41 protein-coding genes and 1 other RNA gene (1 of these 42 only partly in view) are annotated in these 45,248 nt (G+C 39.8%); 26 read left to right on the forward strand and 16 right to left on the reverse strand.

The window, feature by feature from the left end:
* Positions 1-620: the 3' portion of a tRNA1(Val) (adenine(37)-N6)-methyltransferase gene (locus tag B4Z47_RS23265; RefSeq protein ID WP_112373809.1), read on the forward strand. It extends 88 nt beyond the left edge of the window; 620 of the gene's 708 nt are visible here — the last part of the coding sequence; the start codon falls outside the window, past its left edge; its stop codon occupies positions 618-620.
* A gap of 3 nt (positions 621-623) precedes the next feature.
* Entirely contained in the window at positions 624-1,118 is a 495-nt protein-coding gene (locus B4Z47_RS23270) for a metallophosphoesterase family protein (protein ID WP_070560715.1), read from the forward strand.
* A 220-nt stretch (positions 1,119-1,338) separates the two neighbouring features.
* Here B4Z47_RS23270 and B4Z47_RS23275 read toward each other — a convergent pair whose 3' ends face one another.
* On the reverse strand, positions 1,339-1,674 hold the full coding sequence (locus B4Z47_RS23275) for a MerR family transcriptional regulator (protein ID WP_046674120.1): 336 nt from the start codon (positions 1,672-1,674) through the stop codon (positions 1,339-1,341).
* 188 nt (positions 1,675-1,862) lie between these two features.
* Here B4Z47_RS23275 and B4Z47_RS23280 point away from each other — a divergent pair, with 188 nt between their 5' ends.
* The gene (locus tag B4Z47_RS23280) at positions 1,863-2,198 is read left to right on the forward strand and encodes a hypothetical protein (RefSeq protein WP_286728021.1); all 336 of its coding nucleotides are present in this window, start codon (positions 1,863-1,865) and stop codon (positions 2,196-2,198) included.
* 127 nt (positions 2,199-2,325) lie between these two features.
* Here B4Z47_RS23280 and accD read toward each other — a convergent pair whose 3' ends face one another.
* The 5 genes from accD to dprA form a co-directional block, all read right to left on the reverse strand.
* Positions 2,326-3,168, reverse strand: a complete 843-nt coding sequence (gene accD / locus B4Z47_RS23285; protein ID WP_286728023.1) for an acetyl-CoA carboxylase, carboxyltransferase subunit beta — start codon at positions 3,166-3,168, stop codon at positions 2,326-2,328.
* Positions 3,169-3,391: 223 nt separating this feature from the next.
* Positions 3,392-3,489, reverse strand: an RNA gene (gene ffs, locus B4Z47_RS23290) — signal recognition particle sRNA small type.
* A 305-nt stretch (positions 3,490-3,794) separates the two neighbouring features.
* Complete coding sequence (locus B4Z47_RS23295) at positions 3,795-4,022, reverse strand: DUF6814 family protein (protein ID WP_112373807.1); 228 nt, start codon at positions 4,020-4,022, stop codon at positions 3,795-3,797.
* Positions 4,015-5,520 carry an MFS transporter gene (locus B4Z47_RS23300; protein ID WP_204990942.1) on the reverse strand — a complete coding sequence of 502 codons (1,506 nt, stop codon included), beginning with the start codon at positions 5,518-5,520 and terminating at the stop codon, positions 4,015-4,017. Before B4Z47_RS23300 ends, B4Z47_RS23295 begins: the two co-directional genes overlap by 8 nt.
* Before the next feature lie 87 nt (positions 5,521-5,607).
* Positions 5,608-6,726, reverse strand: coding sequence for a DNA-processing protein DprA (dprA, locus tag B4Z47_RS23305; RefSeq protein ID WP_070560690.1), 1,119 nt, complete (start codon positions 6,724-6,726; stop codon positions 5,608-5,610).
* Between the two features lie 87 nt (positions 6,727-6,813).
* On the opposite strand from dprA, the gene B4Z47_RS23310 reads away from it, so the two are divergent.
* The 3 genes from B4Z47_RS23310 (at position 6,814) to B4Z47_RS23320 (ending at position 7,887) form a co-directional block, all read left to right on the forward strand.
* The gene (locus B4Z47_RS23310) at positions 6,814-6,960 is read left to right on the forward strand and encodes a hypothetical protein (RefSeq protein ID WP_286728026.1); all 147 of its coding nucleotides are present in this window, start codon (positions 6,814-6,816) and stop codon (positions 6,958-6,960) included.
* Between the two features lie 27 nt (positions 6,961-6,987).
* Entirely contained in the window at positions 6,988-7,221 is a 234-nt protein-coding gene (locus B4Z47_RS23315) for a hypothetical protein (RefSeq protein ID WP_112373805.1), read from the forward strand.
* A 75-nt stretch (positions 7,222-7,296) separates the two neighbouring features.
* Positions 7,297-7,887, forward strand: coding sequence for a hypothetical protein (locus tag B4Z47_RS23320; RefSeq protein ID WP_286728029.1), 591 nt, complete (start codon positions 7,297-7,299; stop codon positions 7,885-7,887).
* Here B4Z47_RS23320 and rsmG read toward each other — a convergent pair whose 3' ends face one another.
* The gene (rsmG, locus tag B4Z47_RS23325; RefSeq protein WP_112373803.1) at positions 7,888-8,523 is read right to left on the reverse strand and encodes a 16S rRNA (guanine(527)-N(7))-methyltransferase RsmG; all 636 of its coding nucleotides are present in this window, start codon (positions 8,521-8,523) and stop codon (positions 7,888-7,890) included.
* Between the two features lie 22 nt (positions 8,524-8,545).
* Complete coding sequence (locus B4Z47_RS23330; protein ID WP_075991062.1) at positions 8,546-9,688, reverse strand: glycosyltransferase; 1,143 nt, start codon at positions 9,686-9,688, stop codon at positions 8,546-8,548.
* A 275-nt stretch (positions 9,689-9,963) separates the two neighbouring features.
* Here B4Z47_RS23330 and tgt point away from each other — a divergent pair, with 275 nt between their 5' ends.
* From tgt to B4Z47_RS23345, 3 genes are all read left to right on the forward strand, one after another.
* A complete protein-coding gene (gene tgt / locus B4Z47_RS23335; RefSeq protein ID WP_075991063.1) occupies positions 9,964-11,094 on the forward strand; it encodes a tRNA guanosine(34) transglycosylase Tgt in 1,131 nt (376 codons plus the stop codon).
* 26 nt (positions 11,095-11,120) lie between these two features.
* Positions 11,121-12,197, forward strand: coding sequence for an LptF/LptG family permease (locus B4Z47_RS23340; RefSeq protein ID WP_075994638.1), 1,077 nt, complete (start codon positions 11,121-11,123; stop codon positions 12,195-12,197).
* A gap of 97 nt (positions 12,198-12,294) precedes the next feature.
* Positions 12,295-13,206: a DMT family transporter gene (locus B4Z47_RS23345; RefSeq protein ID WP_075991064.1), complete on the forward strand. Its 912-nt coding sequence runs from the start codon at positions 12,295-12,297 to the stop codon at positions 13,204-13,206.
* Between the two features lie 50 nt (positions 13,207-13,256).
* On the opposite strand, the gene B4Z47_RS23350 is transcribed toward B4Z47_RS23345, so the two are convergent.
* Both B4Z47_RS23350 and B4Z47_RS23355 read right to left on the reverse strand, forming a co-directional pair.
* Positions 13,257-15,170, reverse strand: a complete 1,914-nt coding sequence (locus tag B4Z47_RS23350; RefSeq protein WP_286728032.1) for a DUF2135 domain-containing protein — start codon at positions 15,168-15,170, stop codon at positions 13,257-13,259.
* Between the two features lie 59 nt (positions 15,171-15,229).
* Positions 15,230-16,306, reverse strand: a complete 1,077-nt coding sequence (locus B4Z47_RS23355; protein WP_286728033.1) for a VIT domain-containing protein — start codon at positions 16,304-16,306, stop codon at positions 15,230-15,232.
* Between the two features lie 339 nt (positions 16,307-16,645).
* On the opposite strand from B4Z47_RS23355, the gene B4Z47_RS23360 reads away from it, so the two are divergent.
* Entirely contained in the window at positions 16,646-17,938 is a 1,293-nt protein-coding gene (locus B4Z47_RS23360) for an esterase-like activity of phytase family protein (protein ID WP_216640434.1), read from the forward strand.
* Positions 17,939-18,089: 151 nt separating this feature from the next.
* On the opposite strand, the gene B4Z47_RS23365 is transcribed toward B4Z47_RS23360, so the two are convergent.
* Positions 18,090-19,550, reverse strand: a complete 1,461-nt coding sequence (locus tag B4Z47_RS23365) for a glutamate synthase subunit beta (protein ID WP_075991066.1) — start codon at positions 19,548-19,550, stop codon at positions 18,090-18,092.
* Between the two features lie 17 nt (positions 19,551-19,567).
* On the reverse strand, positions 19,568-24,082 hold the full coding sequence (gene gltB, locus B4Z47_RS23370) for a glutamate synthase large subunit (RefSeq protein ID WP_046674106.1): 4,515 nt from the start codon (positions 24,080-24,082) through the stop codon (positions 19,568-19,570).
* Positions 24,083-24,385: 303 nt separating this feature from the next.
* Between gltB and B4Z47_RS23375 the strand changes: the two genes are divergently transcribed.
* From B4Z47_RS23375 to B4Z47_RS23405, 7 genes are all read left to right on the forward strand, one after another.
* The gene (locus B4Z47_RS23375) at positions 24,386-25,483 is read left to right on the forward strand and encodes a mandelate racemase/muconate lactonizing enzyme family protein (RefSeq protein WP_070560672.1); all 1,098 of its coding nucleotides are present in this window, start codon (positions 24,386-24,388) and stop codon (positions 25,481-25,483) included.
* Between the two features lie 250 nt (positions 25,484-25,733).
* Entirely contained in the window at positions 25,734-26,105 is a 372-nt protein-coding gene (locus B4Z47_RS23380) for a BlaI/MecI/CopY family transcriptional regulator (protein ID WP_070560671.1), read from the forward strand.
* Complete coding sequence (locus tag B4Z47_RS23385) at positions 26,098-27,573, forward strand: N-acetylmuramoyl-L-alanine amidase (RefSeq protein ID WP_070560670.1); 1,476 nt, start codon at positions 26,098-26,100, stop codon at positions 27,571-27,573. Before B4Z47_RS23380 ends, B4Z47_RS23385 begins: the two co-directional genes overlap by 8 nt.
* A 21-nt stretch (positions 27,574-27,594) precedes the next feature.
* Positions 27,595-28,464, forward strand: coding sequence for a hypothetical protein (locus B4Z47_RS23390; RefSeq protein ID WP_139144857.1), 870 nt, complete (start codon positions 27,595-27,597; stop codon positions 28,462-28,464).
* A gap of 129 nt (positions 28,465-28,593) precedes the next feature.
* Positions 28,594-29,574, forward strand: a complete 981-nt coding sequence (locus B4Z47_RS23395; protein WP_046674101.1) for a deoxyhypusine synthase family protein — start codon at positions 28,594-28,596, stop codon at positions 29,572-29,574.
* Positions 29,575-29,665: 91 nt separating this feature from the next.
* Positions 29,666-30,325, forward strand: coding sequence for a hypothetical protein (locus tag B4Z47_RS23400; protein WP_254667620.1), 660 nt, complete (start codon positions 29,666-29,668; stop codon positions 30,323-30,325).
* Positions 30,326-30,472: 147 nt separating this feature from the next.
* On the forward strand, positions 30,473-31,048 hold the full coding sequence (locus B4Z47_RS23405; RefSeq protein WP_070560711.1) for a non-canonical purine NTP diphosphatase: 576 nt from the start codon (positions 30,473-30,475) through the stop codon (positions 31,046-31,048).
* A 158-nt stretch (positions 31,049-31,206) separates the two neighbouring features.
* Here the strand turns inward: B4Z47_RS23405 and B4Z47_RS23410 are convergent, their stop codons facing one another.
* A complete protein-coding gene (locus B4Z47_RS23410) occupies positions 31,207-33,735 on the reverse strand; it encodes an OstA-like protein (RefSeq protein WP_286728036.1) in 2,529 nt (842 codons plus the stop codon).
* 99 nt (positions 33,736-33,834) lie between these two features.
* Between B4Z47_RS23410 and tilS the strand changes: the two genes are divergently transcribed.
* The 5 genes from tilS (at position 33,835) to B4Z47_RS23435 (ending at position 37,720) form a co-directional block, all read left to right on the forward strand.
* Positions 33,835-35,166: a tRNA lysidine(34) synthetase TilS gene (tilS, locus tag B4Z47_RS23415; protein WP_286728038.1), complete on the forward strand. Its 1,332-nt coding sequence runs from the start codon at positions 33,835-33,837 to the stop codon at positions 35,164-35,166.
* 193 nt (positions 35,167-35,359) lie between these two features.
* Complete coding sequence (locus tag B4Z47_RS23420) at positions 35,360-35,854, forward strand: hypothetical protein (protein ID WP_286728039.1); 495 nt, start codon at positions 35,360-35,362, stop codon at positions 35,852-35,854.
* 89 nt (positions 35,855-35,943) lie between these two features.
* Positions 35,944-36,264, forward strand: coding sequence for a DUF4834 family protein (locus B4Z47_RS23425; RefSeq protein WP_070560663.1), 321 nt, complete (start codon positions 35,944-35,946; stop codon positions 36,262-36,264).
* 33 nt (positions 36,265-36,297) lie between these two features.
* Positions 36,298-37,401, forward strand: coding sequence for a DNA replication/repair protein RecF (gene recF / locus B4Z47_RS23430; RefSeq protein ID WP_286728041.1), 1,104 nt, complete (start codon positions 36,298-36,300; stop codon positions 37,399-37,401).
* The gene (locus B4Z47_RS23435; protein WP_070560660.1) at positions 37,394-37,720 is read left to right on the forward strand and encodes a DUF721 domain-containing protein; all 327 of its coding nucleotides are present in this window, start codon (positions 37,394-37,396) and stop codon (positions 37,718-37,720) included. The genes recF and B4Z47_RS23435 overlap by 8 nt, the downstream gene beginning before the upstream one ends.
* 683 nt (positions 37,721-38,403) lie before the next feature.
* On the opposite strand, the gene B4Z47_RS23440 is transcribed toward B4Z47_RS23435, so the two are convergent.
* The 3 genes from B4Z47_RS23440 to sucC form a co-directional block, all read right to left on the reverse strand.
* Complete coding sequence (locus B4Z47_RS23440) at positions 38,404-39,024, reverse strand: L-threonylcarbamoyladenylate synthase (protein ID WP_070560659.1); 621 nt, start codon at positions 39,022-39,024, stop codon at positions 38,404-38,406.
* 148 nt (positions 39,025-39,172) lie between these two features.
* The gene (gene asnS, locus B4Z47_RS23445) at positions 39,173-40,618 is read right to left on the reverse strand and encodes an asparagine--tRNA ligase (RefSeq protein ID WP_112373791.1); all 1,446 of its coding nucleotides are present in this window, start codon (positions 40,616-40,618) and stop codon (positions 39,173-39,175) included.
* A gap of 323 nt (positions 40,619-40,941) precedes the next feature.
* Complete coding sequence (sucC, locus tag B4Z47_RS23450; RefSeq protein WP_046674091.1) at positions 40,942-42,135, reverse strand: ADP-forming succinate--CoA ligase subunit beta; 1,194 nt, start codon at positions 42,133-42,135, stop codon at positions 40,942-40,944.
* Between the two features lie 172 nt (positions 42,136-42,307).
* Between sucC and B4Z47_RS23455 the strand changes: the two genes are divergently transcribed.
* From B4Z47_RS23455 to B4Z47_RS23470, 4 genes are all read left to right on the forward strand, one after another.
* Entirely contained in the window at positions 42,308-42,958 is a 651-nt protein-coding gene (locus B4Z47_RS23455) for an ABC transporter ATP-binding protein (RefSeq protein WP_172462322.1), read from the forward strand.
* A 29-nt stretch (positions 42,959-42,987) separates the two neighbouring features.
* Positions 42,988-43,467: a hypothetical protein gene (locus B4Z47_RS23460; protein ID WP_070560653.1), complete on the forward strand. Its 480-nt coding sequence runs from the start codon at positions 42,988-42,990 to the stop codon at positions 43,465-43,467.
* 77 nt (positions 43,468-43,544) lie between these two features.
* Positions 43,545-44,075, forward strand: a complete 531-nt coding sequence (locus B4Z47_RS23465; RefSeq protein WP_070560652.1) for a hypothetical protein — start codon at positions 43,545-43,547, stop codon at positions 44,073-44,075.
* Positions 44,076-44,202: 127 nt separating this feature from the next.
* Complete coding sequence (locus B4Z47_RS23470; protein ID WP_070560710.1) at positions 44,203-45,207, forward strand: LacI family DNA-binding transcriptional regulator; 1,005 nt, start codon at positions 44,203-44,205, stop codon at positions 45,205-45,207.
* Positions 45,208-45,248 lie beyond the last annotated feature (41 nt).

Here is a 45,248-nt window from a genome sequence, read left to right on the forward strand (position 1 = left end):
CATTGTCGGAGATAGAACCTGTAGAACGTGTCTTAGATGTGGGCACAGGCACTGGAGTCATTGCCTTGATGTTGGCTCAGCGTCTTGGGAATAGCCAGATAGAAGCTGTTGAAGTCGACGCTTTGGCTGCGTTGATGGCGGATAAAAATTTTCGCAATTCCATTTTCCGTGAACGCCTAACGCTACATGCTAGTTCCTTTCAGCAACTGGATACAACAGGAAATTATGATTTGATTGTATCAAATCCACCTTTTTATACGGATTCGTTGCATAATCCGGATGAACGGAGGAAACTGGCTAGACATACGGATCTGGATTTTTTCTTTGAACTGTTGGATTTCGCCTCTATACGCTTATCGAATCGGGGGAAATTAATCCTTATCCTTCCAGCGGCATTAGCGGATACCTTAGTCAGTATTTCTACAGAAAGAGGTTTACATTGTTCTACTGAAGTTCGGATAAGTTCCTTTGAAGGAGAATCGGTGCTACGTAAGATCGTAACCTTTGAACGGAGGCCTGTTGAGTCGGTTGCAGTACGTGAGTTTGTTATTTATGCTGCTAAAGGTATTTATTCAGAAGCATATCGCACGGCCCTGGCACCTTATTTTTTAGCTTTTTAAATGATGACAAAGATCGGATTACTCTCAGATACACATTCTTTTTTAGATGAAGCGGTATTTACTCATTTTGCAGCCTGCGACGAGATTTGGCATGTAGGCGATTTTGGTGATGTGGATGTTGCAGATCGGTTGGCGGCTTTTAAACCGCTGCGCGGAGTTTATGGTAATATTGATGGTCAAGAAATTCGTTTACAATTTCCAGAAGATTTGAGGTTTAGGTGTGAGGAAGTGGACGTCTTTATGACACATATTGGTGGTTATCCCGGGAAATATGCTCCACGTATTAAAGGAGAATTGATGAAAAATCCGCCGAAATTATTTATTACTGGACATTCCCATATTCTAAAGGTTATCTTCGATCCTAAGATTCAATGCCTTCACCTCAATCCAGGTGCAGCGGGTAAGCACGGCTGGCATAAAGTGAGGACATTGATGCGGTTTGATATCAATAAAGATAAAATTGAAAATCTTGAGGTTATAGAACTGAACGAGCGTTAGATGGGGTTTTCTTTAATCTTTTTTGAGCTTTGAAAGCTGGATGATATATGGTGTGATGGCAAAGCGATCGTGGATACATTTGGTTCTCATGTAATGGGTCCAGAAATTTGCGCTACTTCTGTATAGTCGAATGGATTTCGTTACTGAAATGGATCCCATGAACACTGCGAATATGATGTAATGGTTACGTTTCGGGAATTTTATAAGAGTTTTCTCAATGCTATAGTGAATCACGAACTTCAAGAAGAAAGTTCTTCAAACGCTCCAATGAATCTACAACACGTTGATTTTCTTTTGCCTCAGATTTGTTGTCACGCAGGTAATCACGTGCCCCCTGTAGTGTATAACCTTTATCTTTAACCAAATTGAAGATGATCTTTAAATTGGCAATATCTTCTTGCGTAAATAAGCGATTACCCTTTTTATTTTTCTTAGGCTGTAGAATATCAAATTCACGCTCATAAAAACGTATCTGGGATGCATTTACATCAAACATTTCTGTAACTTCTCCCATTGTATAATACAATTTATTTATTTCACGCTCTTTGTACGGCATATCTTCACAATTAATCTATAGCAAACTTAATAAAAATTCCTATTCAAAAAGAAATTTTTGCGATCTCTTATCGGATCAAGGACTGAACGATAGGGATATAGTACAATTCATAAGAAGCCAATAATAATTGTGTATAAAGGTAAATTTTTCTAAGTTTGATTCGTTTGAAAACGGTCTGGACTTCTTATATGATTATAGTTAGCAAATTTTGGACGAATTTCTTCTCTTTTGGAAAAGCCAATGCAATTACTATTTATCCTTTTATCTTTCTGAAAAGTACCTTTTTTAGACAGAACGAGGACTTGATTCGGCATGAGCGTATACATTTGCGGCAGGCGCTTGAATTAGGTATTCTCTTTTTCTATGTTTGGTATCTTCTTGAATTTGCCGTTCATTTTATTCAATTTCGGGATTTTGATAAAGCGTACCGGCGTATTTCGTTTGAGCGGGAAGCGTATGACAAGGAGGTGGAACCGGACTATTTGTCCAAAAGAAAAATATGGGCTTTTTGGCGATATCTTTAAAAGAATGGCTTATTTAACTCTGCTATAAAGCCGTCATAAGGTCGCAGGCACAACAGTTATGGGGCGAAAAAAGAAAGCGGTACCAAGAATATTCTTGGCACCGCTTTCTTTTATATCCTAGCAATGATTATCCCACTAATTTAAGATAAGTAGCCACTTGTTTTTTTAACTGTCTACGGTCGACAATGAAATCCAAAAACCCATGCTCAAGAACAAATTCTGAAGTCTGGAATCCTTTTGGAAGATCCTTTTTGATTGTTTCTTTAATGACACGAGGTCCTGCAAATCCGATTAATGCTCCCGGTTCTGCGATATTTACATCACCTAACATTGCGTAAGATGCTGTAACTCCTCCTGTGGTAGGGTCTGTCAATAAACAAACGTAAGGAAGTTCTGCTTTTGCCAATAACGCTAATTTAGCCGAAGTTTTAGCCATTTGCATTAATGAAAATGCGGCTTCCATCATCCGTGCACCACCTGATTTGGAGATTAGCATAAATGGAATTTTATGCTCAATACAATAATCTATCGAACGCGCGATTTTTTCACCAACGACAGATCCCATGGATCCGCCGATGAAACTAAAGTCCATACAAGCAATAACAATGTCTTGACCATTCATTTTTCCATGGCCAGAACGTAAAGCATCTTTAAGACCTGTTTTGGCTTGACTTTCCTTTAAACGTTCAGGGTATGGCTTTGAATCGAAAAATTCTAATGGATCACCAGAATTTAGATTAGGAAATAGTTCTGTGAATTCGTTATTGTCAAATAAAATTGAAAAATATTCTTTGGAGCCAATTCTTAAGTGGTGGCCACAATATTGACAAACATAGTCGTTTTCTACTTGTTCAAGATGCAACAATGGTTTTTTACATGTAGGACATTTGTTCCACATACCATCAGGTGCTTCTTTTTTATTAGCGGTAGCTGTGCTAATACCAGCTTTTTCTCTTTTAAACCAACTCATACGATAGTTCTTATTCGATTACAAACTTATATAAATTTGCTTTTATATACAATTATAATTGTGTTGAATGTACATGCCAAGCGATTAAAACTCCTTGTGTAACAGGGCTTCTATAAATAGGGGAAATGCGGGTAACAATTGGGATATACATGGTATTTAGCTGATTATTAGGTTAGAATTGAATTTCGGACCGGAAGATTAGTCAAAAAAAATGGGCATAAAAAAAGGGTAAGCTACTCCTATCGCACCGCTCAACCAAATACCCTTGCTTTGTTCCCAACCTGGGGGAGTCAATGGGAGCTGGTCGTAGAAGACTTACCCGCCACAAAAGTAGAAAAAAAAACAGTTTTAGGAAAGAAAAAACACCTTTTTATCTTATTCGGTTGATTATCATGGCAATAAATTGCATTTGATATCTTTTCATAGCACCAATTTATGGCGGAGTAGATTTGGTATTTGTGTAAAACAGCTAAAAATGGCGTGAAAAAAGCGCTTGACGAAGTCCATTTGCCGTAAATGTTCTTTTCAAAATGTCGGAAAGTTGCATAATCTGGCGTATGGAAGATCGACTTTGAATAAGCATAATCGGCTAATTTGCCTATTCAAAGTCGATCTCATTTTTGGAACTACATTTTCTCTTGGCTGTATTCACCCAATAGGGAATAATAGCCAAATAAGCCAAGTCCAATGGAGATTATGGGGGTCAAGATGCACAGGATAATGATTCCAAATACCAGATCTTCTTGATGTCCCGTTGAAATCTTTGGCAGCGCCAGTTCAAAAATGGAGAAGTAGGCTGTAAATAGAGCTAAAATGATCCATAAGATGCCGAGGAATTTTTTGAGGTTATTCATGGGGTGCTGAAGTTGATTTGTTGTTGATATAAATACTGCCTATGATAAAACATACAATGGCAATGATAATAGGGTACCACAAACCTGCAAGATAGAATTGCGGGGTATTGGATGCTTCGGCATTTGTCGTTAAATATGTCGATACAGCCGGAAGGAGTCCGCCGAATATTCCATTGCCAACATGATAGGGTAAGGACATGGATGTGTAGCGGATTTTTACGGGGAACAGTTCAACAAGGAATGCTGCAATGGGCCCGTACACCATCGTAATATAAATCACTTGTATAAAGATCAGCAGGACGAGCAGCATATAGTTTTTGCCTGCAATATGGACTGTGGTTTTGGTTGTTTGCTGCCCTTTCAGTTTACCGGATTGATGAATCATGCTGGCTCGAGTAACTTCCGTTTGGTCCTCATATTGTGTCTTGATGATGGAAATGGTTTCTGCAGTTTTTAATCCATGAGGGTTCTCCGTTGTTTCGTTCACCTTGACTTTCTGTTCGGTATTGGAAAGTTGGTACATGGATTCGTAAATCGGACGATAAGTCAATACGGCAAGTAACATCCCACCGAGCATGATCCATTTTCGCCCAATTTTGTCACTAAGCCACCCAAATACGACAAAAAATGGCGTTCCCAAGAGTAAGGCGATACCGAGGATGGTATCGGCTTGGTCAGATTGGAGGTGCATGACTGTTTTCATGAAACTCATCGAGTAAAACTGTCCGGTGTACCAAACAACGCCCTGCCCCATGGCTGCACCAAATAGCGCGAGCAGCACAAATTTGAGGTTGTAGCGGTTGCCAAAACTTTCTTTTAGCGGATTTGTACTTGTTTTCCCTTCCGCTTTGGCCTTGCTAAATTCGGGTGATTCCTTCATCTTCTTACGAATAAGATAGGAAACGTATACCATGACTAAAGAGAGGAGGAAGGGAAGCCGCCATCCCCAGGAATCAAATTGTGATTCGCTGAGAAAGCCTTTGGTAAGGAGGATGACGACCAGAGATATGAAAAGGCCAAAAGTAGCTGTTGTTTGTATCCAGGATGTCCAATAGCCCCGCTGGCCCAATGGAGCATGTTCGGCGACGTAAGTTGCCGCACCGCCATATTCTCCGCCTAGGGCAAGACCTTGTAAGAGACGAAGGATCAACACGAGCAGCGGTGCCCAAAAACCGATACTTTCATAACTGGGGATGCAACCGATGAGAAATGTTGCGCCGCCCATGAGCATTAAAGTTACCATAAACGTATATTTTCGACCGATAATATCGCCTAGTCGGCCAAAAAATAGAGCTCCAAATGGCCGGACGACAAATCCTGCAGCAAATGTGGCTAGGGTGGAAAGAAAAGCAGCTGTTGGATTTTCTGCCGGAAAGAATTTGGTGGAAATTACAATGGATAGGCTGCCAAAAATGAAAAAGTCATACCATTCAATAAGCGTTCCCATGGAGGAGGCTCCGATGACTTTCCAGATGCTTTTTGTATTGTTTTCGTTCATTAATTTTTGGTTTTTGGTTGGATATAAATGTACATTTTAATTGCGCTCCAAACGGCATTTCGGCGCTGTTGCATGATCGGAAAAGAGCTAATTCTTTTGAATTTCGGTCTGTCCGACTATTTTATAGCGTTTTCCGGGTAGGCTGTGAATGAGTGACTGCATTTCAAGTTCCAATAGGATTAAGGCCAATTTACTTTGTGGCCATTTTGTGAGGTCAATCATATGGTCTATTTCTAATTGTCCCTTTTGCTGAATGAGCGTAAAAAGGAGTTGTTGATCTTTTGTCAATGTCAAAGGAAGGCTAAGCTGTTGACCAACAGCTTTTGTACTGATTTCCCAATTCATGAGGTATTCCAGATCCTGAAGACCTCTAATCATATGCGCGCGGTTGGTTTTGATGAGGTAATTGGTGCCTTCAGAACTTTTTTCGTAAACGGCTCCTGGAAAGGCACATACATCGCGATTGTAGCTGTTGGCTATTTCGGCGGTAATCAAAGCACCTCCTTTAATTGCAGCTTCTACAACAATGGTGACATCCGCCATACCGGCTATGATGCGATTGCGCATAGGGAAGTTACTGCGTTCAGGTAATGTGTTGGATGTAAATTCTGTCAATAAACCTCCTTGATCTAGCATTTTTGTGGCAAGTTCACGATGGGATGCCGGGTAAATGCGATCGAGACCATGCCCTAATACAGCAACGGTGGGAATATTATTTTTTAGTGCGTTGCGATGTGCTAAAGCATCAATACCATAAGCAAGACCGCTTACGATTAAGGTGTCTTTGGAACCATTCATAGCCTCTAGCAGATCTTCGCATATTTTCTGGCCATAGTAGGTTGCATGTCTAGTGCCGACGATACTTATAATTTTTGTGCTGTTGAGTGGCTGATTCCCTTTATAATAGACAACAAGCGGAGCGTCTTCACATTGTCGTAGCCTATTTGGATAATTTTGGTCCCCCAGCCATAACGCTTGTATCTGATGTTTTTCGATAAAAGCAAGTTCTTTTTCACAGGCAGACATATAGCTTTTATTGTGTATGGCTTCTGCGATCGATTCCCGTATCCCAAGAATTTGCATCAAATCTTTTTTTGAGTAAGCAAATAAGTCTGCCAACTCGTGACCTTGGTCAATGATGTTACGCGCTGTCCTAGGGCCAATGCCCTTGATTTTCGTCAAAGCTATGGGATAAATTAGTTTCATAATCGGGTTTATTTAAATATAGGAAAAATATAAGTAGCTGTCATACTTTTTGTTAGAATTGCTTAGGCATATTATGTTTTTAAAGCAATGACAAAGTTCTTAGTCGAAGGCGATCGCGTGCCTGCTCGAAAATCCGCGGATCGCCATGGCATGAATGCGCTTTTCCTAAGCTTATTTGAGATATCAAGGAATGAAATATTGGCCGATTATGGAAAGAAGAAGAGGAATTGGTAACTTTGAGCGATTAATGATAATTTAACTATGGAAATAAAAGAACCTTTTGATATCGAATTGGGGGATGTAGTTTATTCTGTTTTCCCTGAGGAAGAAGATACGTATGTTATTTTTAAGGATGGTGTGGAATACGTAAAGATTATTAAAGACAATGATACAAACTGGCTGAAACTGAACCCAGAAACGGAGCTTCCTATGTTCGGTATGGATGAAGAAATCAATTTAATTGGCCTAGAAATTAAAAAAGAATTGGGTCTTTAGTCTCTTAAGTTAAAGATAGTTAAATGCTTTTTAATTTTATTTATAGTTGGTTATTTTAGTTTGTCAATTATAAATATGGTACGTATCGGATTTCTATCTTTATTGTTTTTCTGTGTCTACTTTTCATTTTATCGGCCGGGAGTTTTTGCCCATCCAGCGGAATTTTATTATCAAGATACCATTGGAAAAAAAGGCAGTCAAAAAGATACTTTACGTTTGGATACTGTTTCGATCAAGCGTAAATCAGCAGCGGATAAATGGGAAGAAAAAAAGGAGGAGTATAAGTCGATCTTTTTCTGGGGTGATACGAAAAATATGGTGACCTTGCCTCACCAGGGAGGAATTGCGGTCAATCTGAACAAGCTTTACAATAAATTCAGTCGAAAGGGACGAAATTCGCGGAAGCTTCAACGTCAGTTTGAAAAAGAATACCAACAGGATCTGATTCGCGAGGAATGGTATCCGCTGACTCAGGAATACAGTAAGTTGTCGGGAGATTCTCTGCGCAAATTTAGAATATACTATGAGCCTTCCTTAAAGTGGCTTCGTGAGAATGATCGGTATGAGAAGATTGCTTATATCCATCTGTGTTTAACGAACTACCTGGATTCTGTAGACATTATCCATAGGCGACTTCAATTTCCTATGGGTAATGCCAAACTTTAACTACATAGGTACGTATACCAGGTATTTTGTATCAAAGAAGTCTTCTTTAAAGTAACTGGAAAGCGGGTGTAATTCTGCTTTGAGCTTAGATTCTTTGATCTCTTCGGTGAGATCTCCGCCTTTCAAGTAAAGAATTCCATTAGGAATACCGTTTTTATCTTTTTTTGCGAATTTATTCTGTATCCAAGGCGTAAATTCTCCAAGTCTTGTCACAGCTCGTGATATCACAAAATCGTACTTGTCGTCGAGTTGTTCTGCGCGGATATGATCTGCTTCAACATTTTGGAGACCCAGTCCTGCAGCAACTTCGCGTACGACTTTTATTTTTTTGCCGATAGAATCGACCAAATGGAATTTGACTTCAGGAAACATAATGGCCATTGGGATACCTGGAAAGCCCCCGCCGGTTCCCACGTCCAAAATTTGTGTTCCTGGCGTGAGCTCTTGAACAAATTTAGCGATACCTAGCGAGTGTAACACATGGTGCAGGTAGAGGCTATCTATGTCCTTACGTGAAATGACATTGATTTGGCTATTCCAAAATGTATAGAGGTCGGCAAGTTTTGCAAACTGTTCTTTTTGAATATCCGTTAATTTTGGAAAATACTTATAGATGATATCAACTGTTGGATTCAAAGCTTAATGTTTTAAAAGTGAATTATTTCCAGCTTATTTTTTTCTTTTTTCTGCTGAAGATGCCATTGATGCAAATATAGAAATAGTAGATGAAGTCTACCAAAGGCAGCCACCAAATGAGTTCCTTTACTTCTAGTTTTTTATAGATGTTGGCAAATATTATCCATTGTGCGATCAGCCTTAGGAGGTAGGCTGTAACAGGAACATACCAGTACATTGGAAAGGCGATCGCTGTTGCGATAAGTGCTATGTAAAAGAAGACTGCCGATACCAGCTGGGTGCCCAGCATGCGCTGATGTCGCTTTTTGTAAATGGTAGAGGCGCCTGAGTGTCTTGCTTTTTGCTTGTAATAGCTCCTCCAGGTCGCTTTGGGTTCCGAATAGACAATGGCTTCGGCTGCCAGTGCAATGTTAACGTTGGTCGGATTTGCATTTTGGTTGACAAAAAGATCATCATCGCCGGATTTAATATGCATATGTGCTGCAAATCCTTTGTTACGAAAGAAAAGGTCTTTTTTGTAAGCCATGTTACGCCCTACTCCCATATAGGCATCGCCCTTTAGTGCATAGGAGAAGTAACTCATGGCAGTATGGCTGGTTTCAAATCGAATCAATAGATTTAGCAAGCTTTTTTTCTTGAAATAAGGAGAATAGCCTAGTACAATTTCTGTTTCCGGTCTGAAAGCTGCGGCAATTTCTTTGAGCCATTGATCGGATTGTGGCGCACAATCCGCATCGGTAAACACCAGTGTCTGGTGCTTTGATGCTTTGATCCCCATACTAACGGCAAACTTTTTACCATGTTTCAAGCGAATATGCTCTTTGATATCCACAATTTTTAAATTGGGATATTTTGCTTCGAAATCATGCAATATCCAAGGCGTATTGTCTGTTGAGAAGTCATTGACAACAATTACTTCAAAATTGGGATAGTCTTGATTCAGTACACTCGGAAGGAATTCAGGAATATTATCCTGCTCATTGTGCGCACAAATAATAACGGATAGCGGTGGGAATTCAGTTCCTTCTTGTACAGGTTCAATTTGATAACTACTCAATTTACTATATACAAATAAGATGTAGTACAATTGTATCAATAGGAAAAGACCCAATACTCCGAAAGCAATATATGGAAGATTGGCCAAAAATACGTGAAGGTCAAGCATAGCTCACAAAGATAAGTGCTTTCCGCAACTTTTTTATAGGGGAAAAATGATAATTTATTTTTGAAACATCCTGTTTGCAAATCTTTTTATAGTATTTTTGCAACGTATTCTAGGGATGAATCCGAGCTTGGGTGGAAATTAGGGAAGCTATAACGACTTTTTAAGTTGCAACTAGTTGAAAATGAGTTTTTAATTTTTCACTCCAAATGCCGATATCGCCATTTCCATGGCAAATCATTCTTTAAAATAGAAATAGTCTCAGAGGAAAAATATTAATGAAATTTACGCTACAAGCACAAGATAAGTTGTCAAAAGCACGTGCAGGTGTTGTCGAAACTGCACACGGTCCCATTCAAACACCTATTTTTATGCCTGTTGGTACGGCAGGTACAGTGAAAGCAATTCATCAACATGAATTGAAGAACGATATTGAAGCGCAGATTATTCTGGGTAATACGTACCACCTCTATTTACGTCCAGGGTTGAATGTGTTGAATAAAGCCGGCGGATTGCATAAATTCAATGGTTGGGATCGACCTATTTTAACAGATTCTGGTGGTTATCAAGTGTATTCGTTGACAGAAGTACGTAAGATCAAAGAAGAAGGGGTTACCTTTCGTTCCCATATCGATGGATCAAAACATCTATTTACACCAGAAAATGTAATGGATACACAGCGTATTATCGGTGCAGACATCATTATGGCATTTGATGAGTGTACGCCTTATCCATGTGATTATGGGTATGCACGTCGTTCTTTGGATATGACCCATCGTTGGTTGAAACGCTGTGTGGATCGTTTTGATAGCACAGATCCGCTATATGGATATGATCAGACTTTGTTTCCGATTGTTCAAGGATCTGTTTACAAAGATTTAAGAATAAAATCTGCGGAGACTATCGCTTCGTTTAACCGCGAAGGAAATGCGATCGGTGGATTATCGGTAGGCGAACCTGCGGAAGAAATGTATGCTATGACCGAAGTTGTCTGTGATATCTTACCGCATGACAAACCACGTTATCTTATGGGAGTAGGAACACCGGTAAATATTCTTGAAAATATTGCCTTAGGGGTGGATATGTTCGATTGCGTTATGCCAACCCGTAATGCTAGAAATGGCATGCTTTTCACACAAAATGGTATTATCAATATCAAAAATGAAAAGTGGAAAGACGATTTTTCACCAATAGAAGCGGAGAGTGATTTGCATGCAGATCAATTTTATTCGAAAGCCTATCTAAGGCATTTGATTAAATCACAAGAAATTCTTGGGGCACAAATTGCTTCTTTACATAATTTACATTTTTACCTTTGGTTGGTTAATCAGGCTAGGGAGCGAATCATTGATGGAACTTTCTACGATTGGAAAAACAAAATGGTGAAAATATTGGATCAACGTTTGTAGAACTAAATAGCTCAAGTAAAAAAATGCTGTCGTTAATCGATCGTTACATTATCAAAAAGTATCTAAGTACTTTTTTATTCACTATGGCGATATTTACTGTTGTCATGGTGGTTTTTGACGTGTCCGAACGATTGGATGATTTTTTAAAATATCATGCACCCCTCGATAAGATTATTTTTGAGTATTATGCGGGGTTTATTCCCTTTTACTTAAATTTTCTTTGTCCGCTGATCAACTTTATTGCGGTTATTTTCTTTACCTCCAAGATGGCGGACCAAACTGAAATTGTCCCAATTCTAAGTGCCGGGTATAGCTTTAACCGTTTGCTTCGTCCTTACATGATCGCTGCAACCCTGATATTTGCCATTTCTTTGGTATTCAACATTTTTATTATTCCGAATACGAATAAAATGAAGGTTGATTTTGAAAATATCTACGTAAAGCCACCCAAGGATAACTCGAGGGTTTCTACTCACATGCAATTGGACAAAAATAGCTATGTTTATATAGACAATTTTGATAATACAACCAAAACAGGATACGGCTTTGTACTTGAAATTTTCAAAGGGGATACCCTCAAGGAAAAAATGATGGCTGACCGTATTACTTGGGACTCGGTGGCAACAAAATGGAAGATCGAAGGATATACCAATCGTATTATCAATGGACTGCATGAACGCATGGACAAAGGAGCCGTTAAAGACACGACTTTGGATATGAAACCTTCGGATTTTGAGGTACGTGATAACATGTTTACCGCCATGGATACACGCGAATTAAATATCCGTATCCGTAAGGAGGAGATCAGGGGAACCGGAGTCATGAACGATTTATTACTTGAGAAATACAAGCGTTATGTGTATCCATTTTCAGCTTTTGTACTGACCTTGATGGGCGTGGCACTGTCCTCCAAGAAAGTGCGTGGGGGGATAGGATTGAGTCTTGGTATTGGTATCGCGCTAAGTTTTACGTATATCGTCTTTATACAATTTGCAACGATGTTTTCTTTGAAAGGGGGACTGCCACCGTTGATAGCCGTATTAATTCCGAATGTTACCTTCTTTTTGGTAGCATTATACCTGGCGATAAAAGCGCCAAAATAATTTTTTGTTCAGTTTTCAATAACTTCAGTGAGCTTGCCTTATAAAGGGAAATAATAGGTATTGCTCATCATTTCTATACAAATGTATTCTAGAGAATATGACTAAAATTCAATTAAATCGGAATATTCTAATTCTGCATTTAACAATACTTATTTGGGGGTTTACCGGAATTTTGGGTAGTCTGATTTCCGTATCTGCCCTTCATTTAGTGTGGTATCGTGTTGCAATAGCGTCTATCGCGCTGTTGATCTATTTCTTGGTAACCAAACAATCGATTGTAGTTTCGCGGAAACAGTTTCTCCAATTTTTTATGGTGGGGGCCGTTGTTGGACTGCATTGGGTATTATTTTTTTATTCGATCAAAGTATCTACCGTATCAGTAACATTGGTTACGCTATCCTCTGTAACTTTATTTACGGCAATATTGGAGCCTATTGTGAATAAAAAGCGCATTGCGCTATTGGATATTGTAGTTGGTTTGGTAATTATCATCGGTATTTATACGATCTTTTCTTTTGAAACACATTACCTCGTTGGTCTATTGGCGGGGCTTGGTTGTGCGTTTTGCGCGAGTATATTTTCTATCGCCAATGCGCGCATGGTTAAAAAATCGAGCCCAACCCTGATTACGTTCTATGAGATGATGGGGGCATGCTTCTGGATCAGCATATTGATGTTGTTTACAGGAGATTTCAATGCTGAAATGAATTTGGGGCAGCAAGATTTAATTTATCTGCTGTTGTTAGGTGTGGTTTGTACGGCGGTGGCTTATGTTATGGGCGTTGCTGTTATGAAGGAATTATCTGCTTTTACTGTTGCGCTAACAACCAACCTGGAGCCTGTTTATGGTATTCTGTTAGCGATGTTGATATTTGGGCAAAAGGAGACCATGAGCGGCGGATTTTATCTTGGAGCCTGTATTGTTCTGGGGGCTGTATTCACTTACCCTTATGTAAAGACCAAATTGGAAAATAGACAAAAAGATCTTATCGTCCGGAAATTACATTAAACAAAATAGGCAAGTCAAATGACTGGCTTGCCTATTTTGTTGACTATAGGTTATTGAAATGAAAACTCGCCAATCCCTACACTGCGTTCTTTATTGCGGTCCAGATAGATCGTAACAATTTTTCGTTCCTGCTTTCCACTGCTATAGTAGGTATAGATTTCAGCCATGACCGCTGCTGGACCTGCTAGGGTCAGGGAACCATCGTTAAAGAAATCAACTTCAATTTTATATTTTCCTTTTAGTGCTTTTTTCAATAAAAATTGTTCAGGGCCATAGCCGCCAGTAAAGTCATTGCTGAGTCGACCCCCAATCGCTGTGGCTGGATTACTATAAAAGCATTTTTCTTGATTTGGATCAGTTACCCAAAGGTCTATATCGGTATTTTGTGAATTCCAATTGATAACAACACGAATGTCAACCGGTAGGTCCGCAATCAATTTTTTGTTCACGGTAACTGTGGAGCTTGCAGCTTTGTTTGCTTTAATGAGATTATTGATTTCCATAACCAATGTTTCTTCAATACCGTCATCGCGGTCGGCGGCTTCCGGGGAGTAGCTCTGGGTCAAAATCCCATATAATTGTTCTAGTGCTTCCTTGAACATACCTTTGTCTTGTAAGACAAGGGCATAATCGCGGTGGCTTTGTGGATCCATTGGCCGCCATTTTAATACCTTAGCTGTAATGAATAGTGCATTGTCGTAATCGCCCCATTCCCGTAACTTATAAGAGATGGTTTTGTAGAGATCTGCATTTTCAATTTGTAAGTCTGCGAGTGCACTTAAAATGAGTAAGGCTTTGTCTCGATCTCCTCTATTGAAAAAGAAGTTTGCGACATCAAAATAAAAAGTTGGCGTTCCCATATACTGATTCCGAAGTTGGAGATAGCTTTTGTAAGGATCTTTGGATTGAATAAGGTCCTGTAAATAGGCTTGGTCTTCTTTGATTTCGGGGATGCTGATTTTTCCACGTATGTTGTTCATGGTGCTTGGCATTTGTAGGCCAGCTACACGTCCTTCTAAGGATTGAACAACAGCGAATTCCTGAAGAACGTCCTCAGATGCGGCCGCCCTCGCCAGTTCGCTGGTTGTTGCATGGGCAGTGCTTGCATTGCCAGTTGCCGAGATGCTTTTCGCTGAGGTTCCGTCAGATGAACGCGATTCTAAGGCTAGTGTAGGAGCTGCAGGACTAGCTGCGGGACGCGACGGAATGGGTGTAACAGGAGCAGCACCGGTAGCCATCTCTTCAGCAACGGCAGGTTCTGGAATGCGAATTAATCTTTTACGCTCTGGATATTTCTTTTTTTGCTGAAAATCGGTGTTCCACCAGGACTGAAGCTGTTTGGTAATGTCTTGAGCCTGATCCAACAAGTCTGCTACACGTTCTTCCTTTGCTATACGTTCTTCTTTTATGAGCCGATTAAATTCGGAAAGCAATTCGGCAGGTGGAGTTATTGCATAACGTATGTAATCTTCTGCAGTTTCCAGCACAATTAAGCTGGTATTTCGGGTAACAATACCGAACTGTTTACCAAGGGTTTCAATTTCTTCACGATTGTCTTCGTACTGAAGATCCAGCGCTTCAATTTTCTTTTGTGCCCAGATTTGCTGTAGATCAATTTCACCATGGTCAGGTTGCAGCGCTATACTAATCTCTTGTGGTGCTTGCTGCCCATCTCCTACAAGTACTGTGAGCTGCTTCAGTCCTGGAAGTTTCCCTATGCCTGCGATAGAAAAATTGGTTTGTATCGGGGCGCCTTTTTGAGGATAAACTTCCTCAAAATCATTTTTTTCTTTTATCCCAAGGTAAATAAGGTCTATTGTATTTAGATTATGATACGCTTCAGTTATTGAGGTATTGACTAAATTGATCATCTTTCCAATATGTTTCTGGGCGATTTGTTTTAGGACACCATAGTCCGACCCACTGGATGAAGTAATGCAATAGACTGGATTGTCAAGGCTCATTTTACTTTGACCAAATGTAGAAAGGCCGTCGCTAAACAGCAGGTAATTGCTGGCCTGTATTACTGTATTACACCGGCCTTTATTTGGCTATAATCTGTACCGCCATCGTAATCAATTCCTTTGATGTAGTTTTTGAGATCATTCCAATTACCTTGACATACCTGAAACGTATGCCCTTTTATAAAGCGGATGTCCAATAAGCCCAGATCAACAGTCATATTGGGGTTTTCTTTAAAAAAGAGATCTAATAGCGCGAGTTCCTTTTCTATATCTCTATTTTTACTGCTGAGCGAACGGTCCCATATAATTCCAATGCTGTGTCCCCATTTTTTCTGAGCAGGTTTTACGGAGTTGACGCTTGCATTGGCAAGAAAATAAAAGGTATTGTCATTATTTGCCTGAAATAGACCTGATGTTTCCCTGTTGTCTGTCGGCAGTTGAATGACTAAATTTCGCTGGGATTTAAACTGTTGTTTATGTAAAGAAGCTGTGTAATTGCTGTTATGTTGTGAGAATGCCAACGAACCATCTGGTTTCTCTGTGAAATCTGGCTTATGTGTGTCTTGAAAGACATGAATATCCAAGGCGAAATTTTCAATGGGGGACGTATAGTTTAAGGGTAGATGGTAGTAACGAGCCTGATCGGATGCTGTTGTCAGATTTTCCGAATAGCTGATCTGAACGGTGCGCCTCCCATTCGCTGGTAATGGGTAAATCCGAGTTCGAAAATTATTTCCTTCGACTTTTTCCAATAGGCCCGGGTCGACCCTACGTGTTTCTATACTTTCAAATACTTCGATACCTTTATTTTTATCGACTGGAACTGCCTGGCGTAATTTACCGTTGATATCTAGGGCGTAGCCGCTCACGGAGACACCTTCCGGCATAGGGAATGTCAGTTCGCCCTCGAGATCGCGATTGGTCTTATTGTCGAAAATCATTGTCATCGTCGTTTTGGCAATATTTCCAAAGATGACGACATCTACTTTGAGGTCTGCCAACATCACCTTGTTTTGCTGGCCATTGTCATTTTTAATTTTTAAGCTGGGTATTTCGCGTGTAGTTCTGATCTGAGATTTCGTATCCACATGGGAAAATACCAAAATTATGAAAAGGGCAATTATGATCTTTTTCATCTTTCTATGTTTAGTAGGTGAGGTCCGTGAATACATCAATGGTTCGCGGCACAATTAGCTTTTATTTTTCTAGTGATGCAGGAAAATTCAAAATTCCATAACCGCGGGTATTTAATTTTTATAGGGTGCTTTTTGCGATAGATGTAGTTTATTTAAACTTATGTTAATGATTGGCTAATATCTGGCAATTATGTTTGCATCAGTATTCGGACAGCCGGCCAAGCATAGATCGTTTAGATTAACCGTACTGTTTTATTAGGCATGCAAGGTGAGAGGAATAAAATTTGGTTATTCGAATAAACCTGAACAGCAGTAAGCATTATTTAAAAATTTGAACAGATGAAAAAAATATACAGTGTACTGGGGATGGCCCTATTGTGTGCTTCATGTAGTAAAGATGATGTGTCGCAGATTATTGACCCGATTGTGGAATTGATCTATCCCCAAAAGGCAATAGCAACAGATCCAAAAGTATTAAGTGATATTAATGGTGTAAAAGTGTATAATGGAGGCTATGGGTCATCGATGGTTCAAGATCCTACTGATAAATCCATATTTTATCTTTTAACTGATCGGGGACCGAATATTGATGGAACTGAAAGTGATAGCAAAGTATTTGCTACTCCAGCATTTGCACCACAGATCGGTAAATTTAGGTTAAAGGATAATACGCTAACATTAGAGTCTGTTATCGAATTAAAAAATAAAGATGGCGTGAAATTGAATGGTCTGCCAAATCCTGAAGGAAAGGGTGGTTCTGGGGAAAAAGCATTGGGGGTTGATGGTAAAGATCTAGGGAAAAGTGAGGATGGAATCGATTCCGAGGGACTAGCAAGGGCGGCGGATGGTTCTTGGTGGGTCAGTGACGAATACGGACCACATATCGTTCATTTTGACGCTTCGGGAAAAGAAATCGAACGGATTAATCCTTGGTCTACGGGTAAAAAGTTACCGTTAGTATTTGCCAAACGTCGCCCTAATCGCGGAATGGAAGGATTGACGCTTACACCAGACGGTAAAACACTGGTCGGAATCATGCAATTTCCACTGTATAATCCCTCTAAAGATGCGATTAAAAATTCGTTGGCAATCCGTATTGTTACGCTGGATATTGCGAGCGGCGCCACGAAACAATATGTCTATATGATGGAGCGTACCGATTTGCAGGCTGTGAGTGAAATCGCTGCCGTGAGCAATTCAACATTTATTGTCTTGGAACGTGATGGGGAATACGCGACAGAAGCAACTCGTTCTACTGTATTTAAGAGAATTTATAAAATAGATCTTTCTGGCGCAACAGATATCTCGGATGCGAATAATACCGCAACTGGGAAATTATTTGACGGTAAAACTGTCGAGGAACTCAAAGACGCGGCTACATTGGCTAAATATAATATTAAACCAGTCAATAAAACGTTGGTTGCCGATTTAATGACTGACATCAAGGAATTGTATCCGCATGATAAAGCAGAAGGCTTGGCTGTTATTAATCCATCCCTGATTGCGGTATGTAATGATGATGATTTTGGGGTAACCGGAAAAGGTTTCTATGAGTCGAAAATATTACCTTACATAAAGACTGTAGATAAAAACAGCATTTATTTCGTTAACCTTAAGGACCCACTGAAATAGGGACTAATGACTGATTATAAAAAGGTCCGTTGAATTCTCAACGGACCTTTTTATAATTTTATACTGTTCACGCTTTTGCTCTTATCGCTAAAGATTATACGATGGCTTGGTGTACCACTTGTATGAACTCTCTGTTGAGCGCGGCCTACTTTTAAGCATTTATTGTGGTCAGGAAGTCTTTGCTTTCAAGCTCTGAATAACCCATTAGGTATTCATCGACTTTTCGAGCACATTCGCGTCCTTCGGAGATGGCCCAAACAACAAGTGATTGGCCTTTACGGCAGTCTCCGGCTGTAAAGATATTATCAATTGTCGTTTGGTAGTCTTTGTCATTTGCAAGGATATTTCCTTTTTCATCTACACGAACACCTAACTGTTCTAAGAGCGTATGTTCAGTATGTTGATAACCAATAGCCAGTAATACGAGGTCTGCCGGTATTTCACGGATCTCGGATTCTCCTAAGCGGGTTCTTTTTCCAAATTCATCAACTTCGTATTGAACTTCCTTGATTTTTACTCCCTTAATATGACCATTTTCGTCTTGGACAAATTCCTGGGTTTCTGTAGCCCAAAGTCTTTCACAGCCTTCTTCTTGGGAAGAGGAGGTTCCGAATGTGAGCTTGTCCATCGGCCAAGGATTGTTCTTTAGGCGATGTTTAGATGGTGTAGGTTTGCGGGCAATCTGTGTAATACTTTTTGCACGATGACGATTGGATGTACCAATACAGTCTGATCCGGTATCACCGTCACCGATGACAACAACATGTTTGTCTGTTGCCAAGATGCGGTCTTGTTCGATAGCTATTCCGCTTACTTCTTTATTCTGTTGGGTCAAAAAGTCCATAGCGAAATGTATGCCTTTAGCTTCATGTCCCGGCAATTGCATATGCCAAGGAACGGTTGAGCCGGTGGCCAATATAACTGCATCATAAGCTTTTAATTCATAAAAGCTGATATCTTTGCCAACTTCTGTGTTAACCTTGAATTCTATTCCCGATTCTTTCATGAGATTGACACGGCGATCGATCACCGATTTTTCTAATTTAAAATCCGGAATACCGTAACGGAGTAAACCTCCAACCTGGTCATCACGTTCGAAGACGATAACATCGTGCCCAGCCTTATTGAGCTGAGCGGCAGCCGCTAGTCCTGCTGGACCAGAGCCCACGACAGCGACGCGTTTGCCTGTTTTTAAATAGCTTTTATGTGCTTTGACATAACCCTTTTTAAAAGCAATCTCAATAATATGTTTTTCGATTTCCTCAATAGTGATCGGAGTACTATGTATGCCCAGTACACAGGCTGATTCGCATGGTGCCGGACATATTCTACCTGTAAATTCAGGAAAGTTATTGGTGGAGGACAAAATCTGATAGGCCTCTTCCCATTTTCCATCGTATACGGCATCGTTAAATTCAGGGATGACATTGCCCAGTGGGCAACCTGAATGGCAAAATGGAATGCCGCAATCCATACAGCGTGCAGCTTGCTTATTGAGCTCATTCTCTGAATATCCTTTATTGAATTCCTTAAAGTGCTTTATGCGACCTTCCACAGCTTCTTTTGTCGGAAGCACGCGCTCAAATTCTTTAAAACCTGTAATTTTTCCCATGATCTGTGCTTCCTATATTATGCTTCCACTAATTTTTGACGAATGACATTTTTGTATTCTCTAGGGAATACCTTAATGAATTTATTTTTTTCTCTTGACCAGTTTTGCAGGATGAAATCTGCTCTACGGCTATTGGTAAGCAAAATATGACGTTTCAGCAAAGCGATAATTGCGGTTTCGTCTTCACTTTCCAATGGATCCAGATCAACCATTTCCTGATTACAGTTTTCGCGGAAATCTTCGTTAATGTCGTAGATCCATGCGATACCACCGCTCATTCCGGCAGCAAAGTTACGACCCGTTGCCCCTAAGATCAGTGCACGACCTCCAGTCATGTACTCACAGCCATGGTCACCAACACCCTCAACGACAGCTGTTGCACCTGAGTTACGTACAGCGAAGCGTTCGCCGGCCTGTCCGTTGACGAATAGATGTCCGGATGTTGCTCCAAATAGTGCAACGTTGCCGATAATGATATTATCTTCCGGTACGAGAGCACTTTCTGCAACTGGATAGATTGCTAGCTGAGCTCCTGATAGCCCTTTTCCAACATAATCATTGGCTTCACCTTGTAATTCAAATGAAAGACCCTTTGTTGAAAATGCACCGAAACTTTGTCCGGCCGAACCTTCAAATTTGAAATTGATGGTATTATCAGGCAGGCCTTCAGAACCGTAGAGTTTTGAAATTTCATTGGATAACATTGTTCCGATCGTACGGTCTGTATTTTTGACCTTAAAGGTGCCAAACACAGGAGTTTTGCTCTCAAGAGCTAATTTAGACTGTTTTAATAAGCCCCAATCCAAGATCATGGCCATACCGTGATCCTGCTCTTCGGTATTGTATAACGATTGTCCAGGCTCGTTACGTTCCACGTGCAAGATGTCGGTAAAGTCAATTTTCTTTGCTTTCCAATGATCGATATTTTCACGTTTTTTTAAGAACTGGGCTCTTCCCACCATTTCGTTGATGGTACGGAAGCCTAGATAAGCCATTGTTTCACGGACCTCCTCTGCAAGGAAGGTAAATAAGTTGACAATATCTTCTGGTTTTCCAGAGAATAATTTACGCAGTTCTGGATCTTGGGTTGCAACACCTACAGGACATGTATTAAGATGGCATTTACGCATCATGATACAGCCGCCGGCAACCAATGCTGCTGTCGATACGCCCCATTCCTCAGCGCCCAATAGTGTAGCGATGATGATGTCGCGACCTGTTTTCACCTGGCCGTCCGCTTGTAATACGACGCGACTGCGCAATTTGTTTTTAACAAGTGTCTGATGCGCTTCTGCAAGGCCTAATTCCCAAGGTAGTCCAGCATGCTTGATTGAACTGATTGGAGATGCACCTGTACCACCATCAAATCCTGCAATAAGAATGACGTCGGCATGGGCTTTTGCAACTCCGGCAGCAATGGTACCAACACCAGCTTTAGAGACCAATTTTACGTTGATTCTTGCTTGACGGTTAGCATTCTTTAGATCAAAGATCAGCTGCGCTAAATCTTCGATAGAGTAAATATCGTGATGGGGTGGTGGTGAAATCAGACCGACACCCGGTGTCGAGTGTCTGGTTTTTGCAATCCAGGCATCCACTTTGGGGCCAGGTAATTGACCTCCTTCTCCCGGTTTTGCACCTTGGGCCATTTTGATTTGTAGTTCGTCCGCTTGTGTCAGATAATTGGACGTGACACCAAAACGAGCCGAGGCAACCTGTTTAATTGCCGAGCGCATAGAATCTCCATTGGGAAGCGGTTGATAACGCAATTCATCTTCTCCACCTTCACCGGTGTTCGATTTTGCACCGATGCGGTTCATGGCGATGGCAAGGGTACTATGCGCTTCGTGGGAAATTGACCCAAAGGACATCGCCCCGGTTGCGAAACGTTTTAGAATTTCACTAGCAGGTTCTACTTGCTCCAACGGAATAGAGTTGCGATGTTTTGCAAAGTCCAACAATCCACGAAGGGTAAACATATGTTCCTTCTGCTCATTGATTTTCTGTGCATATTTTTTATAGGTTGCGTAGTCTCCGGTGCGACAGGCCTGTTGCAATAGGTGAATCGTGTCGGGATTCCAAAGGTGGCCTTCACCGCGGCGTTTCCATTGGTAAATACCGCCTTCTGGCAATAGATTTTGCGGTGTACGGCTTTTTTCAAATCCACGCCAGTGTTTCGAGAGGGCTTCTTTGGCAAGATCATCTAATGTCATGCCACCGATACGTGAGACTGCTCCGCAGAAAAATTTATCAACGACAGATTTGTCGATGCCGAGTACCTCGAAGATCTGTGCTCCGTGGTAGGATTGCAATGTGGAGATCCCCATTTTGGAGAAAATTTTCAACAGACCATTATTGACGGCCTTGACGTAGTTTTTTGATAATTCTGGCCAAGTGAGCTCTGTATCTAAGGTATTTTGTTCCTTCATCGTACGGATGCTCGCCAATGCCATATAAGGGTTGATCGCAGTGGCACCGAAAGCTAATAGGCAGGCAAAATGGTGCACTTCCCAAGCATCACCGGCTTCGACCACGAGACCTACAGCGCCACGGTTACCTGTTTTGATCAAGTGGTGATGGACGGCCGAAACAGCTAGTAACGATGGTATCGCCGCGTGTTTGGAATCGATCGCACGATCTGAGAGAATTAAGACTTCAAAACCATCACGTACGGCATCATCCGCATAGCGGCACAAGCGTTCCAGACCTGCTTCCAATGATCCAGGTTTACCATCAGAGCGGAAATAAGACTGAATGGTTTTTGCTTGGAACAATCCTGTATCGATCGAACGCAATTTCTCCAGTTCTTTGGAGGTCAAGATTGGATGCGGCAAAGTCACACAGTGACAGAATTTCTTGTCTTCGATCAGGATATTGCCTGCATTACCGATGAATGTTGCTAAACTCATGACCAAGCGTTCGCGAATCGGATCGATTGGCGGGTTGGTTACTTGGGCAAAAAATTGCTTAAAATAACTTGAAATATGCTGTGGTTGATCGGAAAGAATGGCCAGCGGAACATCGGACCCCATGGAGCCTGTCGGTTCGTACCCTGTCAATGCCATTGGAGTCAGGATGGTTTCCAGATCCTCGCGGGAGAAACCAAATGTCTTTTGATATTTGAAAACGGAATCTTTGGAAAGATAGGTGTAGGTTACACGAGGTTCTTCCAGTTCTTCCAGTTTGATTTTGTAATTGTCCAACCAATCGCTATAGGGCTGCTGGTTGATCAGCTGGTCTTTTACTTCGTTATCGGTGAGGATACGGCCCTGTTCCATGTCGACAAGAAAAATCTTGCCTGCTTGTTGACGGCCTTTTTTGATGATGGTAGACTCCTCGATCGGAAGAGCTCCCGCTTCAGAAGCAACAACGACGCGGTCGTCTGAGGTTACGGCATAACGTAGTGGACGTAAGCCGTTGCGGTCTAATGTAGCGCCAATATGCTTACCATCGGTGAAGCAGAGTGCTGCAGGACCGTCCCAAGGCTCCATCAACGTCGCATGGTATTCGTAGAAAGCACGTTTTAGAGGATCCATTTGTGTATTGCCATCCCAAGCTTCAGGGACTAACATCAACATGACATGGGTGAGGCTACGACCACTGTGTAAAAGAAGTTCCGCTACATTGTCAAGGCAGGCCGAATCGGACTGACCACGGTCAACGATTGGAAGTAAGATTTCCATCTCTTCTTCTGTAAAATAGGGCGATGATAAAGCGCGCATACCTGCATAAAACCAATTCAGGTTACCTGTCAACGTGTTGATCTCGCCATTGTGTGCCAGCATACGGAATGGCTGTGCGAGGGACCATGAAGGGAAGGTATTGGTGGAAAAGCGCGAGTGAACTAAGCCAAAAGCAGATACCACACGAGGATCGCGTAAATCAAGATAATAAGTTCCGACCTGGTATGTTGTTAATTGACCTTTGTAAATAATTGTTTTGCAAGAAAGCGATGCAAAGTAAAGCGGGAGAGGGTATTCTTGTTGTTGTTTAACTTTTTGAATGATCAGGCGACGTAGTACAAAAAGTTTGCGTTCAAATTCTTCAGTGTTTGAAACGCCGTCCGGTCTGCTAACAAAAAATTGGACTATTTCAGGTTCTGCACTGAGCGCTGTTGGTCCAATACCTTCACGATTGACTGGTACTGGACGGTAGCCAAGGAATTTCATACCCCTTTCTGCTGCCGCTTCCTCAATCAAATCCCGACATATTTTGTTCATGTCTTCTTCTTTTGGAAGAAAGACCATACCTGTGCCATAATAACCTGGCTCTTCCAATTGTATACCCAAGTTGATACATTCTTCCCATAAAAATTCATGGGGAAGCTGGATCATGATACCCGCTCCATCACCGCTTTCTGGGTCACAGCCACAAGCACCACGGTGCTCCATATTCTCCAACATGGTTAATGCATCTTTTACTTGTGCGTGTGATTTATTCCCTTTGATATGGGCGACAAAGCCTACCCCACAGGCGTCATGCTCAAAATTAGGGTCGTAGAGGCCCTCCGTTTTCGGTCTTTGTTGAATCATCTTTCCTTTTCAAATATTATACATTGCTAATATAGGAATAAAAAACGGAAATATTATAAATATTATAATGAAAATGTATTTAGTTTGATTTTATCATTTCTTTTGATATGTTTTATTGCCGATATTGTATTTGATATTCGCCGCAATCAATTCAGTTTGATGCATCGCTGAATAATGCAACATTTGGCAATATTTTTTGTGGGATATGGAAAAATCATCCCAAGATTGCAAGAATATATATAAATTAGGCAAAGTATTGCATATCCTTTATGCTGTATCGACATGGCTTAACTAAAGAGTGAGATGAAAATAACTGAAATTGAAATTTATCGACTAAGCATTCCTATGGAACCTTTTGTTATCGCAACAGGGACGATGGATTATGCGCAAAATACTTTTATACGTATATATACAGATGCTAATATATATGGTGTGGGCGAATGTTCTGCCTTTCCGATGATCGTAGGAGAAACACAAGATACTTGTTTAGTTCTGGCAAGGGATTTTGCAAAGATTTGGAAGGGGCGCGATCCTTTGGCTATAGAAGAGCGTTTGGCAGAATTGGACCTATATATCGCCGGTAACAAGACGATCAAATCAGCTTTTGATATGGCCTTGCATGATCTGGCGGCCAAACATGCTGGTCTGCCACTTTATCAATTTCTAAAGGGAGCGAAGCGAGAGATTACGACAGATATCACCTTGGGAATTGCGTCTCCAGAAGAGATGGCGTTGAAAGCAAAACGTTTACAGAGCGAAGGTGCGGTCATGTTGAAAGTTAAGTTGGGAAAGGATCCAAAAACAGATATTGCGCGTATACGTGAAATACGTAAGGCTGTTGGATTCGAAATGCCTATTCGTGTTGATGCAAACCAAGGCTGGTCTTATGAGGAGGCATTAGAAGCATTACAGGGGTTGGAACCTTATAAGATACAATTTTGCGAGCAACCGATGCGTACATGGGACGACGAATATTTACCGCAATTGCGTGCAGAAACAATTGTTCCCGTGATGGCGGATGAATCCGTTTATTCTCAACATGACGCAGAGCGTCTCTGCAAAGCGGATGCTTGCGATTATATCAATATTAAATTTTCGAAATCAGGAGGCATACAGGAAGCCTTAAAAATTAATCATATTGCCGCGGAATACGGTATTACTTGTATGATCGGAGGGATGTTGGAATCTCGCTTGGCTTTAGCAGCTAAAGTACATTTCGCTTATGCTGCACCGAATGTCAAGTTTTTTGATCTGGACACCTGTATGGTTGGCCATCTGAAGGACCCTGTTATAGGTGGGATTCAATATGATGGATACAAAATACATATCTCAGACCAAATTGGAATCGGAGCAGATATGGAACAGACATTTTTAGATCAATGCGAGAAATGGATCATTTAAATTGAAAAAATATGAATAGTATGAACTGGGGAATAGGGACACAAGAGATTATTGTCCTGATTATTATCATTATCTTTTTGATAGCGGCCTTTTTGTTTTTCTCTAAGTTGTTGAAAAAGTAGGTTTTAATTGCCTTTTTTTGATTGAATTCCTTCTGTGAACTTGTTTTTCAGTTTTATAACTTATTTTTAAGTTGTAAAACTGAAAAATAAGTTATAGCTTTATATTAGTATAAACAACGCATCAAATTATGGAAGAATTAACAAAAAAAGAAGAGGAAGTCATGCAGGTGATCTGGAAACTCAACGAGGTCTTTGTCAAAGATATTATTGAGTATCTGGATCCAAGCAGTTCAATTCCTTATAATACAATCTCCTCGATTGTAAGAATATTGGAAAAGAAAGGGTATGTAGGTTATAAGGCCTTCGGAAAAACTTACCAATATTATCCTTTGATTTCGAAGATGCAATACCGGAAATTATCATTCTCTAGAGTGCTCGATCATTATTTTGATGATTCGGTAGAGAATTTACTCTCTTTTATGGTAAAAGAAAAGAAGCTTTCGGCGGAGGATATTCAGAAAATAGAACAACTCATCAAAAAACAAGAAGATCATGAATAGCTTACTTTATTATTTATTTGAAGTTAACTGCAGTCTGGTAATCGGGGCAGTTCTTTATTTTCTGGTATTCAGACAGCTTTCATTTTTTCAATGGAACCGTTATTTTATCCTAGGTTTATGTTTGTTGAGTCTGCTTCTGCCATTTGGAACTGTACGTTTGGGTGAATTATTTCTTCCGTCGGCAAGTCCGGCTCTCGCTTTTGGACAATCCAATACACTAACTCATTCCATCGGAACTGCGAGTGGTCTCGTGTCAGAAGTAGAAATGGCCGATTCTTTCTGGCATTCTTTTTCGATCGGATATGGCATTGCTTATGGTTATCTGCTTGTATCTTTTGTATTGTTGTGCCGCTTTGCGTTTCGCTATATCCGCTTGTACCGTCGAATTGGACAGTTAAGTCAGTATAAATTTGACGGATTTACAATGGTTGCTCCTTTTGGACATTATGCGAATTGTTCTGTGCAGCATGTCATTGTTATGGAAGAGGATCAGCTCAATACGCCAGAAGGTAAATTGATTTTTGAGCATGAGCGTCAGCATATTGTTTTTAATCATTGCCGGGATAAATGGTTGATAGAAATTTTTCGTTGCCTTTATTGGCTAAATCCATTTGTTTATTGGTTGCGTAGACAGCTGTATTTGCTGCATGAATATCAGGTAGACGAGGTGTTAGCCAATCGATATGGTAACAGCGGCTATGCCCGTTTTCTACTGACTCAAACACAGCAGCCATGTCCCACTGGGTTGCAGAGTAGTTTATTTAAGAATAGACATGAGTTGGTGGAGCGGGTACAGGTTATGATGTCAAAACCTTCCTCCAAAAAGGCAAGATGGCAGTACGTATTGACTATTCCATTACTAGGTCTTTCACTGTTATTTTACTCTTTTATTAATCCACCGAAGAGCACTTGGTTTTCTACTTCTTTAAAAGAAGGAAGTAATCGGTCTAAAACGATCATTCTTGACCCCGGACATGGAGGAAAAGACACGGGTGGTATTTCATCTTTCGGATTGGAAGAAAAATCATTGACCTGGGAAACCTGTTTGCTTTTGAAACAGGAGCTGGAGCGCAAGGGGCACAAAGTCGTATTGTCAAGAGCGGCTGATGAATATAAATTACTCAGAGACCGATCGAACGTTGAAGGGGATTTATTGTTATCAATCCATTTCGACAATGTAAAGGGCAAACAATCTCTTCCTATACGGATATTATATCAGTCGGGGGTTAGTCATACGATGCTAGAAGAGCTTAACCGCAAATTTGCGTTTAGTTTGGGCCAAATGTTGCAACAGAATGGACTGGCTGCGGGTACTCCAGCGATAAATACAAAGCTTGCAATTTTACGCGGTGCTAAAATACCGGCGCTTCTCCTTGAGCTGGAGAACATCAATGCCATTGATAAAAACGTAAAACCTGAATTTATCCATAAACTAGCACAGGCTATAGACCAAAGCTTTGAAGACTAAGCGTTAATTTTCGTAGATATCATGAAGTTTAGGATACTTATAGGGTTATCCATGGCATTGCCATGTCTGTTATCGGCGCAAATAGTCCCCAAAACTAAACAGCAATTAACCGACAGCACGATGCTGCGAAATACTGGATCCGATTCAAGGAGGATAGATACAGTGCTTGTTGAGGGATCAGGGCCTCTCGAACAGCAACTTTTGGATCGGGTCCGTATTCGAACGGGCAGCAATCCCGTTTTATTGAATGGAAATACGTTGGCTGTTTTAAATGCCATTCCGAGTATACAGGTAGACGAATTAGGCAATTTTTCTTTACAGGGAAAAACGGGCGTGTTGATTACCGTCAACGGCAGGCAGACCTATCTCAACGGAACCGCTTTGATCGCCTATTTAAAATCTATCCCGGCAAGCTCTTTAGAGAGCATTGATCTCATGACCATTCCACCAGCAAAATGGAGTGCGGAAGGGGCCGGTGGAGTAATTGATATTCGTATCAAAAAGGATGTCCTGAAAGGTCTAACAGGAAATGTTTTTTTAGGAGCATCAAAAGGAAGGCTTTGGAAATGTAATAATGGCGTGGGGCTGCAGTATGGAATGAAGAAATGGACCTTAAACTCCAGTTTTTCCGTTGCACGCTCTTCGAATTATTTTGATGTTGACCGTAGGCGTGAACTTGCGTATCGTGAAAATGTTCATTATGTGATCGGACAGCTGAATAAAGAGACGAATAGCACGCAGGAATTAAATGGTCGTTTGGGCATGAGTTATCGAATCGACAAGCAGTCGTCTATTGAATTGAACTGGAATTATCTTCGCAATAATTATGAGGAGATAGGCGTCTATCAAAATGATTTTTCAGCCGATGGAACATTTATAAGTGCAGCCTAGGAATACGATTCCTTTTACATTTGTTAAAAAAATGTGGTCTATACGTGTTTTGAATCTCTATTGGGACGAAAATAGATTATATTCAGTACCTTTGCGGTACTTATTATTTTATAAAAGTTAGAAAATATCATGAGTACTCAAAAAGGACCTATTTCTCAATTTATTGAGCATAATTACCGTCACTTTAACGCAGCTGCATTAGTAGACGCTGCAAAAGGTTACGAGGAGCATCTGTTGGATGGTGGAAAAATGTTGATCTCTTTAGGAGGTGCAATGTCTACTGCCGAATTGGGTGTTTCTTTAGCAGAAATGATCCGTCAAGATAAAGTACACTTTATTTCTTGTACTGGTGCCAATTTGGAAGAGGACGTGATGAACCTTGTCGCACACTCACACTACAAAAGAATTCCGAATTATAGAGATTTGACAGCTGAGCAAGAAAGAGAGCTATTGGATAATCACTATAATCGTGTTACAGATACTTGTATTCCAGAAGAGGAAGCTTTTCGTCGTCTGCAAAAACATCTCGAGGATGTTTGGCATGCTGCTGAAGCTAAAGGTGAGCGTTACTTACCACATGAGTTTCTTTATCAAGTTGTTAACTCAGGTGTGTTGGAACAATATTATGAGATCGACCCAAAAGATTCTTGGATTGTTGCAGCCGCTGAGAAAAATTTACCGATCGTATGTCCGGGATGGGAAGATTCAACGACAGGTAATATCTTCGCTTCCAATGTGATAAAAGGTAAATTGAAAGCAAGTACAGTAAAATCGGGTATCGAATACATGATTTACTTGACAGAGTGGTACCGTAACAACTCCGCAGGTAAAGGTGTTGGATTTTTCCAAATCGCAGGCGGTATTTCTGGTGACTTCCCAATCTGTGTAGTTCCGATGATGTATCAGGATCTTGAATGGGAAGAAGTGCCTTTTTGGGCTTATTTCTGTCAGATTTCGGATTCAACAACTTCGTATGGTTCTTATTCTGGTGCTGTTCCAAACGAGAAAATCACTTGGGGCAAATTAGATATTGATACACCTAAATTTATCGTAGAATCTGACGCGACGATCGTTGCGCCATTAATTTTCTCGTATATCTTAGGTCATTAATCTTTTTGACATACAGAAAGGAGCGATTCTTCGCTCCTTTTTCTTTTCTCTTTTTCTTCTTTATCTTTACGGTTTAATATTTCTTTTCCCGATGAGCAATCTTACAACAGATAATCCCGTTGCACTTCAGGCCTTAATGGATGAAACCATCTTTGGAAATGGTTTTAATTTTCAAGCCGATCTGTCTGTACATCCTTTACAGGAGGAGAACAGTACTCATGTGCAATATGCTGACCCCTCATCCTCGACAACGAAAGATACCTCGTATTTGGCAGTGGGATTAGGTGCGGAGCAGGCCGCTATGGCTATTGGGTCCGGCAGGGTTGGCGATACTGTTGACAATCTGGAGGTATTGGGTGGTGAATTTATTTATCAAGGAAATAAGGATCAGGGCATACTATTTATATTGCGCTACGAGCAATATCCCTACTTTTCGCCCGCAGCATTGGACGCCTTTGAAAAAACAATTGGTGCCTTGAAATTGACTAAAGAGACCGTTGCGGTACTCAATTTGGCAAATCCCCATAATCCGAATGATTTTAAGCGCATTATGCAGTTTTTTCAACCGACTAAGATTATATTGTTGGGTGTGGAACCCGCGTCTTTAAAACTTCCATTTATTGAACATAATTCCTACATGAAAGGCCGTATTGCAACGGTTTTTAATACGTTCAGTTTTGAAGAGATGTTTGTCGATGTGAATAAAAAGAAGCTGTTCTGGAACGAATTTAAGACCTTTATTGTTTCCTGATTTTATCAGATACTTGTTCTGAATAAAAATTGGGGTTTAATGCTTATTTTTGGGGGCGTGAATTCATGGAAAGATAGTAACATACTACAACGTGAGGAGCACTGTCAACAAAGAGAAAGAACAAACAAAAAGCTAAATTTGAAGAAGATGCTAGAACTTGTATTTGCAACCAATAATGCCCATAAATTGGAGGAAGTCCAAGCGATCGTGGGAAGTGCTTTTATCATTAAGAGTTTAAATGATATTGACTGTAGCGATGATATTCCAGAGACAGGAGAGACCTTTGAGGAAAATGCCAAGCAGAAAACAGACTATTTGGTTAATAAATATGGACTTTACTGTTTTGGAGATGACTCAGGTTTGGAAATTGATGCATTAAATCGAGAACCGGGAGTTTATTCAGCACGTTATTCGGGATCAAGGGATATGGAAAAGAATATTGATCTTGTCCTACAAAAATTAAGCGATAACCCCAATCGTACAGCGAGATTCAAAACAGTTATTTCATTATATTTGAATGAGCAGCAGCACTTTTTTGAAGGCAGTATCGAGGGGAAAATTATTGAAGAACGTAGAGGTATTGATGGCTTTGGTTATGATCCCATTTTTATTCCGAATGGCTATGATAGGACGTTTGCCGAAATGACAGCGGCAGAAAAAAATAGCATTAGCCATCGAGCGATTGCTGTTGGTAAACTTGCTACATATTTAAAAACGAAATAGGTTAATAACTACCTCATTTGAGTTATAAATAGAAATTTTCATTTCTCTGAGCTAAGGAATGAGTGCGTCTGATACGATCAGGAGATAGCCTTAAATTAAAAAAGCAGCGCAAAACAATTTGTTTTGCGCTGCTTTTCTGTGCGACTCAGTATTGGCGGTTATTTAGCTTTTACTTTTGTTTGAATACTATCTTGAGCAGGTATTATCGCCGATTTATTGGTTGTTGAGTCAGACTTTGCAGCTGCTTTGTCGGTTGCGGTCTTTACATTTGTTTTTGTAGCGCTAACTTTATCCGTTGTTTCAGACGGCTTAGCTGTTTTGGTTACAGCGTTTGTTTTATTGTTTGCAGCGCCCACCTCTTTTTCTTCCTCGAGCGTTTCGGTAGCACCAGCTTTCTTAGCGGCACCTTTTTGAGGGGTCGTTGTTTTATCGCCTTTTTTAATAGACTTCATTGTCCCGGATTCTTCACCTTCTGGTGCAGTCGGAACCGTAAATGACGCTTTTGAAAGATCCCTTTTTCGATTTAATAAATCATCTTTTGATTTAGGTCGATCTTCGGGACGCCAGGTGAAATTCGGAAGAAATTCTTTGTCGGCCGTGACTTCAGCAATGGGATAGACTTTGCCATCCACTTTTCGAATAGATACATATTCCTTCAACTTATTATCTTCCATCAAGATCTTGAAACGACTGCTTCGATCATGTACAAGCTCAGTGGTTACATTGGTCTTTTCATCAATATTGTAAAAGATATTTTCTGCATTGCCATCAACAAACAAACGTTCCATACGGTTATTGGTGAAAAAGCTGGTAATCTTACGACCCTTAATCTGATTGAACTTTAATGAGTCGCTTGTTGCGTTCACCATGAAAGCATTACCGACGAGTAAGGAATTGTCCAATTTCTGATTCTTTACCTGTAAAAATATGGTATCTCCGGAGATTTGTGAGTTTTCGGCCCACATCATTGGTTTTCCCATCAGCCTGAACATCGAATCTTGCATACCATAATACATGGAATCTGCTACAGCCTGCAAGTCTGATTTAAATAATCGTGCATTATAGTAGGCTTTTATAATCCGTGTTTTAGCAGTATCCTGTGCAAGAGAATCTCTTCTATTCTCTTGGGCATTTTTTAAAGCTGCTCCCATCAATTTATCGGATTCACCGCCTTTGGGGATGATCGCTTTTTTACGCAAAACACTATCAGCCTTGAGGTTTTTTTCAATTTCTATCTTGTTTTGATCGCCGACAATAACTGGCGTTTTCTTTGGTGCAATCGGTTTTTTATTTATAAGTGTATCTTGTACTTTTTTAATGCTCTTTTCAAGAACCGGTTTGTCACTGTCTTTTTTAGACAAACTGTCTATTCCCTTGTGAAGGTTAACTCTTGTGTTATCTGATGTACCAGTAGAATCAACTGTTGTTGAGCTGGAATCCTGGTCACCATAATCCACTTCATTGTCATCTTCAATAGCCCCACCTTCACGATTCAATTTAAAATCTTTTGCAATATAATCTCGGCGAAATATCATCTGTGAGAAGAGGGTGTCGGCTGTCATAAAAACAGAATCGACTTGTGAATCAGCCTTAAGGGTTTTACTATTATCGCTTTTGATATTCTTACCTGGATGTTCCTTTTCTTCTAGAACAACTTGCGATGTGGCTTTATTTGATTTGAGTTCATCTTTGTTTTGTTCTTTTTCAATCTTCTTCAATTCCTTGGCTTCATTTTTTCGCTCTTTCTCCGATTTTTGTTGGGCAGGAGACAAAGAAGATACAGAATCTTTTTGTGTTGAATCTTTTTTGACCACCGAAATAATCAGGGGTTTGTCTGTCATTGTAATGGATTCGTTCCTCCCGTTGTACAAACCAAATCCACCATAGGCGTAAAATTTGTCTAAGGTATCAACAAAGACCACATTTTTTACGGCTTTACCGATTCCCACTTGTCTATCGTAGAATAGGCTGTCTCCTTTAAGAAACTTTGTCCCTTCTGTGTAGAGGTTGTTTTTAGAGAAATAAGCCTGGCCCGTTGCCATATGGTATCGGCCTTTTTCAGTATACAGGTTTTCCCCTTTATTTCCCTTGATATTCGTGGGACCATAGAAATCAGTAATGCGTGTATTACCATTATATTTCATGGAGTCTGTGTAGACTTTTACATTGGTCGATCGAACCACAACTTTTTGATTGAAATAAGATTCCCCTGTATTTTCGAAATAAGTAGCTCGCTGGCTTGTAATTGTATCGCTTCCTGATAGAATACGCCCGCCGCTGTAATAATTACCGATTTTACTTCGCATATTGTAGACAAGATGATCGGTCGTTAATACCGATCCACTAGTGCTGACCATTCGAACAGCGTCTGTAAGCGTAGCGAGCTGCATTGCTGCTTCATAATGTAATTTATTGGAAAATATCTGTGTCCCGTCGGGTTGAGTAATGATTACGTTTCCAAAGGCTTCAAAAAATTGTCGGCCAATGTTGTCTTTATGTAAATAGCCACTATCTGATGATAGCGTTGAACCTACATGTTCATAGACTGGACGGTAAAACAAAATATTGCCGTCTTTCCCAGTAATAATATGGGATGACGAAAGAAGCTTTAGTTCATCCTGTTTCTGTGCTTGGACCGACAAGCCAGTTAAAATAAATACAATAAGTGTATAAATGTATTGTTTCACAAGGGCAAAAATATGGATTTTAATTGCTACTTCACTGGATTTCACAAATTTTAAGAGTTGAATTTATCATTCGGACAAAATATACCGTAACTTTGTTCTATGAATGTGCTGGAAAGACTAATGGGCTATATTGAAAAGGAGCATTTGTTGATGCCTCATGATAAAATATTGCTTACGGTGAGTGGGGGGAAGGACTCGATGTTAATGGCACATTTATTTGCAAAAGCAGGGTATACGATTGCTATTGCACATTGCAATTTTCAATTAAGGGGGGCGGAATCGGAAGCGGATGAAGCTCTAGTCAGAAAATTTGCAGCGGAAAATAATGTTCCAATATACGTGAAGCACTTTGAGACACAAGCTTACGCAAAGGACCATCAGATTTCGACTCAAATGGCGGCACGGGAACTTCGTTATGCTTGGTTTGAGAAATTGCGCCATGAGCTGCAGTTCGACCGAATTGCAGTAGCTCAGCATCTGAACGATCATATCGAAACGGTACTCCTAAACCTTTCACGTGGAACCGGTCTCCAAGGACTCCAGGGTATTTTCCCTATACGGGAACGCATCATTCGGCCACTACTTTTTCTGAAAGCAAGCGAGATAGAACATTTTGTTGATATGTATGGGATTGCTTATCGAGACGATCAGTCCAACTTTTCAACAAAATATGCGCGTAATAAAATAAGAATTGATATCATCCCACATTTTAAAAAACTTCAGCCAGATTTTGAGATAGTCTTCGAGCAGAATATCAATCATTTTAAGGAATCTTATCAGCTGTTGCAGCAATTTGTGGAGCCTATACGGAGAAAGCTGTTTTATCCTATAGATGAGGGCTGGGGAGTTCGGAAAGAAGACCTGGAACCCTATATGGATAATTTGCCTTTACTCTATGAGTTGTTTTCGGCTTTTAATTTCTCAAAGGCGGTACTAAGCGATCTTCAACAGGCTTGGACAAGAGAGTCTGGGCGTATTTTTCAATCCGATGCCTACCATATGCTCTTGGATAGAAATGAGCTTTTTATTCGTGAAAAGGAATTTATTTCTCCCGACGAGGCTTTAATCACCTCCGAAACTTCGACTGTGGAGTGGAAGCACTATTGTTTTCATGCCAATGTTTCTGCGGATCTAGCTATCGTCAAAGCGAGTGAGGTTGCAAAGCTGGATTATGATGTATTAGTTTTCCCGCTCACGATTCGATCTTGGAAAGTTGGCGACAGCTTTTATCCTTTAGGTATGGAAGGGCGGAAGAAGTTGAGTGATTTTTTTATCAATAAGAAGATCAGCTTATTTGAAAAAGAAAATATTCCGATCGTGGTGAATGGAAATGGAGATATCCTGTGGGTAGCCAAATATCGCATGGACAATCGTTATAAAATTACCGCCAATACAAAAAAAGTCCTTACTTTAGTTTGCAGAACTGATTAGCAGCAAAAAATTGCTGATGTTAATCAGCGCCAAGGGTCTCTGTTTTGAGAATTAATGCCATATGGTTGGTAGTCCAAACAATGGGTCCTGGAGGTGACAAAATCTATAGAAGTAAAAACGAAGTTATTGAGAAGCTCTGCTATTAGAAAACAATGGTGTGAAGTCTCCAAATTAATAGCTAAATCTTAAGTAAATGAAAGAAGGTGTACTTTATTCGGAAAATCAATATTTAGGTCGTGACCGTGTTTGGATAAGCGTGCGTTTGGTGCTCGTACTTTTTTGCTTCACAGCATTTTATTTGAATTTAGACCATTTGATATCGAGTCAATTGTTCTTTATCGTAGGAGTAGGTATTATCATCACGTCCATTGTCATGATGTATATGGTATTATTCCGTACGGAAGTATTTCAAGACCATATACTGATTAGTGGACTATGGTCTACTCGTGTCGTCAAAATCGATCTTGCCTCTATTACAAAAATAGAAAAGGCGCCTTATAGCACATTCTTTTTCAATAATCCGGTTTATAATCTGCATACAAAAGGAAAGATTAAATTCTTTGCTGGTGGCAAAAATGCTGTTTTTTTAACAGATAAAGATGGTCTTACCTACGTATTGGGAACACAGCGCCAGGAAGAGCTCTATCGAGTAATTATGGAAACAAAAGGGCGATTAGGAAAGTCTTAAAATTTGTTAATAAATTCTTATCTGACATTTTAAAGACAACTGTTTATCGAGTTATTGGTTAAATTTGAGAAAATAGCAACGAATTAACTATGGCATTTTTAAAATTTATACTTATTGCATTCGCTGTTTACTTTGTAGTAAGATTCTTATTTAGATTATTTTTACCATTTGCAATGCGTAAGGCAGCTGAAAAGTTGATGAAAAAAGCGCAGCAGCAGGGTGGAGCATACGGTAGCCAAGGATCAGGCGGTACATTTTATTATGAGTTTAATGGTCAAGGACAACAGGAAAGTAAAAGGTCTCAGCCCGAAGGAAAGGTACATGTCGATTACATTCCACCGAAGGATGGCCCTGAACGCAAAGGGACTGAAACTGCTGGTGAGTTTGTGGATTTTGAGGAAATAAAATAATTTTTAGCAACCCAAATAGCGTATCTTTGTGCTATGTGGCTGAAGCAACTTTCTGTTCTGAATTTCAAGAATTACTCGGAATCATCTTTGGAATTTCTTCCAGAGGTAAATGCGTTTACAGGGAATAATGGTGTTGGTAAAACCAATCTTTTGGATGCGATTCACTATTTATCACTCTGTAAAAGTTATTTCAATCCAATTGATTCGCAGCATATCAAATCAGGTAATGACTGGTTTATGGTACAGGGTGAGTTTGATAAAGAATCAATTAGTGATTTCATTTCTTGTAGCCTTAAGAAAAATCAGAAAAAGCAGTTCAAAAAAAATAAAAAGGATTATCCCCGACTCGCTGACCATATCGGCTTATTTCCTTTGGTCATGATATCCCCCAATGATAGTATCATCGTAACAGATGGGAGTGAAGAGCGCAGAAAGTTTGTCGATAATGTGATTTCCCAGACAGATAATAAATATTTAGATACCCTAATTATTTATAATAAGTTTTTAGCCCAACGTAATAGTCTCCTTAAACAAGCGCGTCAAACCAGTGTATTGGATCTAGGCCTAATCGAAATTCTCAATTTTCAACTTGAAGAAGTAGGAAATATTATTTTCCAGAAAAGAAGGTCTTTTATGGAGGAATTTCAGCCAGAGTTTGATCGACACTATCAGTTCCTTACCGAGGATGCAGAGTCTGTTCACTTACACTATGAATCGCCTTTAATGGCTGATACTTTTCTAAATATTTTGGAGAAGAATTTGGAACGTGACCGTATTCTGGAACGCACAACTCAGGGAATACATAAAGATGATCTAATCTTTACCATTCACGGTGGAATGCCCTTAAAAAAGTTTGGCTCCCAGGGCCAACAAAAATCTTTTCTAATTGCACTGAAGCTTGCGCAATATTCTTACCTACAACAGAAAAAGGGTTTTAAGCCTTTACTTCTTTTGGATGACATCTTTGATAAACTTGATGATCGCCGTACACATAAATTGATGCAGATGGTTTCAGAAGATGATTTTGGACAGATTTTCCTGACGGATACAGATTCCATGAGAATTCAGCGAATCTTTGACGAAATCAGCCGCCCTGTTCGTATCTTTGATATTGAAGGAGGACAAGTCAATGTATAAGAAGCAAACTAAAAAAAGCCTAGAATTCATTCGATCGAGCGACGATATGACGATTAAAGAGGGGGTTGAGCGTCTTTTGGAGGCTTATAAGCTACGAAGGAAATTTGATGAAACTTCGATCGCATCTGTTTGGCCTCAATTAATTGGTAAAGCTATTGCTAATCGCACGCAGCAGCTATATGTTCGGGATAAAAAACTGTTCGTACGTGTTGAGTCTGCTGTTATTAAGAATGAATTGGCGCTTATGCGAAGACAAATTCTAGGAAGAGTAAATGAATATGTAGGTCACGTCATTATTGAAGAAGTCGTGATTTTATAAAACCTCCTTTCATGTTAGAGCAACTCTTTTAATATTTTTTCCCTATATCTGAGGCTAGTGCCTTAAAACTTTTCTCAAACTTCGAGCGTATTGAATTAAAACGAGTATTCTCATTGACGCGACAGCAGAAGAGGAATGGAGCCCAACTATCAAACAGTTTGAAAAGCAACCGGTCGGAAATGCACAGGTTAGATTTGTCCAAGGTTGAGTTGTTTTGGATTGTTTTTTCCTTTTCTGAAAACTACTTATAGAAACAAAGCGCAGATTTGACCTTTTCAACATAGCGATAAAAAGACGGATAGCATATAGTTCTTAACTTTCCACAGGGATCTGTTAGTATAGCTTTTTTATAAACACGCTATTTAACAAATTTGTCGATGACCGCTAACTTATACACATTTTTATGTGTATAACCCCCTACTTATACACATTTTGGTGTTTTTTTGACTCCTGTTAATTTGTGTTATTAACAATTTCATGTTGATAAGTGGTTACTTGTGCACATTTTATGTTGATGCGCATAGGTCATTAAGCTACTTATTAACATTCTCTATGTTAATAAGTAGCTTGTTTTGTTAATAAGTATGTTGACGGGAGTAGTTTATGCACAAATTACCAACAATGACGCTGGGGAAAATTTTGCAAATAGGTCAGTATGTAGAATTTCTATTGAAAGTTGGTTTTTATAGGAATTGCTCCAAGTCACCTTTTCCTTCACGAATTACTTCAAAAGTTCCTTCTGTAAGATCAACCACGGTAGATGCGACATTATCGCCATAACCGCCATCTATAACAGCATCAACTAGATCTTCGTATTTTTCGTGAATTAATTCTGGATCGGTAGAATATTCAATAATTTCATCTTCATCGTGAATGGAGGCTGTCACAATAGGGTTGCCTAATTGTCTGACAATTTCACGAACAATATTATTGTCTGGAACACGGATACCCACGGTCTTCTTTTTGGAACTTAGGAGCTTAGGGACTTTAGTTGTTGCGTTAAAAATAAAAGTAAAGGGTCCTGGCAATGCTTTTTTCAATACACGGAATACGGAGGTATCGAAGGATTTTGTGTACTGCGAAATATCTGTTAAATCATAGCAGATAAATGATAGGTTCGCCTTTTCTGGTTTTAGCCCCCTAATTTCACATAAGCGTTCTATGGCTTTTTGTTGCGTGATATCACAGCCAATACCGTATACGGTATCGGTAGGGTAGATAATTACACCACCACGGCGAAGAATATCAACTGCCTGTTCTATTGCCCTGGGATTGGGGTTATCGTTATATATCTTAATGAGCATTTTTATTTTTGTTAAGCACCTGAATTAGGTCTAATCTCAGGCCCTATTGTAGGATGTCAATAGGGCAATGGTTATTATCTGCATTCAGATACACTATATATAAAAGAACAACAGCCAAAATATTTTGTTTTGGCTGTTGTTCTTTAGATTAAAATTCTGCGTTTTTCGGTGTGCGCGGAAATGGTATTACATCGCGGATATTTGTCATTCCGGTTGTGAATAATACCAAGCGCTCAAAGCCTACACCAAATCCTGAATGTGGGACTGAACCAAAGCGTCGTGTATCCAAGAACCACTCCATTTCTTCTGCAGGAATACCAACTTCAGCCATGCGATCGAGTAAGCGATCAAGATTTTCTTCACGTTGCGAACCACCGACCATTTCACCAATACCTGGAAAAAGAATGTCCATGGCACGGACTGTGTTTCTTCCTTGTGCATCCGGCTCATTTTGCTTCATATAAAAGGACTTGATTTCGCGTGGATAGTCTGTTAAGATAACAGGTTTTTTGAAGTGTTTTTCCACCAAATAACGTTCGTGTTCCGATTGTAAATCAGCTCCCCAGTCATCAATTAAATATTTGAATTGTTTCTTCTGGTTTGGTTTGCTACGCTTTAATATTTCAACGGCATCTGTATAGGTTACGCGTTCAAAATCGTTTGTTAAAACAAAGTTCAATTTCTCTACCAGGTTTAATTCTGACCGTTCCGCAGCTGGTTTTGATTTCTCTTCTTCCATTAAGCGATTTGTTAAGAACTCAATTTCTTCTGGACAAGTTTCCAAAGCGTATTTGATGACATATTTCAGCAAAGCTTCGGCCAGATCCATATTGTCTTCCAATTCATAGAAAGCCATTTCTGGTTCGATCATCCAAAATTCGGCTAAGTGACGTGTTGTATTTGAGTTTTCCGCTCTAAATGTAGGGCCGAACGTATAGATGTTTCCAAAGGCCATAGCGCCAAGCTCCCCTTCTAATTGGCCTGATACAGTAAGGTTCGTCGATTTCCCAAAGAAGTCTTCTTTGAAATCGATATCTCCATTTTCTTTACGTGGCGGGTTTTTTAAATCCAAGGTTGTAACCTGGAACATTTCTCCAGCACCTTCCGCATCCGAACCTGTGATGATTGGTGTATGCATGTAGACAAAGTCATTTTCCTGAAAAAACTTGTGTACTGCAAATGCTAAAGCATTACGCACTTTGAAAACCGCATTGAATGTTCCGGTACGGAAACGCAAATGCGCAATTTCACGTAAAAATTCTAAGCTATGCTTTTTGGGCTGTAATGGATATTTTTCGGGATCAGAGTCGCCAATAATACTAACTTCTGTCGCTTTAACCTCAACTTTTTGCCCTTTACCCAGTGATTCTACCAATTGACCTTTTACGCGAACTGCTGCTCCAGTGGTGATCCGTTTTAAGATATCTTCAGGTGTATTTTCAAAATCGACTACTGCTTGAATATTATTGATTGACGAACCGTCATTGATTGCTATAAACTGATTGTTACGGAAAGTTCTTACCCAACCTTTAACAACGACCTCTTTGCCAAATTCTGTGGCATTCAATAGTTCCTTTATTCTTGTGTGTTCCATCTTAATTTTTGGAGATTGACTTGTAAAAGATGCTTTGTTAGAAAAGCAATACAAAAATAAGCTATTCTGTTGGTTTATTGGTTATAAATGTTGATTTAATTCACTTGAAGATGGTTCGTTAATGTGCAAAGGAAAAATATTTTCTGAAATAAAGATGGGTGAAAACGCAAAGCAGGGGAAACGACACATAGCTCACTTTGCTATGAAATATCGGATCGGTAGGAAGTGCTTTTTTTTCGTTGTGGCGTACAGAAATAGCCGATAGAAACAAAAAAGCGCGGATTATAACTAATCCGCGCTTTTTGTTATGATGATTAAAGGAACTAACCTTTTAATACTTTTGTTACCAATTCAGCAGCTTCTTTCAATAAGATTGCGGAATAAACTTGTAAACCGGACTCATCAATTAATTTTTTAGCCTCTTCAGCATTCGTACCTTGAAGGCGAACGATGATTGGAACAGGGATGTTACCGATTTCGCTGTAAGCATCAATTACACCTTGAGCAACACGGTCACAACGAACAATACCACCGAAGATATTAATTAAGATCGCTTTTACGTTAGGGTCCTTTAAGATGATATTGAAACCAGCCTTTACAGTTTCAGCGTTAGCAGTACCACCTACGTCCAAGAAATTTGCAGGTTCACCACCAGCTAATTTGATGATGTCCATTGTAGCCATTGCTAAACCAGCACCATTTACCATACAACCTACGTTACCATCTAATTTAACGTAGTTAAGGTTTGATTCACCAGCTTCAACTTCCGTCGGATCTTCTTCAGTTACGTCACGCATAGCAGCGTAATCTGGGTGACGGTACAAAGCGTTCTCATCAAGATTTACCTTCGCATCAACTGCTAAGATCTTGTCGTCTGAAGTTTTTAATACCGGATTGATCTCAAACATAGAAGAGTCTGTAGAATCGTATGCTTTGTAAAGAGCAGCAACAAATTTTACCATTTCTTTGTGTGCAGCACCAGAAAGACCAAGATTGAAAGCAATTTTACGTGCTTGGAATCCTTGTAAGCCTACTTTTGGATCGATTTCTTCTTTGAAAATCAAGTGTGGTGTTTTTTCTGCAACTTCTTCGATATCCATACCACCTTCTGTAGAGTACATAACGATGTTACGTCCTTTAGCACGGTCTAATAATACAGACATGTAGAATTCTTTTGTTTCGCTCTCGCCTGGATAATAAACGTCTTGAGCTACCAAAACTTTGTTTACTTTTTTACCTTCAGGTCCAGTTTGAGGCGTTACTAATTGCATGCCAATGATGTCAGTTGCTCTTTGTTTGACTTCATCTAAGTTCTTAGCCAACTTGACACCACCACCTTTACCACGGCCACCAGCGTGAATTTGAGCTTTAACAACAACCCAATCAGAATTGTAGTCTTCTTTCATTTTTTTGGCCGCTTCCACAGCTTGCTCTGGAGTATCTGCTACGATACCTTCCTGTACGCGCACACCAAAGCTCTTTAGTATTTGCTTTCCTTGATATTCGTGAATGTTCATTTGCAAAAATATTTGGCGTAAAAATATAATTTTTTGGGGGATAAGACAAGGGATAAGTTGCTCTTTTATCTATTTTTTGACATTTAGACAAAATAAAATGGCTGGAATAGAGAAATAACAGCTTATTTATTCAAACTCGTGGTATCGTAAATTTATTTATCTTTGTCCTATGATGTTACATGCCAAAGGAATTCACAAAGCTTATGGATCATTACCAATTTTGAAAGGTGTTGATATCGCTGTTGAAAAAGGGGAAATCGTCAGTATTGTTGGTGCCTCAGGAGCTGGAAAAAGTACACTGTTGCATATTATTGGTACCTTGGATAAGCCTGATCAGGGAACAGTTTTCATCAATGGTGTTGATGTTCAAAAATTGAATGCTAAAAAGCTCAGTGCTTTCCGTAATGAACATATCGGTTTTGTTTTTCAATTTCACCATTTGCTGCCTGAATTTACGGCCTTGGAAAACGTATGTATTCCAGCTTTTATTCAGGGAAAAGGGAGATCCGAGGCGGAAGCTAAAGCAAGAGAATTGCTGGAATTATTGGGGGTTTCTCATCGTATTGACCACAAGCCCGCTGAAATGTCTGGCGGCGAACAACAACGCGTTTCTGTGGCCCGCGCTTTGATCAATGATCCTTCCATTATTTTGGCCGATGAACCTTCGGGTAATCTTGACTCAGAGAACGCGGCAGCTTTACATCAATTGTTTTTTGATCTTAGACATAAATTTCAACAGACATTTATTATCGTTACTCATAATGAGGAGCTTGCCCGAATTTCGGATCGAACGATTCATATGCGCGATGGGTTAGTCGTGTAACAGTAATCGGGATTATAATTATATTTTTAATGAAGAAAATACTCATAACTTTCGGGACCAGACCTTTGGCGATGCGTATCGCTAAAAGACTTGGGACTGATTTCGAAATATTATATGCAAGTTCAGAAGATATTCCCGAATTGCTTTTAGCCTCAGGGAAATATGCTAAAATTCCAAAAGGTCTTCTTCCTACTTTTGCGCATGAGATACTCAAATTAAGTTTAGACCAAGAGGTTGATTATGTTTTGCCTCTGGGTGGTTTTGAGCTGGAGCCATTGTCCACTGCCAAGGTTTTATTTGAGGAATATCAGATCTCCGTTCTTGTCCCCGATAAACAGCAGCTTGAAACTATTCCTGTTATGGAAAATCCACCTGCTGAATTGCCTTATAAACTCCTTTCGAAGGGGAACAATTTATTGGATTCGACGAGATTTGACAGGCCATTGGATGGATTGTTTGTCACTTCGGATTCAGGCGAGGACTTAGCGCTAATCTGTGTGTCCAAATAGAATCTTATTGTTGTGGCCAGTGTCATTAAGGTTTTAACGATGTCGACACAACCCTTAATTTTAAGCTTTTACTTATCATGATGTTTCCAGAAGATAAAAAGGTATATGTTTTTGAATTGGATGATGTTGTTTTTCCTAAAAAGGATTACTTACTTCAAGTATATTATCTTTTTGCTAGTTTTATAGAATTTACAGAGACTGTTCCTGCGCAAGCAGATTTGGTTCAATTTATGAAAAATCACCTTGAGCATCAAGGTGAGTATTTATTGTTCGAACATGCGCAGCAAACTTTTGGATTTGATCCAAAATATAAAGAGAATTTTGAGCGGCTTCATGTCAATGCAATTTTGCCGCTACGGTTACATTTGTTTGATCATATTAATACGCTGTTTAAGCAATTAAAAGCGGCAGATAAACATGTATGTATTTTGACGAAAGGAAATCCGCTAGAACAACTCAATAAAGTTAAATTTGTGGATTGGGGTGAATATGGGGATGATATAAAGGTTTATTTTAAAGATGAACTTGTTTTTAGGGAAATTGATCCATTGGAGTTCCTCGCCAAGGAGTTTACCGTTGAAACGGCTGCAATTCAATTTGTAGACTAAGTTTACAGTCAGTATCTTTGTTGAATCTACCAACAATAATTGCCATTAAAGTCGTTGTCGATATTGTTGAGAAAAAATTATGATTAGGGATATAAAAGCCCTATTTTTATATAAAGCCCTTGGATTTATGAATAAAGTGAACAAGCCTGCCACGATTAAAGAAATTGCCAAGAAGCTCAAAATCAGTCCTTCGACAGTTTCTAGAGCATTGAATGATCACCCAAGTATTGGACTGGTAACAACAATGCGGGTTAAAAAAATGGCCGAAGAATTGAATTATGAACCCAATCAGACGGCTATATTCTTCAAGCAGCGTAAAACTTTTACGATTGCTGTAATCTTACCGAGTTTGTCTGAACCGTTTTTTTCTTTCGCCATTAGTGAAATTGAAAATGTTGCATCAGAACACCGATATACAGTTCTGATGGGGCAATCCTTGGATGATCCTGATCGGGAAGAGCAAATTTTAAAAACATTTAAAAACCATCGTGTTGACGGGATTTTAATGTCTATAGGTAAAAAGACGACCAATTTGGAATTTATTGAGAAATTGGAATCGTCCGGTATCCCGATTGTTTTCTTTGACTGTGTGCCTAGTTTACCCAATATCAATAAAGTACAAAGTGATCTTTCTACGGGTATGAACGAAGCTGTGGACGCCTTCGTAGCCCGTGGACACAAAGTTATCGCGCTTGTAAATGGGCCGAAAACACTGCCCGCTAGTGAAGACAGAAAAGTAGCTTACCTATCGGCAATGAAAAGGAATGGGATGGATATTCTGGAGAAGAATATCATCGAAACGGATTTGAGTACGGAAGGAAACGAGAAAGCGATGGATCATATATTCGCGATGTCTGAGCGGCCTTCAGCCATTATATCTTTTAATGACTTTGTTACACTTGATTTGATGAAAGCAGCCAGACAAAAGGGTCTTGTCTTAAATCAAGATATTTTCTTTATTAGTTATGCCAACTATCCGTTATGGCAATATATGGAAAATCCGCCAATGGGGCGCATAGAGCAATTTCCAGGCATGCAAGCGCGTAAAGCCGCTGAAATCTTATTTGAACGCATTGACAATACCGAAATTGTCGATCAACAGATCGTCTTTAAGTCACGATTGGTTATGTAATCGCTATTATCCATTCGGCAATAAAACTAAAAAGGGGAAAA

It is taken from the genome of Sphingobacterium sp. UBA2610 (genome assembly GCF_002339225.1).
GTDB lineage: Bacteria > Bacteroidota > Bacteroidia > Sphingobacteriales > Sphingobacteriaceae > Sphingobacterium > Sphingobacterium multivorum.

Coding starts and splice junctions, on each gene's coding strand:
- dprA (WP_070560690.1), bottom strand. CDS start 6,726: ATGAAACTAATTTATCCCATAGCTTTGACGAAAATCAAGGGCATTGGC.
- sucC (WP_046674091.1), bottom strand. CDS start 42,135: ATGAACATTCACGAATATCAAGGAAAGCAAATACTAAAGAGCTTTGGT.
- B4Z47_RS23435 (WP_070560660.1), top strand. CDS start 37,394: ATGTATAAGAAGCAAACTAAAAAAAGCCTAGAATTCATTCGATCGAGC.
- B4Z47_RS23455 (WP_172462322.1), top strand. CDS start 42,308: ATGTTACATGCCAAAGGAATTCACAAAGCTTATGGATCATTACCAATT.
- B4Z47_RS23360 (WP_216640434.1), top strand. CDS start 16,646: ATGAAAAAAATATACAGTGTACTGGGGATGGCCCTATTGTGTGCTTCA.
- recF (WP_286728041.1), top strand. CDS start 36,298: ATGTGGCTGAAGCAACTTTCTGTTCTGAATTTCAAGAATTACTCGGAA.
- B4Z47_RS23440 (WP_070560659.1), bottom strand. CDS start 39,024: ATGCTCATTAAGATATATAACGATAACCCCAATCCCAGGGCAATAGAA.
- B4Z47_RS23320 (WP_286728029.1), top strand. CDS start 7,297: ATGGTACGTATCGGATTTCTATCTTTATTGTTTTTCTGTGTCTACTTT.
- B4Z47_RS23400 (WP_254667620.1), top strand. CDS start 29,666: ATGAGCAATCTTACAACAGATAATCCCGTTGCACTTCAGGCCTTAATG.
- B4Z47_RS23300 (WP_204990942.1), bottom strand. CDS start 5,520: ATGAACGAAAACAATACAAAAAGCATCTGGAAAGTCATCGGAGCCTCC.
- B4Z47_RS23275 (WP_046674120.1), bottom strand. CDS start 1,674: ATGCCGTACAAAGAGCGTGAAATAAATAAATTGTATTATACAATGGGA.
- B4Z47_RS23395 (WP_046674101.1), top strand. CDS start 28,594: ATGAGTACTCAAAAAGGACCTATTTCTCAATTTATTGAGCATAATTAC.
- B4Z47_RS23425 (WP_070560663.1), top strand. CDS start 35,944: ATGGCATTTTTAAAATTTATACTTATTGCATTCGCTGTTTACTTTGTA.
- B4Z47_RS23385 (WP_070560670.1), top strand. CDS start 26,098: ATGAATAGCTTACTTTATTATTTATTTGAAGTTAACTGCAGTCTGGTA.
- B4Z47_RS23405 (WP_070560711.1), top strand. CDS start 30,473: ATGCTAGAACTTGTATTTGCAACCAATAATGCCCATAAATTGGAGGAA.
- gltB (WP_046674106.1), bottom strand. CDS start 24,082: ATGATTCAACAAAGACCGAAAACGGAGGGCCTCTACGACCCTAATTTT.
- B4Z47_RS23465 (WP_070560652.1), top strand. CDS start 43,545: ATGATGTTTCCAGAAGATAAAAAGGTATATGTTTTTGAATTGGATGAT.
- B4Z47_RS23460 (WP_070560653.1), top strand. CDS start 42,988: ATGAAGAAAATACTCATAACTTTCGGGACCAGACCTTTGGCGATGCGT.
- B4Z47_RS23315 (WP_112373805.1), top strand. CDS start 6,988: ATGGAAATAAAAGAACCTTTTGATATCGAATTGGGGGATGTAGTTTAT.
- tilS (WP_286728038.1), top strand. CDS start 33,835: ATGAATGTGCTGGAAAGACTAATGGGCTATATTGAAAAGGAGCATTTG.
- B4Z47_RS23390 (WP_139144857.1), top strand. CDS start 27,595: ATGAAGTTTAGGATACTTATAGGGTTATCCATGGCATTGCCATGTCTG.
- asnS (WP_112373791.1), bottom strand. CDS start 40,618: ATGGAACACACAAGAATAAAGGAACTATTGAATGCCACAGAATTTGGC.
- B4Z47_RS23330 (WP_075991062.1), bottom strand. CDS start 9,688: ATGCTTGACCTTCACGTATTTTTGGCCAATCTTCCATATATTGCTTTC.
- B4Z47_RS23355 (WP_286728033.1), bottom strand. CDS start 16,306: ATGAAAAAGATCATAATTGCCCTTTTCATAATTTTGGTATTTTCCCAT.
- B4Z47_RS23345 (WP_075991064.1), top strand. CDS start 12,295: ATGACTAAAATTCAATTAAATCGGAATATTCTAATTCTGCATTTAACA.
- B4Z47_RS23295 (WP_112373807.1), bottom strand. CDS start 4,022: ATGAATAACCTCAAAAAATTCCTCGGCATCTTATGGATCATTTTAGCT.
- B4Z47_RS23470 (WP_070560710.1), top strand. CDS start 44,203: ATGAATAAAGTGAACAAGCCTGCCACGATTAAAGAAATTGCCAAGAAG.
- B4Z47_RS23310 (WP_286728026.1), top strand. CDS start 6,814: ATGACAAAGTTCTTAGTCGAAGGCGATCGCGTGCCTGCTCGAAAATCC.
- B4Z47_RS23420 (WP_286728039.1), top strand. CDS start 35,360: ATGAAAGAAGGTGTACTTTATTCGGAAAATCAATATTTAGGTCGTGAC.
- B4Z47_RS23380 (WP_070560671.1), top strand. CDS start 25,734: ATGGAAGAATTAACAAAAAAAGAAGAGGAAGTCATGCAGGTGATCTGG.
- tgt (WP_075991063.1), top strand. CDS start 9,964: ATGAAATTTACGCTACAAGCACAAGATAAGTTGTCAAAAGCACGTGCA.
- B4Z47_RS23375 (WP_070560672.1), top strand. CDS start 24,386: ATGAAAATAACTGAAATTGAAATTTATCGACTAAGCATTCCTATGGAA.
- B4Z47_RS23365 (WP_075991066.1), bottom strand. CDS start 19,550: ATGGGAAAAATTACAGGTTTTAAAGAATTTGAGCGCGTGCTTCCGACA.
- B4Z47_RS23280 (WP_286728021.1), top strand. CDS start 1,863: ATGATTATAGTTAGCAAATTTTGGACGAATTTCTTCTCTTTTGGAAAA.
- accD (WP_286728023.1), bottom strand. CDS start 3,168: ATGAGTTGGTTTAAAAGAGAAAAAGCTGGTATTAGCACAGCTACCGCT.
- B4Z47_RS23350 (WP_286728032.1), bottom strand. CDS start 15,170: ATGAGCCTTGACAATCCAGTCTATTGCATTACTTCATCCAGTGGGTCG.
- B4Z47_RS23270 (WP_070560715.1), top strand. CDS start 624: ATGACAAAGATCGGATTACTCTCAGATACACATTCTTTTTTAGATGAA.